A 56,727-nucleotide genomic window follows, 5' to 3' on the forward strand; every position below is an offset into this window, starting at 1 on the left:
ACGCGATGGACGCGAGCTCCGCCGCCGCCCAGACGGCGCGTCCCGACGATGTCTCGGCGGGCCCCGAATCCTTCAGGGACGTCCTGGGGGCGGTCTGGGACTGGACGGCTGAGCACCCCAACTCGGCCCGGATGTTGTTCCTCCAGATGGCCGGGGGTGCGACACCGGGCACCAGGCTGCTGACCAGGGAGTACGAAGAGCGCCATATCCGCCGGGCGTTCGACTATTTTCCGGTCAGCGACGATCAACCCAACCGTCGAGCCGCGACGGCGCAACACGCCGCCCGGTCCCTCCGGGTGCGGACCGTGATCGCGACGACCATCGCCATCCAGCCGCTGCGGATCGAGGGCGGGCCCCTGGCCGACGTGCCGGAGGAACAGCTCCGTACCGCCACGGGGGATGTCTGCACGAGGATGATTGTCGGCCGCTGAACGCCACTCGTGGCCGCGAACCGCACAGCGGTGAAGTAACTTGAAGTTGAGACTAGTTACTCAATCCTGTGGGAGTTCGGCCATGCGCATCCTCGCCATCACCGGCGGTCACTCGTTCGATCGGCACGCGTTCAGTGATTTCCTCGACGCCCTTCCGGGTGACATCACGTGGCGAGAGCATCCTGACGCGGACATCGACCTCGACGAGATCGCCGAGTTCGATGTGTCGCTCCACTACGACATGCCCGGCACCCTGCCCGAGCCGTCCGAGCCTCCGCCCTCGCTGCAGGCGAGGCTGCGGGCGGCGCCCCGAAGCGGTCACGGGTACGTGGTCCTTCACCACGCCATCGCTTCCTGGGCGAACTGGGACGAATGGTCGGAGTTTGTCGGAGGTCGATATCTCTACAGGCCCGGGACGGTGCGTGGCGTCCCTCGTCCGGACTCCGGATACCGCCACGCGGTTCGCCAACGGATCACGGTCGAGAACCATGCGCACCCCGTGGTCGCGGGGGTCCCTCCGCAATTCGATCTGATCGACGAGACGTACCTCTGCGAGATCTTCGAGGACTCGGTCGTCCCCCTCCTGCGCACTGACGCTCCGATGACTGATGACGTGCACTTCTCGACGGCACTGGCCATGGCCGGTCGCCGGGACGAGCGCGAGGGGTGGCGACACGAGCCGGGGTCCTCGCTCATCGGCTGGTGCCGTGCACGCGGCCGGAGTCGACTCGTCTATCTCCAGCCGGGCGACACGGCGGCCACCCTGGCCTCTCCCCACTACCGGGCGCTCGTCGCCAACTCTCTGCGGTGGGCGGGGCACCTCGCCTAGCGCGTTAGTTGACAACGTATCGAGTTTTTCCTGTGTCGCTTCTCACTGTGCGGTGCTACTGTAAGTGAACACGTTGCCAAGTAAGGGGTTCGGCCCACCGAGGAGATACCGATGCGTCAGATTCGCCATCCGATGAGTCGTGCCATCTACGAGTTCGACCAGGACTACAACGTTCTCGTCACCACTAGGGACGGAAAGACCGGCACATTCGACCCCGAGGGTCGTTACCTGCACGGTGAGGTCAGATCGGTGGACCCCGAGATGGCTCGCTGGGTGGGGCTCGGCCCCCGCGAACCGGTACCCATCACCCAGAACCGCCGATTCATGGGCGCGGCGAAGCTCCTCGAGAGGATGCAGGCGGACCGACTCGCCGAGGAAGCCCGCGCCGCGCACGCCACCGAAGGGGGCACACAGTGACCGACATCGACTCCCGCGCCACAGATCGTCACGCATCAGACGACGAACACGGCGAGTACGCCGGTGGCTACCAGCGGCTGCTCGACACCGACACCCACCCCGTCCCGCCGGTGCTGAGGGAAGAGACCCACGAGCTCTACGAGGACCAGAGCTTCATCCCGGTCTCGCGCTATATCCGCCGCGAATACCACGAGCTCGAGCGGGATCGCATGTGGTACAAGGTCTGGCAGATGGCGTGCCGCGAGGAGGAGATCCCCGAGCCGGGGGACACGCACGTCTACGAGATCTGCGAGAAGTCCATCCTGGTCGTCCGCGGCAAGGACATGTCGATCCGGGCCTTCTACAACTCCTGCCTGCACCGGGGACGCACGCTCCGGGAGGAGAGCGGCCCCGCCGGTCACGACCTCCGCTGTCCGTTCCACGGGTTCTGCTGGAACCTCGACGGCTCCCTGAAGTCCATGACCTGCGAGTGGGACTTCCCCCACGTGGACAAGGCGGAGATGGATCTCCCCCAGGTCAAGGTGGACACGTGGGGCGGATTCGTCTTCATCAACATGGACCCGGAATCGGAGTCACTGGCGAGTTTCCTCGGCGATCTGGACAAGCACTTCGAGGGCTGGCCGCTGGAGGACCGTTACATCCAGGCCCATGTGGCCAAGGTGATCGACGCCAACTGGAAGATCGCCCAGGAGGCGTTCTCCGAGGCGTTCCACGTGGTCACGACCCATCCCCAGCGCGTGGTGGGGACCGGTGACTCGAACAGCCAGTACGACACCTGGGGCAACTTCAATCGCGGCATCACCGCGAACGGCGTGCCCAGCCCGCACATCAGGTTCACCCCGACCGAGCAGGAGATGTTCGATTCGATGGTGGACGCGCGGATCGACGAGGACCCGCTGGTCACGTTGCCGGACGGCGTCACCGCCAGGGAGATGTCCGGCATGCTCGCCCGCGAGGGTCTGCGGGAGGTGATCGGGGACTTCAAGGCCGACAACATGTCGGACGCGGAATCTCTCGACAGCATCTACTACACGGTGTTCCCCAACTTCCATCCTTGGGGCGCCTACCAGCGCATCGTCTACCGCTTCCGGCCCAACGGCGACGACCACGAGACCTCCATCATGGACGTCTACCTCCTCGCCCCGTTCTCGGGTCCGCGGCCTCCCGCCGCCAAGGTCGAGTGGCTCACCCCGGAACAGACCTGGATCGACGCGACGGTGCTCGGGAGCTCGGCCCGGGTGTTCGATCAGGACGCCTACAACATGCCGAAGGTGCATCGCGGATTGAAGACGACGACGAGGAAGCTGCTTCCGATGGCGCGGTACCAGGAGATCAAGATCCGTCACATGCACCACCTCCTCGCCAAGTGGGTCGGCGAGGAGGTCGACTGATCCGTCAGCGCCTCACAGTTGCCATCGGACCGGCTGGGCGATGACGGCGGCGAGGTGCCGGCGGTAGTAGCGTGCCGACTCCTTGTTGAAAGCGTCCATCGTCGTCGCCGCCCGGTCCGGATCTCGTGACCGCAGTGCGTCGAGCACGTCCTGCTGCATCTCCACCGCCGCGAGGCGCGTCGCCATGGGGTGCTCGTCCGGCTCGGCGTCGCGCACCAGCAACCAGAGCGCCTCCATGACGATGCGAAGGGCAGGGTTGCCCGTCGCCTCGTACACCCCCCGTTGGAAGTCGGCGTTGCCGAGCTGGAAGCGGGCGTAGTCGCCCGGGTCCTCCCGCATCCGGTCGAGTGCGTCCTGCATGGCCTCGAGTCGGGCGTCATCGACGTGCCGGGCCGCCTCGCGGGCGACCGTCGGCTCCAGCATCAGCCGGACGTCGATGACGTCGCTGATGGTGGCGCCGTCGATCTGGAGGAAGAGCTTCACGATACTGCCCAGGGACGTCAGCTCCGGACGGGTGGCGACCGGGCCGCCACCGATCCCGGCCTTGATGGTGACGAGGTCGCGGCTCTCCAGCAGGCGCAGGGCTTCGCGGACGGTGGTTCGCGCGACGCCGAATTCGGCGACCATCTCCTTCTCGGTCGGTAGTCGCTGGCCGACCTCCACGGACCCGCCCAGGATGTCGTCGGCGATGCGGTTGGCGATCCGCGCGGACATCTTGGGCTCGCGGGGCCGTGGCGGCGGGTCTGGCTCGGTGGTCACGTCGGGGGTTCCCCCAGTACTAGGCGGTGGGTCCGATCACTGTACCCATCGGCGCACCCAGGCTTCGCACAACTCTGTACATATTTAGCGATTCTCGATACTGTAGGCACTGTCAGGAAAGTGGCGCCCCGGACGCGACACCCGCGGCGGTGCCGACGGAACGCCCAGAGGCAGGAGTGTGCGATGCCAGATCACGCGACGCCGGAGCGCGACCTCGAGCGCAGTCTGGTGCTGACGCGACCAGAGGCCGGCATCGCGCTACTGGAACTGGCCCGGGGCAAGGTCAACGCGATCGATCGGACGATGTACCACGAGATCGCCGACACCTTCGACGCCTTGTCCGACGACCCGTCCGTCCGTGTGATCGTGGTGACCGGTCGGGGACGAATCTTCTGCGCGGGCAACGATCTCAAGGCGTTCGAGAGCATGGACGCCACCAATGGTGACGTCGAGATGCGTGCCGCGCGACGCGCGCTACTGGGCGTGCGCGGGTGTGCCCTCCCGGTGATCGCCGCGATCAACGGCCCCGCGCTCGGCAGCGGCTTCGGCCTCGCCGCGCTCTGCGATCTGGTGATCGCCTCCGAGCGGGCGACCTTCGGTCTGCCGGAGATGAACGTCGGCGTCCTCGGTGGCGGCAGGTTCACCGCGCGCATGCTCCCAGAGCAGGCCATGCGCCGGATGTTCTTCACGGCCGAGCCCGTCGCCGCGGAGACCCTCCGCCTCTGGGGTGCCCCCATCGAGGTCGTGGCGCACGAGTCCCTGCTCGAGACCGCCATGGCCCGTGCGCGGTCGATCGCGGAGAAGAGCCGGCACGCGTTGGTGCTCGCCAAGCAGTCGCTGAACGGTTGCGAGGACCTCGATCTCCGGAGGGGCTACGAGCTCGAGCAGTCGTTCACGGTGAGGCTCTCCGAACACCCCGACTCCAAGGCGGCGCTCGCCTCGCGGATGGCCGAGCTCTCCGGAGAAGGCCGATGACGCCCACCCCGCAGTCGCTCGCCCACCTCGACAGCGAGGACTTCGCCGTCGTCGCGCGCGAGTGGCTGGACGCCAACCTGCCGCGGAGGACGACCGCGGACGTCGAGCCGTCCTACGCCATCTTCCACAACCGCGGTCACGACGAGGAGCGCGCGCTCATCGACGAGGCCCGTGCCTGGCAGGCGAGGCGGATGGATGCCGGATTCGGCGCGATCACGTGGGACACGACGTGGGGCGGATCGGGATTGTCGGCCTCACACGAGCGCGTGTACACGGCCCTGGAGCGTGAGTACTCGGCCCCGGACCGACACGAGAACGTGCTGGTGACGGTGGAGTTGGTCGCGCCCACCATCCTGGCGCTCGGGACCGACGCGCAGCGCGACCGGTTCATCGTCCCGTTCCTCCGAGCCGACGAACTCTGTTGCCAACTCTTCTCCGAGCCCGGAGCCGGGTCCGATCTCGCGAGCCTGTCCACCAGGGCGGTCCGCACCGGCGACTCGTGGACTCTCAACGGGCAGAAGGTCTGGACCTCAGGTGCGCAGTTCTCCGAGTGGGGACTCCTGCTCGCCAGATCGGACACCGCGGCCCCCAAGCACAAAGGGATGACGGCGTTCATGGTGCCCATGGACGCCCCGGGCATCGAGACGCGCCCGATCCGGCAGATGTCGGGCGGTTCCACGTTCAACGAGGTGTTCCTCAACGACGTCACCCTCTCCGACGAGTGGCGGCTGGGAGCCGAGGGGGACGGGTGGACGGTGGCCCTCACCACGCTGGGTTTCGAGCGCAATTCGAGTGCCGGGATCGTCAGCGCGGGCGGCAACTCGGCCGATCTCGTCCGCCTGGCGAGGAGTCTCGGGATCACCGGCGACCCCCTGGTCCGCCAGCGACTCGCGGAGGCCGCGATCTATGAGCGCGCCTCGGCATTGATGGTCTCCCGTCACGCCGAGCGCGTGCAGTCCGGAGCGGTACCCGGGGTGGAGGGATCCGTGGGCAAGCTCGTGTGGACGCAGAACCTCACGCGGATCGGCGACGCGGCCGCATCGTTCCTGGGGCCTGCCATCATCACGGACACCGGTGCCGCGGACACGTTCGCGTGGACCGAGCATCTCCTGGGTGCGCCCGGTTACAGGATCGCGGGCGGGTCCGACGAGATCCAGCGGAACATCATCGGCGAGCGCGGCCTGGGTCTGCCCCGCGAGCCCCACTAGCAACCCCAGGAGCGACATGGCACTCGAACTCACGGTGGAGCAGGCGGACCTGCGCGACGCATTGCGCCGCGCGCTCGCCGGCACCGGTCCGGGCGACGACGTCTCCGGGCTGGTCGGTCAGATGGGCCTCCTCGAGATCCCGATCCCGGAGCAGTACGGCGGCGCCGGATACGGACTCAAGGACGTCGCCGTGGTGATGGGGGAACTCGGCCGGACCCTCGGGCGGGCCCCGTTCCTCCCGTCCGCCGTCCGGGCCGGCTGGGCCCTGGCCCTCGCGGGCTCCCCGGACAGCCGCGCGCGGTACCTGCCCGGGATCGCCGCGGGCACCTCTCTGGCCGCTCTCGTCACCGGACCCCGATTCGCCGACTCCGGTGTCACCGCGGTGCGCACCGGCGACACCCTCACCCTCAGCGGCAGCCAACCGGCGGTGATCGGGGCCGAGGAGTGCGACCTGCTCGTGGTGGTCGCGGTGGGCCGGGAGGGACCCGAGCTCGCGGTCATCGAGGCCGACGCGGACGGGGTCGCACTCCACCCACGCGAGAGCCTGGACCTCACGCGTTCGTTGACGACCGTGGATTTCGACGGCGCACAGGCGTCCGCCGTCGGGGGCCCCGGGGTGCGCGAGGGACTGGAGCGCGTGGAGGCGTTCTGCCTCACCGCTCTCGCGGCCGAGGAGGTGGGAGCGGCCCGCCGGTGTCTCGAACTATCCGTCGACCACTGCTCGTCCCGTGAGCAGTTCGGCCGTGTGATCGGGTCGTTCCAGGCCATCAAGCATCGCCTGGTGGACATGTACGTCGCGGTGGAACTCGCCGAGGCCGCGGTGCTCGACGCCGCGGGCTCCGACGACCTGCCCACCGCCGAACTCGCGGTCGCGGCGGCGACGGCACAGGTCCTCGCCTCCCGGGCCGCGGTGTACGCCGCCGAGGAGTCCATCCAGGTCCACGGCGGGATCGGTTTCACCTGGGAACACCCGCTCCACCACTACTTCCGGCGGGCCAAGACCGATCAGTTGATCCTCGGCGACATCCCCGTCCACGCCGAGACGGTGGCCGCCGCACTCCTCGAGGGGCCTTGACCGCCGACCGGCTGTGCCGGTCACTCGACGACCATCAGCAGGTCGCCCGCGGCGACGTCGGTCGGGTGGTCGACGAGGGTCCGGGTCACCAGCCCCTCGTGGGTGGCGGTGATCGAGGCCTCCATCTTCATGGCCTCGATCGTGGCCACCACGTCACCACGCGCCACGACGTCGCCGGCCTGCACGGCGAGCGTGACGACACCCGAGAACGGTGCCGGCACGTGCCCGGGGATGCTCGGGTCCGCCTGCTCCGCCTGCGGGGTCGAGTCGGTCACCCCGCGGTCTCGCACCCGAACGGGGCGCAGCTGACCATTGAGGATGCACAGGACGTTGCGCATCCCCGCCTCATCGGGTTCGGAGATCGCCTCGAGACCGATCAGCAGCGTCACCCCCTTCTCCAGCTCCACCCGGTGCTCCTCGCCCTGCCGCAGTCCGTAGAAGTACTGGTTCGTGGACAGCCGTGAGGTGTCGCCGTGGCGAGCACGGTGATCGGCGAAGTCCCGGGCGGGGGTGGGGAACAACAGGCTGTTCAGTACCTCCCGTCTCCCGGCCGGGTTCCCTCGCAGGGCCTGGCACTGCTCTGCGGTGAGGGGCGTGACACCACGTGGGGCCGCGCGTCCCTCGAGAGCGCGAGACCGCAGCGGTTCGGGCCACCCGCCGGCGGGTTCACCCAGGTCCCCGCGGAGGAAGTCGATCACGGACGAAGGGATGTCGAAGTCGGCAGGGTTCTCGGCGAAGTCGGCGGCGGAACGTCCGGCGCCGACCAGGGCGAGTGCAAGGTCCCCGACCACCTTCGACGACGGGGTGACCTTGGTCGGTCGCCCGAGCACGCGATCGGCGCCGGCGTAGGCCCTCTCCACGTCCTCGAAGCGGTCCGCGAGCCCCAGGGCGACCGCCTGCTGGCGGAGGTTGGACAGCTGCCCGCCCGGGATCTCATGGGTGTACACCCTCCCGGTCGGGGCGGGGAGGCCGGACTCGAACGGCGCGTAGTTCGATCGCACCGCCGCCCAGTACGGCTCGAGGTCACAGACGGACTGCAGATCCAACCCGGTGTCCCGCGTCGTGTGCTGCACCGCGGCGACGATCGCGGAGATCGCCGGTTGGCTGGTCGTCCCCGCGAGAGCCGCGCTCGCGCCGTCTACCGCGTCGACCCCGGCCTCCCACGCCGCGAGGTAGGTCGCGAGTTGCCCACCCGGCGTGTCGTGGGTGTGCAGGTGCACCGGGAGGTCGAACCGGGAGCGCAGCGCTCCGACCAGGGTGGCCGCGGCCGGGGGACGGAGAAGCCCCGCCATGTCCTTGATCGCCAGGACGTGCGCTCCGGCCTCGACGATCTGCTCGGCCAACCGAAGGTAGTAGTCGAGCGTATAGAGCTGTTCTCCGGGATCTGACAGATCGCCGGTGTAGGACATGGCGACCTCGGCGACCGCGGACCCGGTCCCGGCCACCGCGTCGATCGCCGGCCGCATCGCCTCCACGTTGTTCAACGCGTCGAAGATACGGAAGATGTCGACGCCGGTCGAGGCGGCCTCCCGGACGAACGCGTGTGTCACCACCTCCGGGTACGGGGTATACCCCACCGTGTTCCGTCCGCGAAGCAACATCTGTATGCAGAGGTTGGGCATGGCTTCGCGGAGCTGCGCGAGCCGGTCCCACGGGTCCTCGTTGAGGAACCTCAGAGCGACGTCGAACGTCGCGCCGCCCCAGGCCTCGACCGACAGCAGCTGAGGTGTCATCCGTGCGACGTGGGGCGCAACCGCCGCCAGGTCGCGGGTCCGGACCCGCGTCGCGAGGAGCGACTGGTGCGCGTCACGGAAGGTGGTGTCGGTGACCGCGAGCGCGTCCGAGGCTCGGAGGTCGGCGGCGAATCCCACGGGCCCCATCCGTTGCAGCCGTTGACGCGAACCGGCCGGGGGTGTCGTCGACAAGTCGATCGGTGGGAGCTTGTCGACGGCGTACACGGTGGACGGCCGTTCCCCGTGCGGACGGTTCACGGTCACGTCGGCTAGGTAGCGGAGGATGCGGGTTCCGCGGTCCGCTGACGCGTGCCGATCGAGCAGCTCGGGATGCGCTTCGATGAACCCGGTCGTGACGTTCCAGTCGGCGAAGTCCGGGCTCTCCAGGACAGCCTGCAGGAACGGGATATTCGTCGTGACGCCACGCACGCGGAACTCGGCTATGGCGCGACGGGCGCGGGTGCGGGCGGTGGTCAGGTCGCGGCCGCGGCAGGTGAGCTTCACCAGCATCGAATCGAAGTGTGGACTGATCTCCGATCCGAGACCCACGCTGCCGTCCAGGCGCACGCCCGACCCGCCCGGGGTCCGATACGCGGTGATCCTGCCGGTGTCGGGCCGGAACCCGTCAGTGGGGTCCTCCGTGGTGATGCGGCACTGCACCGCGGTACCCCGGATCCTGATGGACTCCTGGTCCAGGCCGATCTCGGCCAGGGTCTCGCCGGCCGCGATACGCAGCTGCGCCGCGACGAGGTCCACATCGGTGATCTCCTCGGTGACCGTGTGTTCCACCTGGATGCGGGGATTCATCTCGATGAAGACGTGCCGTCCCTGTCGATCGAGGAGGAACTCCACGGTCCCGGCTCCGCTGTACCCGATGTGGCGGGCGAAACTCACGGCGTCGTCGCAGATCCGGCGGCGCAGCTCGTCGTCCAACCCGGGCGCCGGTGCCACCTCGATGACCTTCTGGTGGCGGCGCTGAAGAGAGCAGTCGCGTTCGAACAGGTGGATCACCTCGCCAGTGGAGTCGGCCAACACCTGCACCTCGATATGGCGGGGCTCCACGACGGCCTCCTCGAGGAACACGGTGGGGTCGCCGAACGCGGTCATGGCTTCCCGGGCCGCCGCCTCGATGGCCTCTCGGAGCCCGGCGCGGTCGGCCACGCGTCTCATGCCCCTGCCACCACCGCCGGCGACGGCCTTGACGAAGACGGGGAACCGCAGTTTCTCGGCCGCCGATGTCAGCTCCTCGACGTCCCGCGAAGGTGGCGTCGAGGCGAGGACCGGAAGGCCGGCGGCCCGAGCGGCGGCGACAGCCGTCGATTTGTCACCGGCCAGTTCCAGCACCTCGACAGACGGGCCGACGAAGGTCAGACCGGCCTCGGCGCAGGCGGCTGCCAGCGCCGGGTTCTCCGACAGGAATCCGTAGCCGGGGTAGACGGCGTCCGCGCCGGATCGGAGTGCGGCACCGATGATCTCGTCGACGGAGAGGTAGGCGCGGACCGGATGGCCGGCCTCGCCTATCTGGTAGGACTCGAACGCCTTGGCCCGGTGGCCCGAGTTCCGGTCCTCCTCCGGGAACACCGCGACCGTGGAAGCGCCGAGTTCGACCGCCGCGCGGAATGCGCGCACGGCGATCTCGCCCCGATTGGCTACAAGCACCTTCGCGAACATGGGGCTCCCTCCGTAGTGACCTGTGTCCTGTAGTGACCTGTGTCTCGTGGAACTCTGACAGTAACTAGAGAAGCTATCAAGTTCTAGTTCCAAGTAGAAGACCCAAAAGTCCAGCGAGCTGGGCAAAAAAATATCTCTGTACAGGTTTCAATCGCGTGGCTGTTTCTATAGTGTGACTTGAAATACACCGTTCGAGGAGGACCGATGACCGACCCTCAGACCGAGAGCGCCGTAGGCGACCACTGGATCACCGACTGGGAGTTCAGCGAGCGCTACCCCGTCTACACCCGAGCCAATGCCGGCGAGGTCCTGCCGGACCCGTCGAGCCCGCTGAACGTGACGCTCGTGTGGAACAAGGGGCTCAACATCGGGTGGCGGGAGGGCTACACCAAGCACCTCGGTACCCATCTCCCCGAGGAGATCGACGAGACGATGCCGGAGATCATCGGGAACTTCGGGGGCTACCACTACACCAATTTCTCGATGACCGAACTCAACGGCGCCCGGCTCCCGGGGCTCACGGTCCCGGTCTGGAACAGTCTCTGGGTGGGTGACCACCCCGAGTTGCCCGAGTACACGCCGAAGCCCGGCGACGAGAATGCCGAACTCACGGCCGGACTGGCGGAGAAATCCGCCTGGGCGTTGACGACCACGGAGTATCCGGAGGCGGAGGAGGCCAAGCGACGGGCTGATCGTGCCCGCGAGGAGCGGCCGGACCTCGGTTCCCTGTCGGATCGGGACCTGGTCGATCACGCGCGGTCGTTCGTCGACGACCTCATCTTCTGCTACGGCTACCACCCGGTCACCACGACGCTGTCCACCATGGGGCCTGCCGTGGCCGGCGCGCTGCTCGAGTCGATCGGAGAATCCGACAAGCTGGGCATCCTTCTGAGCGGATTGGGAGGAGTGGACTCGGCCGCGCCGTCATTCGCGATGTGGAAGCTCGGGCGCCTCGCCGCGGGGTCCGAGGCGCTCACTGCCATCTTCGAGAGCGGTCTGTCGACCGCGCTCGAAGCGATCGAGACCAGCGACGAGGACGATGTCAAGACCTTTCGGACCGAGTTCGACGACTTCCTCTACAAGTACGGATCCCGGGCGCCGAACGAATGGGACATCCGCTCGGACAGTTGGGAGACGAACCCGGTGCTCGCTCTCCTGGCCATCAACGGGATGCGTCTGAGTCCCGACGACGCCGACCCCGAGCGCATTCTGCAGCGAAACCGGGAGAAGCGAATCGCGCTGACCGCAGAACTCGCGGACAAGATGCCCGACGACGCCACACGGCAGAGTTTCCTCGATGCGGCCGGATCGATCACCCGATTCATGCCGTGGCGCGAACGCACCAAGACCGCCTGCGTGAAAGTGATGGGCGAGATGCGCGCGGCCCTGTACGAACTCGGTCACCGGATGGTCGAGGCGGGGGTGATGGACGACCACCACGACATCACCATGCTGCTCGATGACGAACTCGACGCGTTCGTCGATGATCCGAAGTCGTTCTCCGGGACGATCGCCGAGCGCAGGGTGCAGTACCAGGCGTTGTTCGACCTGCAACCGCCGTTCTTCCTCTTCGAACCACTACCGCTGTCGGAGTGGCCGCGTCGAACCGAGCACAAGGTCGCGCCCGCGATTCCGGGAGATGTCCTCGCCGGGGTCGGTGGCGCTCCCGGGGTGGTCCGCGGCCGTGCGCGAATCATGCACGATCCCTATGACGCCGGCCAACTCGAAGAGGGCGACATATTGGTTGCACCGCAGACCGATCCGGCGTGGACGCCATTATTCGTCTTCGCAGGTGGGGTCGTGGTGAATGTCGGCGCGACCATCACCCACTCCTCGATCGTCTGTCGCGAACTGGGGATTCCGTGTGCGGTGTCCGTCCAGGACGCGACGGCCCGCATCCCCGACGGGGCCATGATCGAAGTCGACGGCAACACCGGGACCGTGACGATCCTCTGATGCAGATCGGACTCGCGCTGCCCCAGCTCGGTGAGCACGTCGACGCGGCGGCCGTATGCGACTTCGCCAGGAATGCCGAACAGCTCGGTTTCGCCGGACTGTGGGCCCAGGAACACCTGTTCTATCCGGAACAGAACGAGTCCGTCTACGGGGGTCGGCACACCACATCGGTGCATCCCGCCTACCGATCGGTGCTCGGGGCGACAGAGCTCATGGCCTACACCGCCGCGGTCACCGACTCGGTACTCGTGGGGAGCAGCATCCTGGTGGCGGGCTATCACCGACCGGTGGAGCTGGCGCAACGGCTGGCCACTCTGGACGTGCTCTCGGGCGGGCGGTTGATCGCCGGTCTGGGGGTGGGGTGGTCGGATGAGGAACACGCACAGATGGACGTCGACCCGCGCACGCGCGGTCGACGGATGGATGAGTTGGTCCGCGCCGTCGAGGCCTGCTGGGCACCCGATCCGGTGGAGTTCTCCGGGGAGTTCTTCGACATCCCGCGATCCGTCGTGCGGCCCAAGCCCGTACAGCGACCGCGCCCGCCGTTGCTCTCGGGCCTGCGTTCGGATCGGGGACTCGCGCGCACCGCCGCGTTGTTCGACATCTGGAATCCGAGCAGTGGGACGGTCGACGCCCTGCGTGAGCAGATGTCGACCCTCGCCTCGGCCCGGCCCGCGGACCGTGCACCGGTCCGGTTGTTCCTCCGCAGTTATCTCCAACGCCCGACAGACGAGGTCGGGTCGGGTGGTCAGGGCACCGAGGGTGTGATTCGTGATCTGGAGACCGCCATCGCCGTCGGGGCGGAGCACTTCATCGTCGAGTGCAACTTCTCGGACGAGGTGCGCTCGCCCGCGGACTGGGCGGCGATGCCGGCCCGCCTGGCAGTACTCATAGAGATGGCCGAGGCGGCGAGCGCCGGGGCCGAGAAGGAGAAGGTGTAGTGAAGGCTGCAGTGTTCAACGGGACCGGACCCACGTTGCGGATCGAGGAGATCCCTCGACCGGTCCCGCGTCGCGGCGAGGTACTCCTCGAGGTCGCGGCGTGCGGGGTGTGCCACACGGACCTCCACGTGCTGAAGTCCGAGGTCGCCTTTCCCACCCCTGCCGTGCTCGGGCACGAGGTCTCCGGTGTGGTGACGGAACTCGGCGAGGGCGTCGACTCCCTGGCGATCGGCGACCGGGTGGTGTGCAGCTTCATCATGCCGTGCGGGGACTGCCGCCATTGTGTCGGCGGCCTCGAGGATCTCTGCGAGAAGTTCTTCGCGCACAACAGACTCAACGGAACCCTCTACGACAGTGAGACCAGGCTGCACCGATCGGATGGCTCGCCGCTGGCGATGTACTCGATGGGTGGTCTCGCCGAGTACTGCGTGGTCCCGGCCTCCGATGCCTTCCGCGTCCCGGACGCGATCGGCCTCGGCGAGGTGTCGATCCTCGGCTGCAGCTCGTTCACCGCCCTCGGCGCGATCAACAATGCCGAGCTGGGGCTCGCGGACCGCATCGCCGTGGTCGCCGCGGGGGGAGTGGGCTCGTCGATCGTCCAGTTCGCCGCCGCCGCGGGCGTGTCGCAGATCATCGCCATCGACATCAGTGACGACAAGCTCGCCGCCGTGGCCGCACTGGGCGCCACGCACACCGTCAACTCACGCGAGACCGATGTCGTCGCCGCCGTGAGGGAGCTCACCGACGGCCACGGGGTGACCGTGGCCTTCGAGGCACTCGGAAGCCCGGCGACCTTCGCCACTTCGCTGGACATCCTCGACGACGGCGGGCGTGCCGTGGTCGTAGGCATCGCCCCTGCCGGATCGGCGGGCTCGGTCGATCTCGCGCGACTGGTCCGCCGGAAGCTCGAGATCCGCGGGTCCTACGGCGCCAAGGCCCGTCGGGACATGCCGACGCTGCTGCGGATGGTCGAGGGTGGGACCGTCGCACCCGAGGAGGTCATCACCCGACGCTACAGCCTGGACGAGGTCGACGACGCCTACCAGGCACTCGCGCGAGGTGAGATCATCGGCCGCGCGATCGTCGAGATGAAGCGGGCCCCGTGACGGTCGTGGGGTCTCGCAGCCCGGTGTGCGTCGTCACCGGCGCAGGGTCCGGCATCGGTCGCGCGGTGGCCGAGATCGTCGCCGAGCGTGGGGGCGCGGTCGTCGCCGTCGACACCTCCACCGAGGGTCTGTCCTGGTGCGTCGATCACCCCCGCGTCTCCGCGCTCGTGGGCGATGTGACCGATCCGGGCGTCAACGAGGAGGCGGTCGCGCGAGCCGAGGCGGCCCACGGGCACCTCGACGCCCTGGTCCTCAACGCCGGCGTCGCGGCCTCCGGCCCGCTCGAGGAGCTCGACATGGCGGTGTTCGACCGGTCGATCGAGGTCAATCTACGCGCGGTGGCGTTGGGGGTGCGTGCGGCTGCCCCGGCGATGCGACGAAACACGGGTGGTTCGATCGTCGTCACCGCCTCCGCGACCGCGTTCGGCGGGGAGCCCGGACGCTGGCCGTACGCTGCGGCGAAAGCGGGGGTGGTCAATATGGCCCGGTCTTTCGCCATCGATCTCGCCGCCTCCGCGATCCGCGTGAACGCGGTCTGCCCCGGCCCCATCGAGACCGGGATGACCCGCCGCATCGCGGACACCGCCCCGGAACGCTACGAGGAGCTACGCCGGATGGTCCCCCTGCAGCGGTGGGGTACGGCACGCGAGGTCGCGGAGGTGGTGGCGTTCCTGCTGTCCGACGCCGCGTCGTTCGTGACCGGTGCCGCGATTCCGGTCGACGGGGGTGCGACCTGCGGAAGCGGCCAGTCCGCACCTCCGTTCGTGCCCCGAGAAGTCCTCTAGAGACGAGGGTCGACGAGCACCTTGGTGTGGGCGCTGTCACCGGAGCCGAGTTCGTTGAACATGGCCTCGAGGTCGTCCAGGCCGATGGTGCCGGTGTGCAGGGACGCGACGTCGATCCGGCCCTCGGCCACCAGGGTCATGGCGCCCAGGAAATCCGAGTGCGAGTAGGCGAGGGAACCGATCACGGTGAGTTCCCGGCTCTGCCAGTCCCCGTAGCTCACCGAGGAGTCCGTTCCCGGGTAACCGAGCAGCGCGAGGGTACCGCCGCGCCGGACGAGTTCGGCCGACGGCTGGAACAGCGACGCCACCCCGGAGCACTCGAAGAGGACGTCGGCCCCGAGCCCGCCGGACAGCTCGGCCAGCACCTCCCGTAGCTCCTCCGGGCGCACGACATCGGTGAACCCCAGCGCGACGGCCGTCGAGCGCCGTGCCTCCGACGGTTCGGAGATCACCACGCGGCCGGCTCCACCGACCCGCGCGTGCTGCGCGGTCAGCAGGCCGATTGGTCCGGCGCCCTGGACCACGACGGTTGCGCCCAGTGTGATCCCTGCGCGTCGGACCGCGTGGAAGGTGACCGTCGCCGGTTCCATCAGGCCGGCTTCGACGTCGGACAGCGCGTCGGGGACCGGTATGGCGCGCCGGGCCGACACGCGGATCCGGGTCCCGAATCCCCCGTGCTCCGGCGCGCCGTCAGAGACCCCGTTCGCCTCGGCGAAGGCGAGATCGCAGTGGTCGGCGTGCCCGGCGCGACACTGCGCGCAGTCCCCGCACGCGGGCCCGACACCGGCCACCACGCGCTGGCCCACCTTGAGATGCGAGACCCGGGACCCGACCGCCGCGATCGTGCCCGACCACTCGTGCCCGAAGACGGCTGGCGGGAGCGCCGCCGACTCGTATCCGTGGGTGTCGGTCGCACAGATCCCGCAGAACCCGATGTCCACCACCACCTGATCGTCGCCGGGCGTCAGGTCACCGTCGGTGACGATCTCCGCGGTCCGCGGAGCCACCATCCGGACGAAACGGTCCGTGTGCTCGTCATATGCCATGGCCACACTCACTTTCCAGTCATTCGTTCGACGATGGGCGCGAACTGCTCGAACGCGCGGTCCCCGATGGTGAAGTAGGAGAAACCGAACTCCTCGCGTCGCTGCTCGAGCTGATCGCAGATCTCGTCGACCGACCCGACCAGCGCGTGGGGGAAGGACCGCAGCTCCCCCGAGGTGAATCCCGTGCGCTGCATGAGCGCGTTCTCGGTGACGTCGGTCGCTCCGTCGATGGCGATGAAGTACGCGCCGGTCTCGAGTTCGATGTCCGGCATCCGGTCGCCCGCTCCGGCGCGCACCCAGGCGAGCTTCCTGTGCGTCTCGGCCACCGTCGAGGTGGCCACGCTGTCCGACCCGAGCCGCCCCGAGCGGTTGTTGAAGTTGACACTGACGATGTCGGCGGCGGCACCCGCGAGCGTGAGGACCCGCCGGGCGCCACCGCCGATCATGAGCGGGGGAGCCTGGTCCGGCACCGGCAGCGGCGCGAAGCCCGTGGCGCGCACCTGCGATCCGTCGACGTGGATCGGCTCTCCCGCGAAGTGCTGCCGGCACAATTCGACGGTCTGTGCGAGACGGTCGACCCGCTCACCGGCGGTCGGGAAGGGGATGCCCATCGCCTCGTACTCTCTACCCAGCCACCCCGCGCCCAGACCGACCTCGATACGACCGGGCGCGAACATCGCCAGGGTCGCCGCCTCCTTGGCGAGCACCACGGGCTCGTGATAGCTGGTGCAGAACATGCGGCAGCCGATCGCGATCGAGCTGGTCACCTCGGCGGCCACGGCCATGCTCGCGATCGGTGCGAGGGTCACCGGGCGGTGCGCGGTCGGGTCCAGTGCGGGACCCGGACCGATGTAATGGTCGGACACGTGCAGGGCGGAGTAGCCCAGGTCCTCCACCTTGCGGGCGACGTCGCGCCAGTCGGCACCGGTCTCGGCCCGGTAGACCTGGGCGGCGAAGCGAAACGGTCGAGGGGTGTCCGGTGTCATGAGGTCACTTCCAACTGTTCGGAGGGTGTGCTCGCCGGGCTCGGCGATCGTGGCGCCCGATGTGCGTCCGTGGATGGCACCCGGGAGAGGAGGCGGTGGGTCGCGGTCCCGAGCTCGATCGCCCAGCCGCGCGGGTCCGCCCGCCCGCGCGCCGATGGGACCTCCACGCTGACCGAGGCACCCGCCAGGGTCCGGGCGATCGCGGCCAACGGAAGTGTGCCCGTGCCGGGTGCCAACCGGTTGCCCCGGGCCTCGGTGATCGCGGCGTTGTCGTCGGCGGCCGGTCCGGCCCGGGAGGCGTCACTGATCTGCCAGTAGGGAATGGGGAGTTCACCGATCGCGGCCAGTCCGGCCACGGTCCCGCCGGCGCGCGACCAGTGGAGGGCGTCCAGGAGCAGGCCCGACCCGCGGGCACCGGAGCGGGCGGTCAGGGCGCGTCCCGCCTCGAGGTCGCGGACGGCGCTGAAGACCATGGGTTCGAGGCAACACCGCATGCCGTTCGCCGCCGCCGCGGCCGTCAGCGCGGCGAAGTTGTCCCCCGCCCGGCCGGCGTCCCCGTCGAGGACGGTGGCGAGCACGTACCGCGCACCGAGTGCTGCTCCGGCCGCCAGCACCGGGTCCCAGTCCAACGAGGACGAACCGGGGTGCAGCTTGATCACCTCGACGTCGAGCACCGACAGCCCGTGGTCGTCGAGCGCCCTGAGGGTGTCGGCGAGCATCGGTGAGCCCTCGGTGAGCACGTGACCCCGGTCCCCGTACCCGGCGGCCACGCGCACGCCCACGGCATCGAAACCGCCCGCGGCCGCGTACTCGACCAGCTGGGGAGGTGTCACATCGATGGCGGACAGCGACGCGAGCGAGACGATCCTCCCGGTCATCCGTCCTCGCCCGGGCTCCGTGCGAGTTCCGCGGCCCTCTCGCGCGCCAGCGTGAGCACCTGCGGATTGCCGGTGTTCCACAGCACGGTCAGGCGCTTCGCGCAGATGCGCCAGTCATCGTCGACCCGCACCACGTCATCGGTGTAGAACCCCCCGATGGTGAAGACCGCGTCACCCGCCGCGTCGGGCAGGACGTGCTCGGCGCGCACGTACGCGACCACCCGGCCGGTGCCCTCTGCGGAGTCGACCGAGATGTCGAAGTTCGACAGAAAGTGCTGGGAGGCGCTCAGTCCGGGGAAGAGCATGCGCCCGCGATCCACCCAGTCGTCGGCGCGGAACCGACCCTCGCTTCCCGGCCGGTAGCTGGTGTAGTCGATGTCGATCTGATCGGTGAACACCGATCGGTACAGGGTCCAATCGCGCAGATCGATGCCACGTGCGAAGCGCGCCATGAGGCGGACTATCGAGTCGACGTCGGAGGTCATCGTTCGGTCTCCTTCGGTGGGAGGTGCCGGGGTTGGCGAGTCAGGCGGGCATCTGCAACGAGATCTTCTCGAAGTACTCCTCCAGGCCGTCGGGTCCGAGTTCGCGGCCGATACCGGACTTCTTCATTCCGCCGAACGGGGCGAACGGGTTGAACCGTCCCCCGTTGATCGCGACCTGACCGGTCCGGAGTCGACGGGCGATCGCGACCGCGGCGTCGTCGTCGGACGCGAACACCGCGCCGGAGAGACCGAAGTCGGAATCGTTCGCGATGCGTACCGCGTCGTCGATCCCCGAGTACCCCAGCACGGTGAGAACCGGGCCGAAGACCTCCTCCCGGGCGATGGCAGCGGTGTTGTCCACCCCGCTGATCACAGTCGGGCGCACGAAGAAGCCACCGGACAGCCTGGCGTCGAGGCCGTGGACCGCGCCGGCGCCACCGGCCACCACCCGCGCGGATGCCGGCACCGTGTCGAGATAGCGGTGGACCGTGCGCTGTTGGTCGGCCGAGGCCATTGGTCCGATCTCTATCGCCGGGTCGAGTGGGTCGCCTATCGACATTCCACCGACGCGTTGCGCGAGCCAGGCTTCGACCTCACCGAGGATCTCCTGTGGGACCAGAAGGCGGGTGGTGGCAGCGCACGTCTGTCCGTTGTTGACGAAGCACCCCCGCACCGCTGCCGTCAGAGCGGCTTCCAGATCGGCCCCCGGCGCCACGATGAACGCCGACTTCCCGCCGAGCTCAAGGGCGACTTTCTTGATGCTGGATGCAGCGATCTCAGCTACCGTCGCGCCCGCGCCCGTCGACCCGGTCAGGCTGATCATGTCCACGTCCGGATGGGCCGCCAGGCGCTGCCCGACCACGCGTCCGGATCCGGAGACGATGTTGAGGGCCCCGGCCGGCAGCCCGATCTCCTCCGCGATGTCGGCGACGACGAAGGCGGCCAGGGGTGCGACGCTGCTGGGCTTCACGACGGACGTGCACCCCGCGGCGAGGGCCGGGGCCACCTTTGCGGCCAACTGGTAGAGCGGATAGTTCCACGGAGTGATGGCGCCCACCACGCCCACCGGGACCCGGAGGATGCGTGAGTTCCCACGGCGCTCCTCCGCCGGGAGCGCCTCGAGGGAATCGGCCATCGTCCTGAACACCGTGACGCCGAGCCCGACCTGCACCGATTTCGACCGCTCGATCGGTGTCCCCACCTCGCGTGCCATGAGTGTCGCCAACTCCGTCGATCGGGCATCGAGCTGGTCGGCAAATCGGCGCAGCGTCGCGACGCGCTCGGCCACGGGGACCCGAGACCACTCGGGGAAGGCCCGGGCGGCGGCCTCTACGGCGGCGTCGCAGTCCGCGGTGGTCCCGGCCGGGACCTGCCCCATGGCCGCGCCTGTCGCGGCGTCCAGGACCTCGATCCGGCCGTCTTCCGTCGAGGGGACCCACCTGCCCCCGATGTAGAGCCTCGTGCGTTCTTCCACGCCCAGTCCTCCCGTCCGTGCGGCCAGCCGCCCGGTGGCGTCGTGGCGTGTCGTGTCATGTGTCACATTCCGGACGCAACCATACCGAACTAGAAGTCAAGTATGTAGCGCGTTCTCGCATCCCTGTACATATTTGGCCGAAGTTTCTTGACATCGACTCCTGCTGGGGTAAATTATGACCATCGTCACAAAGCGATGAAGGTGAGCGGACGGTCACGTGTCGATCTCGGGACGCCTGCGTAGCCGCCGTCATGCCCCTCGTCCCGACAGGGACCCGAATCCCGCACCCAGGAGCATCATGAATGACCTCGCGATCAACATCTCCGAGCCAGTGACCGCAGCGGACGAGCTGGTCGTCCTGGTCATGAGGGGAATGCACCGGGGGCAGGTCAGCCCCGCCCTGCAGGAGGTCATCGACTCCGATCTCGCGCTGGCCAAGGGGCCGATGGTGATGCCGAGCTCGAGCGGCATCACCGAGGCCGGCCGGCTTGTGCGACTGGAGGAGGGTGGCGAGGCCGAGACCGTCGTCACCGAGTTCCTCCACGCCTTCCTCCCCGTCAACCGTCGACTCCGCGAGCTCTGTACCGCGTGGCAGTGCCGTCCCGACGGCTCGGTCAACGACCACTCCGACCCGCAGTACGACGCGCGGCTGCGGGATCAGCTCGACGACATCCACACTGACGTCAGCAAGCTCCTGCGACGGGCGGGAAAGACGGTTCCGGAGATGCTCGACCACCGTGACCGCCTTCGGGTCGCGCTCGAACGTTTCGACGGCGGGGACACGGCATCACTGACCTCCCCGCTGACCGATGGCTATCACACGGTGTGGATGTGGCTGCATCAGCACGTCCTGATGATGCTGGGGGTCTCCCGCGCCGAGGACGAGGCGCTCGAGGCGGAGCTCGTCGCCGGCGCTGCGGGATGACCCTCTCCGACAGTGCGGTCCACACGCTCACACGAATCGCCGTTCCACACGGTCAGGGACGCGCGCGTGGGCTGACGGCCGCAGAGCTCGGCGTTCACGGTGTCGAGATGGACAACCTCGTCGGACTCGGGCTGCCCGTCGTGCCGGGTCTGACGATCCCGGTCGGCGCGGGAGAGGAGCTCGCCCACAGGGAGACCGCCGGAGTGGCCATCGACCTGCTGGAGAAGCTCGCGGTGCGCGGGATCTGGCCCGCCGTCCGCACCGAACGACGTCCCATGCTCATGCATCTGCGCTGTAGTGCACCGGTACCGGTGTCCGCGCTCCCGCCGGCCCTCTCGGTGATCGGACTGTCGCCACGCAACGTCGACGCGCTCGTCGAGGTCATCGGCCGGGATCGGGACGTCTTCGACTCGTGGGCCCATACGCTGAGGTTCACCGCGGAGAACGCCCTCGGGATCGACCCCGACGACCTCGACGACGCGATCGACGAGTCGCCCGACGTGCGTTCGCGCGTCCAGGCGCTGCTCGATCTCGTCGAGGAGTCGACCGGCGCACCGTATCCGAGCGACCCCGCCGAGCAGCTCGGACTCGCTGCCCAGGCGATGCTCGCACGCTGGGCCTCGCCACGTGGACAGCGTGCCCGCAGGTCGTTGTCCCTCCCCGACGATCTGGGTATAGCGCTCCATCTGCGCGCACTGCGGCTCGGTTCCTGGGACGAGTCGGGGTATGGCCACGCGGTCAGCCGGAGCCTGGAGACCGGGCGGTACGCCCCCCACGGTGTCTTCCACCTAGGGGTGCGGCGTGCGGATCCTGATCCCGGCCCCGGCGAGCCACTTGAGGCGATGCCGGGCGGAACCGCCATCCTCGACCAGATCTTCGCAACCCTCGAACCGCATCTGCGGGGCGTCGCGGAGGTGGAATTCGAGGTGCGCGACCGTCAGCTCGCGCTGCTCAGCGCCGGCGGCGTGGAGCATCCTGGCCCGCGTGCGGTCACGACACTGGCGGTGGACCTGGTCGCCGACCACGCTATCGGGCGGCGGGACGCGGTCGCGATGCTCGATCCCAACCTGATGCAGGACCTGCTCCATCCCCAGATCAAGCTCGACGGGGGCGAACAACTCATCGCGCACGGCCTCCCCGCGTCCCCCGGAGCGGCCACCGGACGGATCGCCCTGTCCGCCGATACCGCACTGCGCTGGGCGGAAGAGGGGACGCCGGTGATCCTGGTCGCAGCCGAGACCAGCCCGGCCGACGTTCCGGCACTGATGGCCGCCACCGCCGTCATCACCTCGAAAGGGGGCCTCGCCTCCCACGCCGCGGTGGTGGCGCGCGGAGCGGGACGACCCGCCGTGTGTGGGGCCACCGGACTCCGGATCGACCGGGAGGCTCGGACTGTCACCAATGGTGACATCGTCATATCCGAAGGTGATGTGGTGTCCGTGAACGGTCGTACCGGTCACGTCTATCTGGGTGAGGTCGCCATCCGGCCACCCGAACCCTCGGCCGAGCTGGACACCCTCCTCGGGTGGGCTGACGACATCCGGCGCCTCGGCGTGCGCGCCAACGCCGACAACCCCGCGGACGCGACCACCGCATTCCGTCTGGGCGCAGAGGGGATCGGACTGTGCCGCACGGAGCACCAGTTTCTCGGTGAACAGCTCCCGCTGGTCCAACGCCTCGTGCTGGCCGAGACCGAGCAGGAGGAGATCGAGGCCATCGCCGCGCTGACCGCAGCGCAGGAGGCCGACTTCACCGAGTTGCTCCGTGTGGTCGCCGATCGCCCCATCACGGTGCGCCTGTTGGATGCTCCCCTCCACGAGTTCCTCCCCGTCGACGGGGACTACCGCGACGAGGCGCAGGCACGACGCGCGGCCGACACCCACGAGTCCAATCCGATGCTCGGCCTGCGTGGTGTGCGGTACGCCATGGTGCAGAAGCGGCTGTACCCGGCTCAGGCCGAGGCGCTCTTCCGTGCGTGGGTCACGGTCAGCGCGGAGGGGGTGCGACCGCGCCTCGAGGTGATGGTTCCTCTCGTGTCCCTGCCGGAGGAGCTGGCCGAGGCGATCGCACAGGTCCACAGCGCAGCCGAGGTGGTGGCCGAATCGACCGGCGTCTCGGTTCCGTACACGGTGGGCAGCATGGTGGAGACCCCCCGGGCCGCGCTGATGGCGGGAAGGCTCGCCGAGCACGCGGACTTCCTCTCGTTCGGTACGAACGACCTCACGCAGTTGACCTACGGGTTCTCCCGCGACGACGTCGAGAAGAGCATGCTGACGCACTACCTCGGGCAGGGATTGTTGTCGGACAGTCCGTTCGCGGTGCTCGATCGCGACGGGGTCGGAGCCCTCGTGTCGCGAGCGGTTCTGCACGCCCGGAGCACCAGACCGGACATCAAGCTCGGACTGTGTGGCGAGCACGGTGGAGATGCCGATTCCATTGATTTCCTGAACTCCGCGGGACTGCACTACGTGTCGTGCTCCCCGCACCGCATGCCGGTCGCTCGGCTCGCGGCCGCACGCGCTGTGCTGGCCCGAGACGACGAGGGGATCGCGTGACGACGGAACTCGACGATCTACGTCGGGCGGTGCGTGATGCCGTCGGATCGCTCGGCGGTACAGCCGTGTGCCGTGGACTGGATCCCGCGGGCCCGGGCTGGGACAGGCGTTCCTGGTCGGTACTGGCCGAGCAGATCGGCGTAGGAGCTCTCGGCGTGTCTGCTGACCATGGCGGTCTCGGTGGTCTCGCCGAGATGACGGTGGTGGCCGAGGAGTGCGGTGCAGTCGTGTTGCCCGTGCCCTATCTGTCCACCGTGCTGGCCGCGCAGATCCTCAGTCGTACCCACGGTGCGGACGACGTACTCGGCGAGATCGCCGAGGGGGCGCCAGCAGCTTTCCTGGGCCTCGATCGTCGAGGGTGGTGGTCGCCGGGGGGCATCGGGGTGACCCTCGGGCCCGGGGATGCGGACGGTGCCCTGTCCGGCCAGGTCGACTCGGTGCTCGGTGCGGCGGGCGCTCACTGGTTCGTCGTCGGGGCCCGGACCACTGACGGTGTCGAGCTCTTCGTCTGCGACGCCCGGCATTCCGGCGTTCATGCCACTCCGTTTCGGACGCTCGACCTGTCCCGGGCGCACGCATCGGTGAGCCTGTCCGAGGTACCCGCGAGAAGACTCGCATCCCCCGACTCTGTGGACGCGGCCGTTCTTCACGCTCTCGACGTCGCCATCGTGGTCCTCGCCGCCGAACAACTGGGCGGTGCTCAGGCGAGCCTCGACAACACGGTCGCGTACGTGAAGGAGCGGCGTCAGTTCGGCCGGGCGGTCGGTGGATTCCAGGCGGTCAAACACTCCCTGGCCGACCAACTCGTACTGGTTGAATCCGCTCGGTCATCCGTCTCCAGGGCCACAGAGGCCGCCGTACTCGACGAAGCCGCGCCTCTGGCGCGTTCCTGGTGCAGCGACGCCTACCGCACGGTCAGCGCCGAAGCTCTCCAGCTGCACGGTGGCATAGGTTTCACCTGGGAGCACGACTGTCATCTGTACTACCGCCGCGCACGAGCGGATGCGCAGCTGTTCGGTGGGAGCGCTTTCCACCGCGAGCGCCTGGCCACCGCTCTGGGATGGTAGAGGCCCTTCGACCCGCGCAGCGGTGAGGACCGCGGCGGCGGGTTGACGCTCGCCGCCGGTGTCCTCTCAGCGCCTGTCGCGCTCGGAGAACGGTGTGTCCTTGGGTGAACGTGGTTCGGGAGGAAGGCCCAGTACGCGCTCTGCGATGATGTTGCGCTGGATCTGATCCGTCCCGCCGGCCAGCCGGTAACCCGGGCTGCCGAGCACGTGCTCGGTCCAGGCGAAGCGGTCCGGATCGAGTTCCACGGCGATGTCGTTACCAAGAAGGTCCGACGCGACCTCGCCGATCCTGCTGAGTACGTCGGACGCCATGAGCTTCCCGACGGACGCGGCCGGCCCGGGCGAGCGACCGGCGGCCGCCGCACGGGCGACCCGATCTGCGGTGGCCTTGCGCAGCTCGGCGCGGATGTAGACGTCGGCGAGTTGCTGTCGGACGAGTGGATCGTCGGCCACGCCCAGGCTCTGCGCGAGGGCGACGAGTTCCTCGACCGATCCCCCCTTCTTCCGCGTCACAGAACCGGAGGCGGTGCGCTCGAACGACAGGGTCGCGCCCGCGATCTGCCATCCCTGTCCGGGCTCCCCGAGTCGCGCCGAATCCGCCACGTGCACGTCGGAGAGGAAGACCTCGTTGAACGAGGACCCGCCACTCATCTGACGTATCGGCCGGATCTCCACGCCTGGCGAATCGAGTGGAACCAGGAACGCGGTGATCCCCTTGTGTTTCGGGGCCTCCGGATCCGTGCGCGCCAACAGCATTCCCAGGTCGGCGAAACGGGCACCGGACGACCACACCTTCTGGCCGTTGAGGATCCAGCCATCCTTGTCGCGACGGGCCTGGCAGGACAGGGATGCCAGATCTGAACCGGCCCCTGGTTCGCTGAACAACTGGCAGGCCAGCAGATCGGTCCGCAGGAGCGGCTCGGCGTAGTCGGCGCGCTGCTGATCCGTGCCGAACATCGCGACCGCCGGACCGACCAGGCCGGTCGTCACACTGATCAGTTCGGTCGACGGGGGGACATCGAACTCGAGTTCGGCCCGGGCGATCTCGGACGCGAAGGACGCCGGGAGGCCACGGCCACCGTGCTCCGGCGCGAGCGTCAGCGCGCCGTAGCCGGCGTCGTATCGCCGGCGCCGGTAGGTCCGCGCCGCGTCCAGTAGAGCGCGCTCGTCCTCGTCGGACAGGTTGCGGAACACGGCCAGGTCCGGTGGCCCGGACGGCCCCTCGGATCGCGGCGCGGCGACCTGGGCGAGCCAGTCACGGACCTCGTCACGGAACGCCGCGAGCTCCCTCTGCGCGGTATCGGTGGTTGCGTGTGGTGCTGACATTGGCGTTCTCCTCACACCGTCAGGATCGTGCAGGCCGAGAGCCCGGGGGCGCCGTAGACGTGGGTGAAGCCGACCCGGGGTGACCCGGGCACCTGCACCCCGGGTGCCCGCTGCTGCAACTGACGGACGACCTCGTGTACCTGCCGTAGTCCCGAGGCGCCGATCGGCTCGCCGTTGGCGAGGCAGCCTCCGTCGGTGTTCACCGGGAGGCGGCCATCGGGGTGCGTGGCGCCGGAGGTGATCAGGTCGGCCTGCTCACCGTGTCCACAGAGCCCGGTCTCGGCCAGGTGGATGATCTCCGAACCGCTGTCGGTGTCCTGCACCTGCACGACATCGACGTCCCCGGGTTCGAGGCCGGCGGCCGCGAACGCCGCCGCAGAGGCGTCGATACTGGGGCTGTTCGCCGGATCGGGGTCCAACCAGGGTGAGAACACCTCGAACGACCCCGACCGTCGCGTACGGACCTCTGCCGCAGCCAGACGCACCGGCTGCTCACACAGATCGGAGGCGCGGTCACCCGAGGCGAGGATCAGTCCCACGGCACCCTCGCCGGGTGAGCAGAACATGTACTGGGTGAGTGGCGTGTTCACGGGTGTCGCGGCGAGGATCTCATCCCGTGTCAGCGGTGTGCGTCGCCACGCCATCGGATGCGCCGCCCCGTTGGCGAATGCTCGTTCCGCGCCCGCGCCGAGGAGCGACTCGTCGAGACCGTGAACATGGAAGTACCTCCGCGTCTTCATGGCGAAGTACTGCGTGGTGACCATCATCCCGGACCGTGCGTACCAGGAACCGAGCCCGTACGCCGCGGGATCGGAGCCGAATGCGCCACGACCGTGTTTGTCGAAACCCACCACCGCGACGACGTCCGCCCGGCCGGACACGATCATGTCCGATGCCGTCGAGAGCGCGACACCACCGGTGGCGCACCCGTTCTTGACAGTGGTGAACGGGATGCCGGACAAGCCGAGTCTGGAGACCAGCGCGTCCGGTTTCCCGGAGATGTTGCTCCCGCCGACCGCCGCGCCGATCTGCTCCCAGCTCAGGTTCGCGTCGTCGAGCGCGGCGCGTAGGGCGATCTCGCCCATGTCCATTCCGCTGATCGCGTCGCCGTGTCGGCCGAACGCATGCATCCCGGCGCCGACGACATACACTCCCGGTCCGGTCACGGTTCCACCCTCCCGAACCCGAATCCGGTGATCCCGTGGTCGAGATCGAGCAATCGCAGGTCGACCTCGTCACCGATCGAGACCGGGCCGATCAGCCGCGATTCCACCAGGACCGGACCGAGATCGACGTAGCCCACCACGAACGGCTCGAACCCGTCGACCGGGGAGTGGTACGGCGGTCTGGGGGCGAAACGCTGGTCTGTCCAGGTCCAGACCGTCCCGCGGGTCGGGAGTGGTACCCGCGAGACCACGGTTCCCGCGCACCCGGGACACCGCGACGCCGCGGGGAAGGCGACGGTCGCGCAGGACGAGCACCGCGACCCGGCGAGGACAGGTGGGTCGGTGCCGGCGAAGAGTCCGTCCTCGACGAGTACGTGCGCCACCGGTCAGCTCCCGGACAATAACGACAGCGGCCGGGAGAGGATGTCACCCACCGTGCGGAGGTACTCCGCCGCCGGCGCACCGTCGACTGCCCGGTGATCAAACGTCAGGCTCAGCGTCAATACCTCAGTGCGCGCCGGGGTGTCACCGTCCCAGCGCACGCCGTCCTTGACCCGTCCGACGCCGAGGATGGCGACGTTGCCCGGGTTGATGACGGGGGTGAAGAAGTCGACTCCGTATGCACCGAGTGTGCTCACCGAGAAGGTCGCCCCCTCGAGGTCGGCCGGGGAGATCCGACCTGACCGCGCATCACCGGCCAGCCGCCGGGTGGTGGCGCCGAGGGCGGAGACCGGCAGCTCGTCTGCGGAGCGGACGACCGGCACCATCAATCCACCGTCGACGGCGACGGCGATTCCGACATCGATGCGCTCGGCCAAGACGATCTCGTCGTCGACGATCCCCGCGTTGAGCAGCGGATGTTCGCGCAGGGCGAGAGCGGCCGCCCGCACGATGAAGTCATTGAGGCTCGGAGTCTGCTGCGACGAGTCGGTGGCTTCGATCTTCAGAGCGGCGCGGACAGCGACGAGCGCGGTGACGTCCACCTCGTAGCCGTGGGTCAGTTGCGCCGTGGTGTGCAGACTCTCCATCATGTTCCGGGCGATCGCACCACGCATGCCGCGCAGGGGGATGACGTCGCCTGCCGACGGAGCCGACGGAGCCGACCGAGCCGGTTGCGCCTTGTCGGTGGTGGTCGACGCTGTGTCGATCTCGCCACCCGACGCCGCACGCTCCACGTCGGAGCGGATGATCCGACCTCCGGTCCCGGTGCCGGGCACGCGGTCGAGATCCACACCCAGTTCGGCCGCCAGCTTCCTGACCAGTGGGCCGACGAATGCGGCGCCCCTGCCGGTCTGCTCATTCGTACCCGTGGGCACCGGGGTGGCCGCCGCCGGCGTCGCGAGGTGGTCCTCGACATCCTCGGAGACGATCCGCCCGCCCGGCCCGGTACCGGTGATCCGGGTGAGGTCCACACCGGCCGCGGTGGCCACACGCCGGGCGTTCGGGGACGCTTTCAGGCGCACCGGTTCATCGGAGGGACTCAGGTCAGGGGTCGGTGTCCCGGTTCCGGGGGTCGGCGCCGGATCCACCGGGCTCCGATCGTCAGTCGGTGCCGGTGCCGGTGCCGGTGCCGGTGCCGGGGTCGGTGTCGCGGTGCCGTCGGGCTCCGCTTCACCGTCCGCGAGGATCCATCCGACCAGTGCCCCGACCGGTAACACGGCCCCGGCCTCCGCGACGGTGGCGAGTACTCCCTCGGCCTCCGCCTCGACATCGACCTCGACCTTGTCTGTCTCCACCCGGAACAGGGTGTCGCCCTCGGTGACCTGCTGGCCCGATTCGGCAACCCACTCACCGATGACCCCTTCCTGCATGGTGAGCCCCAGTTTGGGCAGCACGATCTGGAAGGCCACGGTCAGTTCCTCTCGATGAGTCGGCGGGCACCTGCTGCGATCCGCTCGGCGTCGGGCACGTAGGCCTTCTCCAGCGGCGCGCTGAACGGCACCGGCGAGAAGGGGGCACCGATGCGCAGGACGGGTGCGTCCAGGTAGTCGAACGCCTCCTCCTGGATCTGTGAGGACACCTCGGCGCCGATGCCACCGAACGTGACCGCCTCGTGCACGACGAGGACGCGGTTCGTCTTCCGGGCGGAGTCGACGATCGTGGCGGTGTCCAGCGGTTGGACGCTCCGCGGGTCGATGACCTCGACCGAGACCCCCTCCTGCTCGAGCGCGTCCGCGGCCTTGAGGGCCTCCTGGACCATTCGGCCGAAGGCGACGATGGTGACGTCGTCACCGGTGCGCGGGATCGAGGCCTGACCGATGGGGATCTCGAAGATCTCCTCGGGCACCTCACCGCGCGAGCCGAGCAGCACCTTGTTGAGCATGAAGACGACCGGGTTGTCGTCGCGGACCGCGGAGACCAGCAGGCCTTTGGCGTCCTGAGCGTTGGACGGCATGACGACCTTGAGTCCGGGCGTGTGCGCAAGCCATGTCTCCAGGCTCTGCGAGTGCTGGGCGCCCGCGCTCACACCGGCTCCGTAGGCCACTGTGATGACCATGGGCACCTTCACCTCGCCGCCGAACATGAACTTCATCTTGGCGGCCTGGTTGACGACCTGGTCGAGGGCCACGGCCAGGAAGTCCATGAACATGATGTCGACGATCGGACGGAGGCCCCGGGCCGCAGCACCCACGCCCAGGCCGATCAGGCCCATCTCCGCGATGGGGGTGTCGACCATTCTCCGTGGGCCGAACTCGGCGAGCAGTCCGTCGTACATGTGGAAGACGCCGCCGTAGGCGGCGACGTCCTCGCCGATCACGAAGACGTCCTCATCTTCGCGCATCACCTGCGCCACGCCTTCGTTGAAGGCCTTGACGTAGGTCGTGGACCTGGTGGACTCCGCCGCCTGCTCGATGGTCAGTTCTGTTGAAGTGGACATTGTTTAGAACTCCCGGGTCAGACGGTGTAGACGTTCAGCGCGATGTCGGCGACATCGGGGAAGGGACTGTCCTCGGCGAAAGCCACGGATTCGGTGATGTCGGCGTCGACCTCGGTCCAGACCTCGGCGAACTCGGCCTCGGTGACCAGGCCTTCGGCGACTGCACGTGCCTCCAGCAGTTTGATCGCGTCACGCTCCCGCCAGGCCTTGACCTCGTCATCGGTTCGGTAGGCCTTCCGGAGGCCTTTCACGCCCTGGTGGTCGTAGTACCGGTACGTCTTGGCCTCCACCATTGACGGTCCGCCGCCGGCTCGGGCGCGTTCCACCGCTCGACCGACCGCCGCTCGCACCTCGATCGCGTCCATCCCGTCGCAGATCTCGCTGGGCATCCCGTAGGCGGCGGCACGATCGGCGACGTTCTCGAGCTTCATGTGGTCGCGTAGTGCGGTGAACTCCGCGTAGCCGTTGTTCTCGCAGACGAACACCACAGGCAGGTCGAGGATGCCGGCCAGGTTGGCGGACTCGTGGAACGCCCCGATGTTGCTGGCCCCGTCACCGAAGAACGGGATCGCCACCGAGTCGTCCCCGCGGTACTTGGCAGCGAAGGCGGCTCCGACCGCGATGGGGATACCGCCCCCGACGATCCCGTTTGCGCCGAGCATGCCGATCGACAGGTCGTTGATGTGCATCGATCCGCCGCGGCCCTTGCAGTACCCGTCCACCCGTCCGAAGAGCTCCGCGAACATCTGTCGGAACTGCGCGCCCTTGGCGACTGCGTGCCCGTGGCCACGGTGGGTGGAGGAGATCTGGTCGTCGTCCCGGAGGTTGCTCATCGCACCGGCGGCGACCGCCTCCTGGCCGACATAGAGATGGAGGAACCCGGGGAGGCGCCCTCCCTCCATGAGCTTGCCGGCCTCCGTCTCGAACTGACGGATACGCACCATCCGCCTGTGGAGATCGAGGACGACCTCCTTGCTGGGGGTCGGTTCTGCCGGGCTGATCGGGCGGCTGACCGCCCGGTCGGCCGGGTCCCCGTTCGGGGCGCTGGTCTCGGTCGTGGTCACCACGTCCACCTCTCTGTCGATGACGGCGGATGGATTTCGTCGCACCACGGAACTGTGCCGATCCCCGTCGCCGTCTCAGTCGCCGCTACGACCGAGTGTTAGTAGAATCACTATAAAGTTACCCCACCGGTCCGAGTCAATGTCCAATGTTACTTGACTTGGAATTCAGTTACGCTGACGATTGTCCGCACGGATGCCTTCGTGAAGGAGTGGACCTGATGCTCGACCACATTCGAGATCGGGCGACGGCCGAGCCGGGCCTTGTCGCTCTGGTAGACGACACTACAGTCCTGAACTGGGGTGATGCCGCATCATCCATCGACCGTCTTGCGCGCGCGCTGCGAAGGATCGCGCCGGGGGTCGATGGGCGGGTGGCGGTCGTCGGGGAGAATCGTGTGGAGACCCTCCTCGCCCATGTGGCGGCGATCGCGGCAGGCGTGGGCACGGTCGCGATGTCGCGTCAGCTCACCGCGCGCGAGATGGCAGACCAGTTTCTGGACTCAGGTTGTGTGGCCGTGATCACTGGTCCGGGCGGGGTCGGGGCAGCTTCGGAGGCCGCTACGCGGGCCGGTCTGACGACCGTGATTACTCACAACGTCTCGGAGGCTGCCTCAGCGTCGGTCTCACTGCTGACGTGGGACGCCTTCCTCTCGCGAGGGGGCGCCGAACTCGGCGATCTCGCGGAGCGGCCGGCTCGACCCCCCCTCGTGTACACGTCGGGGACGACCGGGCGGGCACGAGGCACCGAGGTCCGCTGGTTACCGACACCTGCGTCCTCGGCTGCCGAGTTCGAATCCGGCATAGCCCGGCGATCCGGCTATCCTCCGGGAGCGCATCTGGTGGCCGGGCCGCTCCAGCACAACGGCCCGCTCACCTCGATCCGGCATCTGCTGTCCGGTCAGCCGGTGGTGATCCCGGGTCGCTTCGACGCGCAGCGGGTGCTGGAACTCATCGAGACCCACTCGGTCACCTCGGCCCTCATGGTGCCCACTCACTTCTCACGCCTGCTGGCGCTGGATCCGAGGATCCGGAACCGCTACGACGTCTCCTCGCTCGCCCACGTCGCCCACACCGGCTCGGCATGCCCGGCGGACGTCAAACGCGCGATGATCGAATGGTTCGGCCCGGTGCTGGTGGAGTCGTACGGTGGCAGCGAGATCGGAACCGTCTGCAAGATCGACTCGACGCAGTGGCTCGAGCATCCCCGGTCCGTGGGCCGGGTGGTCGACCCGTTCGAGGTGGTCGTGGTGGGCGCCGACGGTGAGACTCTGGGCGCGGGGGAGACCGGCATCCTCGGTTTTCGGACTCCGCCCGGACGAGAGGTCGTCTACCACGGTGATCCGGAGAAGACTGCCCGGGCGTACATCCTGCCCGGCGTGGCGACGTTGGGTGATGTCGGACACGTCGACGACGAGGGGTACGTCTTCATCACCGATCGAGTGTCCGACATGGTCGTCTCCGGGGGGGTGAACCTCTATCCCGCGGAGAGCGAACAGGTGCTGTCCGGGCATCCGGACGTCGCGGAGGTCGCGGTCATCGGGGTCCCGGACGCCGACCTCGGCGAGGCGCTCCTGGCGCTCGTCGTCCCCGCGGCGGGCCGGTTCGTCGACATCGACGACCTGCGGACATACGCGAGACAGGAGTTGGCGTCCTACAAGTGCCCTAAGCACTACGACGTGGTCGATGAGCTCGCGCGCAATGCGATGGGCAAGCTGGACAAGAAGGCGTTGCGGGCACCGTACTGGGATTCCGAACGCACCATAGCTGGCTGACAGCGGAAAGAAGAGTGTGACCCACATGATCGAGGTGTTGTTCGTCCGGCACGGCCAGCCGGTGTCCGGGGTTCGCGACCCGGGACTGGCCCCCGAGGGGATCGCCGACGCACGGCGACTGGCGACCTGGCTCCGTGGGGAGCAGATCGACGCCGTGGTCACCAGTCCGTACGCCCGCGCCCGGCAGACCGCAGAGGTGCTCGCGGCGGAGCTCTCGCGGGAGATCGACGACGTCCTCGACGGTCTGCGTGAGTGGGACGACGACATCAGCCCGGAGGACTACACCGCCGTCGAGGACATGGCGGCCGACGATCCGCGCCTCCGGGCGGTGAGCACCGGGCGGTACGAGGACTATGTGCCCGGATTAGACCTGCCCCGGTTCCGGCGTCGCGCCCGTGCAGCGCTGGAGCAGATCTTCGACACCCACCGGACCGGCCGCGTCGTGGCCGTGGCCCACGGTGGGGTCCTCAACGCCGCTCTGGCCGATGTGCTGGAGATGCCCAGAACCTTCTGGCACAACCCCGCCTACACCAGCGTCGCCCGGGTCCGCCGCCTCGACTCCGGCGTCACGGTGGTCGACTCCGTCAACGACACAGCCCACCTGCGGGGCCTGCCGTTCACCGAGGCGAACGGGGACCATTCATGACCGACTCCCCGATGACGGGTTCCCCCGCGGGGTGCAACGCGCCGCTGTCCGAGCACACAGTCGACCGGCCCGCGACCGTGGCAGCGGCGAGCAAGATCATCCTGGTCCGCCACGGTCTGCCGGGCGGACCGACGGGCCCTGACCCCGGACTCGGTGAGGCAGGAATCGCGCAGGCCCGGCAACTCGGCGAATGGCTGCGCGATCGCTCGGTGGCGCAGGTGATCTCGAGCTCGTATACGCGCGCGCTCGAGACCGCCCGGCACGCGGCGCACCCTCTCGGGCTGGAGGTGGGGGTAGACCACCGGCTGCGGGAGTGGGACAGCGACCGACAGAATTACGCGACCCCCGAGGAGATCGCGGAGACCTCCCAGGGTCGGGCGTTCGCCGAGGGGCGATACGACGACTTCATCCCCGACTATGATCGGCGAGAGGCCGCGCAGCGGATGCGCAGCGCGGTGCTCGACGCGGCCGCGGCAGCCCCCGGCGAGCTCACGGTGCTGGTGTCGCACGGTGGCGTGATCAACACCTTGCTCTCCGACATCCTCGCGGCGCCCTCCCCGTTCTTCTTCGACCCGGCCTACACCTCGGTCAGCCGTATCGCGGTTCTGCATTCCGGGCGGATGGTCGTGCAATCGGTCAACGAGACGGCGCACCTCGGCTGAATCGCGTGCGGTGGACCGGCATTTGTGTCACATTCGGCACCCGAGCACCGAGCACCGAGCACCGAGCACCGAACACCTCGGACAAGGATGGACCCCATGACACCTTCTGCAGCGGGGGCGCGGCGATGATCGAGGTGCGCCCGGCTGACCGGTTCGACGATGTGGCGGTTCTCCTGGGGCCGAAAAAGCACCCGGACGCCTCGGTGTGCTGGTGCCTCAGCCACCGACTGGACTCCAAGACGAACAACTCGCTGGCGGGACCCGCCCGCGGGGAGTACGTCCGCGACCTGTGCGGGCGGGACACCGCACCGGGCGTGCTCGCCTACCTCGGACCGGAACCCGTGGGGTGGGCGGGAGTCGCTCCGCGCCGCGAGTTGCCGATCGCGCGATCACGAGTGGTGCCGACCGTCGACTCTCAGCCTGTGTGGTCGATCTTCTGCATCCGAGTCCGCCCCGGGTATCGGGGCCGGGGGGTCGCGCGGGAGCTGGTCGAGGGCGCGGTCGAGTTCGCGCGCGACCACGGCGCGCCCGCCGTCGAGGCGGTGCCCGTGGACAACGGTGTGGCGAAGGTCAACCTGACGATGGCGTTCGTGGGGTTCCGCTCCCTGTTCGAGGAGGCGGGATTCGTCAAGGTCGCCGACACGACGTCGGTGGCGGGGGGTTTCCCCCGGATCGTCATGCGTCGCCCACTCGAGTGACGCCCGCGATCGCGACGTCGCTGCGCCGGTGCAGTGAAAGGGGCCGCGCCGCTGGAGAGAAAGCGGGCGGCGCCGGTGGAGAGAAAGGGCGCGGCAGCCGGCGGCGCGGCGTTAGGCTTTCCGCTACCGCCACCTCGCGAACCGCGGAGGACGACCATGGGAACGCTGGGCTACACCGCGACCATCTCGCTCGACGGCTATGCCGCCGACGCGAACGGCGACTTCGACTGGACCGCGCCGGGCGGGGACCTGTTCAGGTTTCACGTGGAACGCATGAAATCGGTGTCGCACGAGATCCTGGGGCGGAACACCTACCAGTTGATGACCTACTGGCAGGCCGAACCCGAGGACGGATCCTGGAGCCCCGACGAGCACGAGTTCGCGCGACTGTGGCAGGACCTGACGCGCACCGCGGTGTCTTCAACGATGACCGAGGCGGACCTCGCGTCCGACCGGGACCGGCTGGTGCCGCGCCTCGAACTCTCCCGGCTCCAGCAGATCGTCGACGACGCCGCGGGAGAGGTCGAGATCTTCGGACCCACCACGGCGAGTGAGGCGATCAGCGCCGGGATGGTCGACCGGTTCAGGCTCTTCGTCGTCCCCAGGGTGGTGGGTGGCGGCCTGCGCGCACTGCCCCCGGGTGCCGGGCTCGACCTGGAGCTGGTGGAGCACCGCGTCTTCGACAACGGGGCCGCGCTCCTGCACTACAGACGTCGAGAGGCCGACCGGAGCAGCTAGCTCACCGGTGGATCCGGGCGAGCTGCTCTGCGATGGTCGCGACCGCCTGCCGGTCCATTCCAAGAAACCCGGAGAGCATCCTGCCCACGGGGATCGAGCCCACCAGCTGTTCGATAGAGGCCCCCACGGCGCCGCTCGCCTCGCCGGCGTTCGCGGCGAGCGGTCGGAACACCTCGTCGAGGATCAGCCGTGCGTCGGGGTCCGTCATCGCCTCGGAGATCGTGGAGTCGAGGTCGATCCGTACCGGGCGCGGATCCCCGTCGATCGTGACGTTCTTCTCGATCCGAATGTCCCGACTGGAGGCCGCGGCCGCGAAGACGTACTCGCCGCCCTCGACCAGCCAGCTCCCGGCCGGCTCGTCCCAGTAGGCCAGGTCCCGGCGTTCGATCAGCACGTCGAGCTGCCCGCCCTGCCCGGGTTCGAGCTCGATATGGCCGAATCCCACGAGCTCCCGTGGCGCCCGGCTTCGCACCGAGTCCGGGAGCGAGGAGTAGATCTGGACGACCTCCCGGCCCCGGTACGACCCGGTGTTGTGGACCTCGACCCGTGCCGTCCACCCCTCGTCCCACCACTCATCCCCGGCGACGACCGTCAGTGACCGGTAGTCGAAGGTCGTGTAGGACAGGCCGTGGCCGAAGGGGAACCGGACCTCCCGCCGCCGGTGGTCGTAACCGCGGTAGCCGACGAAGATGCCCTCCCCGTACCGCACGTGTGAGTCCTCGGCGGGGAAGTTGTCCCAGCTGGGGGCGTCCTCGATCCGCAGCGGGACGGTCTCGGCCAGCCGTCCGGACGGGGTGGCGTGACCGTAGAGCACACGCGCGAGCGCGCGGCCTCCGCCCTGCCCCAGCAGCGCCCCGGACAGGATCGCCGCGGCATGGGGGATCACGGGGGTCAGGTCCACCACGCAGCCGGCCGACACGATCACCACGATCCGGTCCTGCACCGCGGCGACCGCCTCGAGGAGCCGGAGCTGGTCTCCGGGGAGATCGATGTGCTGCCGGTCGACGCCCTCGGACTCCTGGTCGTCGGTCAGCCCGAGCATGAGGACGGCCACCTCGGCGTCGGACGCGATGGCCACCGCCTCGGCGAGGAGCAGGTCCTCGTCGTCGTCGTCATCCCCGAAGCCCGTGGCATGGGCGACCCCGGCGCCCCCGGCGATCCGTCGGATCTCCGTCAGCGGCACATCGACCCGCGTGGGAGTGACGTGCGAGCTGCCGCCGCCCTGGAAACGCGGCTCGCGGGCGAAGGCGCCGATCACCGCGACACCGGTGCCCGGTGAGAGGGGGAGGAGGCCGCCGTCGTTGGCGAGCAGCACGATCGAGGACTCCGCCGCCTCCCGCGCGAGCTCGTGGTGGGCGTCGTGGTCCACCGATCCCGCTCGATGCCCGGTGCCGGACCGCGCCTCCTGTCGCCCGTCCCGGGCCCGCACCGACAGGCGCGCCACGGCCGCCGCGGCCCGGTACACATGGGCCCGGTCGAGTTCGCCCTGCTCGACGGACCGGACCACGTCGGCGTCGTCGAGTCCCGCAGGTCCGGGCATCTGCAGGTCGAGCCCGGCGCGCACCGAGGCCCCCCGGTCAACCACGGCGCCCCAGTCGCTGATGACCGCTCCGTCGAAACCCCATTCGTCTCGCAGGAGCTCGGTGAGCAGCCACCTGTTCTCGGAGGCGTAGACACCGTTGAGTTTGTTGTAGGCCGTCATCACCGTCCACGGCCGGGCGTCCCGGACCACGCGTTCGAACGCCCGCAGGTAGATCTCGCGTAGGGGTCGGGGGTCGACGTCGGAGCTCGCCCGCATGCGGTCGTGCTCGGAGTTGTTGGCGGCGAAGTGCTTCACCGACGCCCCGACGCCGCCTTCCTGCAGGCCCATGACCAGCTGTCCGGCCATCACCGCGGTGAGGTGGGGGTCCTCGCTGAAGTACTCGAAGTTGCGGCCGGCCCGGGGGTCGCGCTTGATGTTGATCCCCGGACCCAACAGGACCCCCACCCCGGCGGCCATCGCCTCGGCGGCCAGCGCGGACCCGATCCGGCGGGCCAGTGCGGGGTCCCAGCTCTGCGCCAGTCCCGCGGCCGGGGGGAAGCACGTGGCCGGGTCGCTCGCACTGAGCCCCAGATGGTCCGATGCACCGGACTGGAACCGCACCCCGTGCGGGCCGTCGGTGAGGACGAGCGCGGGCACCCCCGGGAGCTCCTCGGTGCGCCAGAACGACGCACCGCTACCGAGCGCGGCCTGCTGCTCGAGGTCGAGGTCGAGGTCGAGGTCGAGGCCGAGATCGGGATCAGGTGGCGACGCGGCTGCGGACGACTCGGTGCCTGATGTCATACGGTGACCCCGTCCTGGTGCGTCGTCCAGTTGTAGCACGGGGCGCCGGTCTAGCATTCCGGTATGTCGGTCGATCTCACGGCTGTAGAGGACTGGCCGCGCCGGGGATCCGGCGCACCGGCAACCTACGACCGACGAGACCGCGGAGGGATATGACCGAGTTTCTCCTGCTCTGTGTGCCCAGCCTCGTCTATGTGGCCGTGCAGTCCCGTCGCGGGGGCCGCTCCGTCGGTGAGGCGATGCGGCTCGCGGGGGTGTCCCGGGGCGCGCCTGCGGCGTACGGATGGGCGCTGGTGCTGCTCGTCCCGCTGCTGGCGGCGGGGTGGCTCTCGCTGACCCTGGTCCCCGCCGAGGTGCTCGAGCTCCCGGGTGTGTCGGTCGCGGCGATGACGTCCTGGGGTGTCGCTGCCGCCGTGGTGCTCCGGGCTGTCGGCGAGGAGGTCTTCTTCCGAGGCCTGCTCGGCGGCGTGTTCATCCGGCGGCTCGGCTTCGGGTGGGGCAACCTGCTCCAGTCCGTGGTGTTCCTCGTGCCGCATCTCGCCCTCCTCGCGGTTGATGTCAGGCTGTGGCCACTCCTCCCGGTGCAGTTCACCGCGGGGTGGCTGCTCGGCTGGCTGCGGCACAAGACGGGAACCCTCGTACCGGGGGCGGCGGTCCACGCGGTGGCGAACGTCGCCGCGGGAGCGATCGCTGCGGGTCTCCTCGTCGCCTGAGATGGCGAAGATGTGGGAGGACGCCCGCGCGGCCGAGCGGGCGGGGGTGACCGCACGCCCGGCTTTTGTACGATGCCCCGGTGAATTCATCACCAGAACCCGTGAGCGGCAACCGCGGTCCTACCGACGTGGCCGCGGAACCCGCCGAATGGACCGAGCCGACCGAGACGGTCCCCCGGCGACGGATCATCTTCGCCTCGCTCATCGGCACGACCATCGAGTTCTACGACTTCTACATCTTCGCCACGGCCGCGGTCTCTGTCTTCCCGCTGCTCTTCTTCCACGGAGGCGACTCGGGCGCCGCCCTGCTGGCCTCCATGGCGACCTTCGGAACCGCGTTCGTCGCCCGCCCTCTGGGCTCGGTGATCTTCGGCCACTACGGGGACCGCCTGGGGCGCAAGGTCACGCTCGTGGGAGCGCTGCTCACCATGGGGATCGCGACCTTCCTCATCGGACTGCTGCCGACCATCCACCAGATCGGGCTCTGGGCCCCGGCGATGCTCACCATCCTGCGCTTCTTCCAGGGCATCGGCCTGGGCGGCGAGTGGTCGGGTGCGGCGCTCCTGGCCTCCGAGACCGCACAACCGGGCAAGCGGGCCTTCGCCGCGATGTGGCCGCAGCTGGGCGCGCCGTTCGGCTTCATCCTGGCCAACGGGCTCTTCCTGGTGCTGACCACCTGGTTCGCGTACGACTCCACGGCCAGCGATCTGTCCGATCCGTTCCTGGTGTGGGGCTGGCGCCTGCCGTTCCTGCTCTCGATCGTGATGGTGGCCGTCGGCCTCTACGTCCGTCTGCGTATCGAGGAGACCCCGGTCTTCGCCCGGGCCATCGCGGACGACCAGAGGGTCAAGACACCGGTGTCGGAGGTGTTCAGCAAGAACTGGCGGGAGATCATCCTCGGCACGTTCATCATGCTGGCCACCTACGGCCTGTTCTACCTCATGACCACGTGGATCCTGTCCTTCGCGATCGGCGGAGTGGGGACCGGCGGGTTGGGGTACGGCTACCGGTCGTTCCTGACCCTGCAGGTGCTCGCGATCATCCTGTTCGCGGTGTTCGTGCCGGTGGCGGGCCTGCTCGCCGACGCGCTCGGGCGGCGGCGGATGCTCATCGGGGTCACGCTCGCCATCATCGCCTTCGGGCTCAGCTTCGGCTGGTGGCTGGACCCCGAGGCGATCGGTACCGGCGACGACCTCGACGTGACCCGGATGCTGCTGTTCCTGTGCGTCGGAATGATCCTCATGGGCCTGACCTTCGGCCCCATGTCGGCGGTGCTCCCCGAACTGTTCCCCACCAACACCCGCTACACCGGCTCGGGAGTCGCGTACAACTTCTCGGCCATCCTCGGCGCCGCCCTGACGCCGTTCGTCGCGGTGTGGCTGGTGCAGAACTACTCGGTCGCCTACGTCGGGTACTACCTGGTGGGGCTCTCCGTGCTGACCATCATCTCGCTCGTCCTGGCCCCGGAGACCAGCAAGAAGTCTCTGTATTCGTGACCCGCGGACCCATAGGATCGGTGCGTATGAACGCAGTCTCCAGGGTCCTGTTCGGGTTGTTGATCTTCAACGGGGTCACCGCGGTCGGCGGTGGGCTCGCGCTCATGACCGGCGTGATCCCCGACGAGCCGTCGTGGGTCGAGCACACCGATTTCCCCACCGTCTACTTCGCCGGCGTGATCCTGCTCGCGATCGTGGGGGGCAGCGCCCTGGTCGCGGCGACGACGATGCTCAAGCGGAGCGCCGGATGGCAGGCGGCCAGCATCCTGTCCGGGTGGATCATGGTGGTGTGGATACTCGCGGAGATCGCCTCGATCCGCGGCTTCCATTTCCTGCAGGTGGTCTACCTGGTCACCGGGGTCGCCGTGATCTGGTGCACCCCGAGGACCCCATCCACGAGCCCCCCGAGCCCGACACCCCGGGAAGGGGCATCGGACGGGACCGGGTGAGGGCGACGACGACGAGGCACGCGGACCCCGCCGCGTCGTCCTCACCCGGAATCGCGCCTGTGCGTGGGCTCGGCGTGGGCTCAGCGTGAGCCCGTTGCGGACATCGCGCGGAAGACGTTCAGCGCCCCGAGCACGATGAGCGAGATGCCGAGCAGCCACCACAGGAAGCCGGCGCCCCACACCGGGGTGCTCAGCAGGGAGACACCGGCGAGGACCGAGATGATCGCGAACACGATCGTCACGCCCTTCGCGCCGGACTCGCCGAGTGTGAACAGGGCGGTGAACCCCTCGACGATCCACATGACGCCGATCATCACGGTGATGAAGATGGCGAGGAACGCGGCGGACTCCTGGAGCGAGACAAAGGCGTAGGCGCCGGCGATGACCCAGAGCAGCCCCAACAGGACGTGGCCCACCCGACTGCCCGTCCCGTGGCTCGTGGCGAGCAGTCCGATGGAGGCGTAGACGACACCCGCGATGATGGCGTAGACGGCGAGCACACCGGTGATGGCGACGGCGGTCTTGGCGGGCCAGAGAAGAACGGCGATGCCGAAGCCGATGGCGAGGAGGCCACCGATCAGCAGAGCGAGACGCAGGGCCTTGGAGGCCTGGGTGGCGGTGGATCGGGAGGCGGTGGAGTGGGCTGCGGTGGAAGTGGCCATTGTGGGGACCTCGCTCGGGAGAGGCGGACGATCGCGGTCGCGATCAACGGAAATTAATCTAGTCCGGTCGGGCCCGTGGTGGGGCGGGTTCGGTCGCCGCTCGACCTCGCGCCTCCGGCCGGCGCCACATCGTCGGCTCTCCGGACGCCCCACGGTCCGGTCCACCCGCGTTGTTCATCCGGCGTTCAGGCGCACGGAACTGGGGGAGAATCCTGGGATGTCATGGTGGACCGTCGCGGATCACCGCGGCCAGTCGGCATCTGAGGAGTTCACAACACAATGACCACGACCGCTCGAATCGGTACGCGTTTCCTGACCCGGGCAGCCGCCCTGGCCGTGGCCGGCGCCCTCACGCTCACGGCGTGCGCCGAGCCGGACGACGGAGGCGAGACCACGGCGGGCGGGGACGGGGTCACCGGCACGGTCACCCTGTACACCTCCGAGCCCCAGGCGAAGATCGACGAGATCATCACGGCCTTCAACGAGGAGCAGCCCGACGTCACCGTCGAGGTGTTCCGCGCCGGGACCGGTGACCTGCGCGCCCGCATCGCGGCGGAGCAGGCCACGGGGCAGATCGGCGCCGACGTGCTCCTCGCCGCCGACGTCCCGACGTTCGAGGGTTACAAGGAGCAGGACCTGTTCCGCGAGTTCACCCCGAGCGACCCCGACGCGCTCGTCGAGGTCGCGGTGGACCCCGACGGGTACTACGTGGGGACGCGGATCATCCCCACCGTGATCGCCTACAACACGAACGACGTCGATGAGCCGCCGACCTCGTGGGCCGAACTCGCCGAGCCGGAGTTCGCCGGACAGATCGTCCTGCCCAACCCGGACATCTCCGGCGCGGCCGCGTTCAACGCCTCGGCGTGGAGCCTGCGCCCGGACCTCGGCCCGGAGTGGATCCAGGCGCTGGGCGCGAACAACCCGCAGGTCGCGGAGTCGAACGGCCCGGTGGCCCAGGCGGTCGCCGAGGGATCGCGTCCGATCGGCATCGTGGTGGACTACCTCGTGCGCGACCTCGCCGCGGCGGGGTCGCCGATCGGGGTCAGCTACCCCGAGGAGGGGGTCCCGTACATCACCCAGCCGGGCGCGGTGTTCGCTGATGCCCGGGACCCTGAGGCGGCCCAGCTGTTCCTCGACTTCATCGTGTCCACGCGTGGCCAGGAGATCGCCGTCGAGCAGAACTACCTGCCGGTCCGAGACGACGTGGGTACTCCCGAGGACGCACCGTCGCTGGACCAGATCGCGCTGTTCGACCAGAACCTCGAGGCGATCGCCCAGAACCAGTCCGCCGCCGTGGCCGCGTTCAACGAGGCGATCCGCTGACGCCACGCGTCCGCCACCGTCCCCGCCCCCGAGTGCTCACGTGACCCTGCCGATCCGGATCGTCCTCTGGTCCTGGCTCCTCGGGGTCGCGGTCCTGCCCCTGGCCCTCGTCGTCTCTCTCGGGTTCGGGGCCAACCACCTGCCGCTGCTGCTCGAGGGTGGGATCGTGCAGGCCGCGGTGAACAGCGTGACCACGTCACTCGCGGCGGCGGTCGGCGCGGTCGTGATCGGCACGGTGATGGCGTTCCTGCTGGACCGGACCGACCTGGCCGGGCGCAGGCCGCTCAAGCTGCTGCTGCTCACCCCGCTGTTCGTGCCTCCGTTCATCGGCGCGATCGCGTGGACGGGCCTGGTCACCCGGGGTGGACTCATCGACCGCACGCTGGGGTTCGCGCCCTGGGACTTCTACGGGTTCTCGGGCGTGGCGTTCCTCCTGACGCTGCACAGCTATCCCGTCGCCTATTTCGTGGTGGCCGCGGCGCTGCGCAGGATCCCCGCGGACCTGGTCGAGGCCGCACGCATGGGTGGTGCCACACCCCTGCGGACCCAACTGGACGTGACGCTGCCGCTCATCCGCCCGGCGATCGCGGCGGCGTTCACGTTGACCTTCGTCAGCAGCATCGGCGACTTCGGCATCCCGATCATCGTAGGCGTCCCCGGCGGTCTCGACACACTGTCGACGATGGTCTACAGATACCTCGAGTCCGGGACCGTGGCTTCCCCGCTGCAGGTGGTCTCGCAGATCGGCATCATCCTGCTGGTGTTGGGCGTGATCGGCACTGTTCTCGACCGTCGCATTTCCAAGAGGGTCGTGGAGTTCGGCGGGTCCGGGCGGGAGTTCGACACGATGTCGCTCGGGCGGTCACGGGCCGGCGTCTCGGCCGCGGCCTGGGTCTTCGGCCTCGTCACCACCGTCGCCCCGCTGGCCGGGCTCGTGGTCAGGTCCCTCCTGCCGGCGCCCGGGGTGCCGCTGACCTTCGAGACCATGACGCTGGACAACTACGAGCGTGTGCTCACCTCCGCACAGACGATCAACGGCGCCACCAACTCGGTGGTCCTCTCGATCGGGGCCGGGGTCCTCTGCGGGATCCTCGGTCTCGCGGTGGGCCTGTTCACCACCCGGCTCGCCCGTGACGACCGGGAGCCGATGCTGTTGACGGTGCTGCTCCCGCAGGCGGTACCCGGCCTGGTCATCGCCACGGGCTGGCTCATCCTCGGCCGGTACACCGGGCTCTACAACACCGGGTGGGTGATCCTCGGTGCCTACGTCACCGCGTTCGCGGCGATCGTGGTCCAGACGGTGCGCGGACCGCTGGCCGGCATGCACTCCTCGATGGAGGAGGCCGCCAGGATCGGCGGGGCGGGACCGTTCCGGGCGCACCTCGACACGAGCGTGCGTCTGGCGTTGCCGGCCGCGGGGATCGGCGCGATCATGGTCGCGGTCACGGCCGTGCGCGAGCTGACCCTGTCGGTCCTGCTCGTCTCGCCGGGGACGCAGACCCTCGGTGTGGTGATCTTCCAGTACCAGAGGGCCGGTGACGTCAACGCCTCGTCCGCGCTCTCGGTGATCCTCATGCTGGTGGGCCTGGTGGTGCTGGCATTGTTCGGGTCGCGGTTCACCAGGTCCGACTCGGAGACAGGGAAGCTGAATGTCTGAACTCGACGCCACAGGGGTGAGCGTGCGCTTCGGCTCCACGCGTGCCCTCGATTCGGTCGACCTCCGCGTGGACGCCGGTCGGATCCTGGCCCTCGTCGGCCCGTCCGGCTCCGGCAAGTCGACGTTCCTGCGGGCGGTGGCGGGCTTCGTCACTCCGGACGCCGGCACCATCCGGGTCGGGGACCGCGTGCTGGTGGGCGACGGGGTCATGGTGCCGCCCGAGCGCCGGGGCCTGGGCATGGTCTTCCAGCACCACGCGGTGTGGCCGCACATGAGCGTCGCCGAGAACGTGGCCTACCCGCTCAGGCGCGCCCGGTGGAATCGGGCGGATCGCGAGTCGCGGGTGGCGGAGGTACTCGCGACCGTCGAACTCGGGGACTTGGCCGACCGCGCGCCGGACACCCTCTCGGGAGGGCAGCGGCAACGGGTCGCCCTGGCCCGGGCGCTGGTCGCACGGCCCTCCGTGTTGCTGCTCGACGAGGCGCTCTCGGCCCTGGACGAGCCGTTGCGGGCGAGCCTGCGACTGATGCTGCGCCGACTCGCCGCCGAGTACGAGCTCACGATGGTCCACGTGACGCACGATCGTGACGAGGCGCTGGCCATCGGCGACCAGGTCGCGGTGCTCAACCGGGGCCGACTCGTACAGGTGGGGTCGCCCGCGGAACTCGACTCCTCGCCGAACAGCGAGTTCGTGGCGCGGTTCCTGCACGACGCGACCTGCGTGGCCGGCAGCATGAGAGACGGCCGGTTCCGCTCGGACGACGGCAGGGTCGTGGTGCACCTCGACGCGCTGGACTTCCCGTCCGGGCACGTCGAGGGCCCCGCTCACCTCGCGCTCCCGCCCGACGGAGTGGAGCTCGTGGATCAGCCCACCGGCGACCGAGTTCTGCCCGTAGAGGTGGTCACCAGCCTTTACGGGCGTCGTGGTCGAACGGTGATCTGCCGGTCCGGCGAGCTCGAGCTGCGGGTGCTGACCTCGGAGATGGGCGAGGCGTCGCCGACCGCGCGCGGCGCGCGGGTGAGGCGCGGGTTCGTCTACCCCAGGTAGGCCGACCGGCCGTGACCGTCTCGGCGCACTGCGACGGTCACGGTGCAGAGTCGGTCACGGCACGCTGGCGGCCACGGTTCGGGACGTCAGTGGACTGACGCGCCTCCGTCGACCGGGATCTCCCCGCCCGAGACGTAGTAGGCCTCGTCCGAGGCCAACCAGGCGACGGCGTTGGACACGTGGATCGACTCGATCCATGCCTTGCCCATGGGGTTGAGGCCGGCGAAGGCGTCGTGGGCGTCCTCGGCCTGCGGGTCGTCCAGGTCGGGTCGGAAGAGCCCGAACGTCTTGGCGTTCTTGACCATCGGGGTGTCGATGGAGTTGGGGTGGATCGTATTGACCCTGATGCCGTGCGGGCCGAGCTCGTTGGCCAGGACCTTCATCAGGCCGACGATGCCGTGCTTGGCAGCGGTGTACGCGGCCACGTTCGCCAGGCCCTTGAAGCCGGCGAGCGAGGAGATGATGATGACCGACCCGCCCGGGCCGGCGGCGAGGAGGTGCTCGGCTGCCGCCGCATAGGTGTGCCAGACGCCGGTGAGGTTGATGTCCTGGATGTCGTTCCAGGACTGCTGCTCGATCTTGTGGGTCTCCTGTCCGAAGGTGAAGATGCCGGCGTTGGCCACGATGATGTCGACGCTCCCCAGTTCGGCGACACCGGCCGACACCGCGTCGGTGAGCGCCGGCAGGTCGCGGACGTCGGCGACCCGGGCGACGATACGGCGCCCCAGTGCCTCGACGAGGCGCACGGTCTCGTCGAGGTCCTCCCGGGTCGGCAGCTCGTAGAAGCCCTCGAGTGAGGCGATCGGTGCGCAGATGTCGACGGCGATGATGTCCGCGCCGTCCTCGGCTAGCCGCACCGCGTGACTTCGCCCCTGTCCTCGCGCCGCTCCGGTGATGAAGGCGACCTTGCCGTCCAGTGTGCTTGCCATGATCTGGTCCTCTCGGTGGAGAATTCGTGGGGGTATCCGCGGTGGTCGGCACGACGTGTCGCAGCGGCGATCACCACGGTGGCGAAGGCCTCGGGCCGATACTCGGGGAGGGAAACCGAGTCGGGGGAGGGGGAGGGGATACGGCCGAGGGTGTCGGGCGCCGATTCGTGGCTCACGGGAGTCCCGATCTGCGGCGCTCGTCGCTCCTCTGCAGTGTGGCAGGACTTCTACTGGCGCACAGTCGATCTGCTCATCAGGGCCTGTTCTTTACCGACGTCCCAGCGAGCGATCCAGACAAATTCGGGTTGTATCGGCGCGCTCGCGATGCCGGTGCTGCACGCTGAGACATGAACGCGCCTCCGTCTCCCCCTGTGTTCAGCGGTCGGTGACGACGTGGGGCACGCCACGACGGGAGCACCTATGTCCGAGCAAGTGGAGTCCTGGCACGAAGCCCGACTAATCCCCACGTCTGGAATCTCAGGCGCTGAGGAACAGGAACGTCGGGCCACCTCAGCGCTCCTGGCCGTCATGGCTGTTGTCAAGGAATTCGGCCGTGCTCTGCTGAAACCACTCGGAGCGCCCGCAGGAGTCATCGAGACCTACATCGAGGTCCCGTTCGAGTACGGAGAGAAGAAGTGTTTCCCCGATGGACTGATACGGATCCGACGGGGCAAGCTCACGTGGACCGCCCTGGTGGAGGTCAAGACCGGCCGAAGTGTTCTCGAGACCGAGCAGCTCGAGACCTACCTCGATATTGCGAGGTCCCAGGGTTTCGACGCACTCATCACTATCAGTAACGAGATCCCACCGATGCTCGGTGAGCATCCGACGAGAGTCGACAAACGCAAGATTCGCAAAGTAGCGCTGCACCACTGGTCCTGGACTCTCGTGCTTTCCACTGCGGTCCTGCAGAAGGAGCACCGAGGTGTGTCGGATCCCGAACAAGCCTGGATCCTCGGTGAGCTGATCCGCTATCTCGAGCACCCCAGGTCCGGCGCCATGGAACTGGAGGATATGGGCGCCCATTGGGTGAGCGTTCGCAACGCCGTCGCCTCGGGGACCCTGCGCCCCGGTGATCCCGGTGCCGCAGAGGTTGTGGCGCGATTCGACGGACTGCTGCGTTTTGTCACCCTGCGCCTCGGGCGACAGCTCGGGACCGACGTCGTCCAGGTTCGAAGTAGGAGAGAGGCTGCGGATCCGTCTCTCCGCGCGCAGTCGGTCCTGACCAGCCTGGTGGCTGACGGTCGGATGACTGGCGCGATCCGTATCCCGGACACCGTGGCCCCGATACACGTGACGGCCGACCTCAGGGCGTCCCAGGTCACGTGCCAGGTCGAGGTGGAGGCGCCCAAATCCAGCCGCGCGGTGACCCGTGTCAACTGGCTGATTCGCCAACTGAAGCACGCGCCCGAGGGCACGCGTATCGAGGCGTTCGTGGCCAACGCGCGTGGACCCGGCACGGCGGAGCTGCTGGGCAAGGCGAGGGAGGACCCTTCCACCCTCATTGCCGACCCCAAGAAGGAGATCAAGAAGTTCCAGGTCACGATGATTGTCCCGTTGGGCACGAAGAAGGCACGCGGGCGGGGGAGTTTCATCGACTCTGTTATCGACGTGGTCGACGACTTCTACAGTGACGTGGTCCAGCACATCAAAGGGTGGACGCCCCGTCCCCCGCAGCTGCGCGAGTTCGAGCCCGAGACCGTTCAGCCCCCGGAGATCGCATCGGTCGCCCTCTCGTCGCAGGACGGTGCGGATACCGGAGACGCCACTACGTCACCTGAGAGCGATGCGGCACGGTAGCTGCCGCTGAACGCCAGCGCTATGACGCCACGTCAAGCAGAGCTCACGACTGATCGAGGCGCGTCACCACCCCCCGGTCCCCGTCCACGCGGACGCGGTCGCCGGTCCGCAGCGTCTGCGTGGCCACCAGGGTGTTGACCACGCACGGCAGGCCGAACTCGCGCGCGACCACGGCCCCGTGGGAGACCGAGCTGCCGATGTCGGTGACCAGTGCCGCGATCACCGTGAAGTACGGCGTCCAGCCCACATCCGTGACGGGCGCGACGAGGATCTCCCCCGGCTGCACCTCGCGGGCGTCCACGATCGATCTCGCGACGCGCACCACGCCCTCCACCGACCCGCGGCTCGCGGGCCGGCCGATGATCTCGCCGCCCGCCGCCTCGCGCGGGGGCCGGGCGATCAGCGGAACCGGGCGGCCCACCGACACGTCGGGGAACTCCAGGACGTCCTGGAACGCCAGCGCCTCCCGGCGCTTGAGCGCGCTCTGCACCAGATCGCTGATCTCGCCCGACCCCTCGGCAGCGCCTTCACCCGCGGCAGCGCCTTTCCCGTCATCGTTGCCCGCCCCGACGATCCGGGCCAGCTCAGCGCGGTCGAAGAAGAACACGAGGTCGGAATCGGGCAGCCGCCCGTCGGCGGCCAGCACCTCACCGAGGTGGCGGTAGCCCCGCTTGAGCGCGTGCGCCATCAGCGCCATCTTGGCCTTGGTCTCCTCGCGGCCGCGAGCCCCTTCCTGCGCGAACCGGGCGAGCAGGCGGATGACGGGGGAGCTGGGCTCGTCCACTCCGGCATGCGCGGCGGGCCCGCTTCGCTCGGGCGAGACCTGCGCCGACCGCACCATCACCTGCATCATGGCCCCGAGCCCGTCCGGATCCTCCGCCCAGGAGGCGTCGCGCATGCACAGCTCGCGGTAACCGCGGTGACCGTGCCGGGCCAGGAACCCGCGCAGTCTCTCCCCCGTGGCGCCGTTCGAGGCACGCAGGGTGGTGACCGCGTCACCGGGTTCCGCAGCGAGGAACCCGTCGGCGATTTCGGGATCGGCGGCGATTGTGCGGACCACTGCGTCGAGCTCGGCGAGCATCATCGCGCTCTCCACTTCCGAGGCGCCGGCCATGAGCCGCGCCGCGTCGGTGCGGCCGGAGTCCTCGCTGCGGCCGGCCTTGACCGCCTGCTTGATCAGGACGCTCTCGAGGATGTTGGCGGCGACCGCGGCACGTGAGGACGAGCGCACGTGGGTCAGCGTCACGTCGCAGTACTGCTCGACCCCGGCCTCCAACTGCGCCATCACCAGCCGCGGGTCCTCGCTGGTCGGGACCTTCCAGCCGGTGATCTGCCCTTCCAGCCGCCGGATCGCGGGTCCCGCCGACAGTGCGTGGGAGGAGAGCCGGATGGTGTTGCCGAGCCTGCGCAGGAACGGTTTAGGAGGCTTGGGCACCAACTCCTCGACCACCCGCCCGCAGATCGAGGTGGAGAACTGCTCGAGCGAGTTGCCCACGATCCCCGAGCTCAGCGCCGTGCCCTCGGTGAGGTTGAGGAACATGTGCCCGGAGAAGTAACCCACCTGCAGCCATGGCTGGTCATAGCTGGCCTGGGCGCGGGCGACCACCTGGATCTTCTGCATGGCGTAATCGATCGCGAACCCCGAGACCGACGCCGTCAGTGGACAGAACGCCCCCGGCATCATCTCCCCGATGTTGCAGCGCGTGTAGACGTGGTCCTCGCCGGCCAGGGGGGAGTCCATCTCTCCCAGGTCGGCGGGCAGGGTGGTGATGGGCCTGGCCTGCAGCCACCAGAGCCTGCCGACCCGGTCGATCGCCCACTCGAGGTCCATCGGTCGGCCCCAGTGCCGCTCCGCGCGCAGGGCGCCCGACCGGATGGCCGCGATCTCCTCCGGGGACAGGACCCCCTCGTCGTCGTCGTACTCCCGGACGGCCACCCCGCCGACGGAATCCAGGACGAGGTGGTCCGGGGACGCCGATCCGTCGACCAGCGCCTCGCCCAGGCCGGGGACGGCATCGATCACCATGAGGTCGCGCCGGCCGCTGGTGGGGTCCGCGGTGAACACCACCCCGGCGGCGCGCGCGTCCACCATCTGCTGCACGACCAGGTGCATGGGTGTCGGGGAGGCCGCCGGGTCCGCGCGGTAGGACGACGCGCGGCCGGAGTCCACCGAGGCCACGCACGTGCGCACGGCGTCGACGAAGCGTTCGGCCGAGTCCACGCCCAGCACGGTGTCGTACTGGCCGGCGAACGAGTGGTCCTCGCCGTCCTCCCCGGCCGCCGAGGACCGCACGGCCACCGGCGTCGCGTCGGCGTCGGCCATGCGGTCGAACCACCGGGAGAGGTCGACGACGACGAGGTCATCCGACGCGTCCGCGATCACGAACCCCCGGGGAACGTCCAGGCCGAGGCGCCGGAGTTCGGCCAGGCCCGCGGCCTTGCCCCCGTAGCGGTCGTCGGCGACCTCGTCGAACTCGACCACTGTCGGGGTCATCGGTCGCCTCCCAGCGAATCGACGATCTCGGCCAGCGCGTCGGTTGCGATGGGCCCCGTCTGGTAGAGGCAGAGGCGGTCCGACACCCCGTCGACGCGGTCGCGGATGTGCGCGGCCACCTCGGCAGGGGAGCCACACGCGGCGATGGTGTGCAGGATGTCGTCGCTGATCAACGACGTCATCTCCTGCCAGCGGCCCTGCTTGGACATGGTGTTCAGCTCCGGCTGGAGGTCGCCCCACCCGTGGGCGTCGAGCACGGGCTTGTACGCCGGCGTGGAGCCGTAGAACGCCAGCAGGCGGCGCGTGGACACGTGGTCGTCGTCGGCCCCGGTGGCCACGGACACGATCACCTCGGGCACGACCTCGAAGCTCTCCTCGCTGCGACCGGCGGCGGCCAGCCCGGCCCGGACGGCCGGCATCGTCTTCTCGTGCAGGAACTTCTTTGACCCGAACGGCATCACCAGCAGGCCGTCGGCCACCTCCGCGGTCGCGCGGGTCAGCCGCGGGCCGAGAGCACCGAGGTAGATGGGCGGCGGGCCGTATGGGTTGGGCCCGGGCACGAAGGTGGGGGTCATGAGGGTGTGCCGGTAGTACTCGCCGCGGAAGTCCAGGCGCTCGCCGGTGGCCCAGGTGGCGAAGATGGCCCGCAGTGCCCCCACCAGCTCCTTCATTCGCTCGACGGGGCGGTCGAACTCGGCCCCGTAGCGCTTCTCGATCTGCGCCCGCACCTGCGTGCCCAACCCCAGGACGAACCGGCCCTCGCTGAGCAGCTGCAGGTCGTTGGCCTGGTGGGCCAGCTGGATGGGGTTGCGGGGGAACCCGATCGCGACGTTGGACATCACGTCCAGCCCGGGGACCTGCGAGGCCAGCACCAGGGGCGTGAACACGTCGTGCGGCCCCTCGAAGGTGAACACCCCGGACGCGCCGGCGTCCTTGAGCGCCTCCGCGCGGTGGACCACGTCGGTGGGCCCGAACAGGGCCGTCATGATCTTCATCTGCTGATGCCTCTCGCCGGATGCCTGAGGGTGTTCGCCGGATGCCGCAGGGTGCTCGCCGGGGTGGTCACCGCGCACCGTCGGTCCAGTCGGTGAAGCCCGACGGGTGGTGCGGTCCGATCACGCCGTGCTCGAACAGGCCGGCGCCCTCGCGCGTCGTCCCGTCGGCCTCCGTGCAGACGGCGTGGCCGACGTGGTCGATGAGGCTGAACGCGGCACCGGCCATCACGTCGGGGTCGGTGAGGTCGAAGCTCACCCGCTCGGTGAACCCCTCGCCCTTCCAGCTGCCGTGCGCCCAGGAGGAGTCGCCGCCGTAGCCGGAACCGAAGGCGATCGGCGAGTACAGCCGGGACTCCACGTCCAGCCGGAACCGGTCGCCGGCGCGGTTCATGAACTCCACGTGGACGCCCGTCGGGATCCGCGTCCCGGCGCGATAGTCCACGTCCACGCGCACGCCGTCGAGCTGCTCCACGCGGCCGTCCCGCCAGCGGCGCGTGCAGTCGTAGAGGCTGCGGTGGCCGTCGGGGTCCTCCTGCAGGATGAGGAACAGCTGGTAGTCGTCGAACGCCAGGGGCAGGTAGAGCCACCACATGCCGCGAAACGCGGTGTCCGGGCGGCCGGGTGGGTCCGCCTCGCCGACGGGACGGATGCCCCATGAGCGGTCCCGGGCGGCGACCGACGAGGAGTGGGTGACGTCCATCCGCTCGTCGTCGACCTCGATCCACCCCTCCCACGAGCCGAGTTGCGCGAAGCGGCTGGCCTGCAGCGTCACCCGCCGGTCGGTGAGCATCGAGTGCGGTTCCTCCATGGCGGCGGGGAACAGTCCCCGCCAGGTGAGGTCCGCCGCGATGCCCTCCGTCGGTTCCAGCGTCAGACGCAGCTCCTGCAGCGGTTCGATCACCTCGAGGGCGTATCCCCCGACGTTCGGGTGCAGGCGGTCGTCGTCGATCGCGTCGCTGAGGTGCACCGCGGTCTGCGTGTCACCCCGGCGGACCACGAAGTAGGCGTCCTTGACGCCGAGCCTGGGGTAGTACCCGATCCCGGTCAGGGCCATGAAGCGGCCCTCGCGGTCGAGCACGTTGAAGTACGACCGGTCGTAGAAGTTGCGGTCGGACGTGGCCGGCCAGGTCACCGGCGCGTGCGTCTGATGGATCGGGTACTCGTCGAGCGGGCTGAGCTTCACGGGTCTCTCCCTGATAATACGATGCGCACTGTATTGGAACTAGGGTGAACCCATGACAACAGACGGGCGCGCGGTTGGCGGGAAATCGGCCAAGTCCGCCGGGGGACGGTCTGGCGCGGGGCGGTCTGGCGCGGGGCGTCCGCGCGACGGGCGGATCGATGCCGCGGTGATCACCGCGACCAGGGAGCTCCTCCTCGAGACGGGCTATCCGGCGCTGTCCCTCTCGGCGATCGCCGCGCGCGCGGGGACGACCACCGCGGCCATCTACCGGCGGTGGTCGGGCAAGGCGCAGCTCGTCCACGAGGCCGTGCTCTCCGCGGAGACCATCATGCTGCCGGCGGATTCCGGGGACGTCCGCAGCGACATCAGGGCGCTGGTGGAGACCATCCGGTCGATGTTCGACCGGCCCGAGGTGCGGGTGGCGCTGCCCGGCCTGATCGCCGACACCGTCGCCGACCCCGAGGTCCATGATCAGATGATCGCCCGACTGGCCGGAAACCTCACCGCGTTCGAGAGCCGCTTCGGCCGGTCCCGGCGCGGCGACGACCAGCTGCCCATGCTCGCCGAGGTGGTCGCGGGCACCGTCATCTTCCGGATCCTGGTCCGCCGGGACGCCGCCCTCGACGAGGCGTGGGTGGACGAGATGACCGAGCTCATCACAGGACGTTGGCCCTCCGCCCGGCCGGCCGACGGCTGAGGTTCCGCACGCGACGGGTCAATATTTCCGCCTCCGCGGTGAACGCAGCGGCCCGGCGGGCCGTATCCCCTGTCGACAGCGGTCGCGTCCGAGCGACCGCGCACCGAGTCGCAGAGGATGATCGCGATGCCCAGCACGATGACGAACCGCACCGGAATGATGGGGGCGTGCGCCGTGACCGGCGCCGCCGCCCTGGTGGTGTCGGCAGCCCCTGCCCAGGCGAACACCGAGGTCGACCGACCTGACTCCTTCACCAGTGCGTTCTCGGTCATGGCGGTTCCCGGAGAGGTGATCGACTCCGACGGCGAGGTCTCCCCCGGCGAGGAGGGGGCGACCGGCGACTTCATGTTCTGGATCAACTCGGAGACCGAGGTGATCTGCTACGAGATCACCCTCGACGGCGTGACCGGTGAGTACGAGAGTCCTGCGGTCACCGCGACGCACATCCACGAGGCGCGCGCCGGCGAGTCCGGGCCCCCGCGGATCGCCTTTGCCGACCCGCAGCCCGTCGGCGACGATCAGCGTTACTCGGAGGGGTGCATCCAGGGGCCGTTCACCACGGGTGTCGAGGACGACGACGGCACGGACAGGGGCGCGGGCTTCTCCCTCGCGCAGATCGAGGCCGACCCCGCCGGGTTCACCGCGGATACCCATACCGAGGAGTACACCGCGGGAACGGTCCGCGGCCAGCTCATGCAGGTGCCTCTCGACGGGGTCGAGACCGGGGGCGGCGGCGCGGTCGGCGGAGCTGCCGGCGTCCCTGCCGTCGGCGCCGCTGCCGGGGCCGGGGTGGCCGCGATCGCGCTGGGTGGACTGGCGCTCTTCCTGGTGCGTCGTCCCGGGTCAGCCGTGTGACGCACGCCGTCACGCGCGGTCTGACCGGGCCGGAGCCGGTCGAATCGACCGACGGCCGTCGGCGCCGGCCCCGAGCTCTTCTGGGGTTGGCGCTGACGGCCTCGCTCGCGGCCTCCTGTGCGACGGGTGCGAGCGGCGTCGGGCAGGAGCAGTCTCCGTCGACGACCTCCCAGCCGTCGGCCGTGGCCCGGGCGGGCACGAGTGCGGAAGCGGGGGACCAGGTGTTCCGGGCGTCTCCCGCGGAACCCGTCGAACTCCGCATCCCCTCCATCGGGTTGCAGGAGGCGGTGATCGATCTGGCGATCCAGGACGACGGCACGTTGGAGGCGCCCGATGACTGGGACGACGTCGGCTGGTTCGCCGACGGCCCTCGGCCGGGCGAGCGCGGCCCCACCGTCTTCGCCGGTCACGTGGACTCGGCTTCCGGTCCCGCGGTGTTCTTCCGCGTGCTCGAGTTGGCGAGTGGCGACGTGGTCGAGGTCTCCGCGGCGGACGGGGCCGTCCACCGCTACCGGGTGGACAGGGTCGAGGATCACCCGAAGGACGAGTTCCCCACCAGGGAGGTCTTCGGACTCGCGGCGGAGGACGAGCTCCGGCTCATCACCTGCACCGGCGAGTTCGACGGCACGGACCGGCGCTACCTGGACAATCGCGTGGTCTTTGCCAGCGCGGTCGCCTGATCAGCACGGGCGCGACGTCGAGACTGCGGTACGTTCGAGCTACTGAGGGTTCCGGCAAGGAGGGTGTGGTGCGGCGACGAGAGGACGACGTCGTGGCCCGCGCGCCCTCCCCGCACTTCGACGTCGACTCGGCCTATCACGAGCACGGCCGCAGCATCTACGGCTTCGCCCACAGCTCTGTGGGCGACCAGTCGTTGGCGGAGGAATGCGTCCAGGACGTCTTCGTGCGAGCGTGGCGAGCCCGCCATTCCTATGATCCCGACCGGGCCACGCAACGGACGTGGTTGTTCGCCATCGCGCGGAACGTGGTGATCGATGCGCTGCGGGCACGCGCCCGGCGAGCGGAACCGGTGCACGACGTTCCCGAACCACTCACGACCCGCCAATCCGACACCTCACGCCTGGTGGACCGTATCGACCTGCAGGCAGCTCTGGCCCAGGTCTCGCCCGAACACCGCGAGGTGATCATCGCGGTCCAGGTCGACGGGCTGACGTACGACCAGCTCTCCGAACGCTCAGGGGTGTCGGTGGGGACACTGCGCTCGAGGATGTACTACGGGCTGAGATCCGTCCGGGAGATCATGGAAGCGGAGGAGCAGCGATGACACGTGGCGATGACCGTCGAGCGGAGCTCATCGGCGCGGCGCTGGGGGGCGACCTGACCGACGCCGAGCGGCGTGAACTCGACCTGCTCCGCCAGGAAGACCCGGAACTCGACGCCGAGCTCGCCTCGCTGGGGGACCTGGCCTCCACGCTGGGCGGTACGCGGCATCCATGGCGATCCGAAGCCCCGCCGCCGGACCTCGGCACCCGGGTGTCGGCGATGGTCGCGGCGGCGGATACAGGCCGTGCCCGGGGAGCAGACGGCGCTCTGGACGCCGAGCTCGCGGCTCGGCGTCGCCCCCACGGCATCCGGGTGTACCTCGGCCGGGCTGCCGCAGCGGTCGTCCTCGTGGCCGCCGGCGCGGTCGGCGCACTGGTCGCGCAACAGTGGACCCAGTCCCCACCCGATGGACCGCCGGGCACCCTCGGGGCGGTGGAGCCGATCGCCTTCTCAGGCCAGCCCGCTCAGAGCGAGATCACGGCTCATGTGGTGGCGCACACCTGGGGTACCGAGACCCTTCTGGAGATCGATGGCCTGCGGGAGGGCGTGAGCGTCGACGTGACCCTCGTCGATCTCGAGGGCAACGCCATCGCATCAGGTTCGTTCCTGGGCACCGAGGTCACCGTTGAGTGCGCGATGAACGCCGCCATCCTCCGGGAGGAGGTCGCGCAGATCCGGCTCACCTCCGACGACGGTTCGGTCGCTGCCGCTGCCGACCTGCCTCGCGTGAGCTGACAGATCGGGGGGGGGGGGGGAGGAGGGGGACGATCACCAGCCCTGACGGGGGACCGCGGTGTAGACCGCGACCTCGTCAGGGACCCCCTTGGCCTTGGTGAGCCGGAAGCTCCTCTTGCGGCGCGTCGCCACCCTGGACTCATCCAACCCGGGGAGGGTGGTCTCGCTCACCAGGATCTCGTCCGTGCCCGCCTTCTCAGCCAACCTGGCGGCGATGTTGACGTCCACCCCCAGGTAGTCGCCACCGATCAGTCGGGGGTGTCCGGTGTGGATGCCGGCCCGGATCCGGGGCCGCATGCCGGCGACCTCCACGCGATCGAGCCCGGCGGAACAGGCCACGACCGCGTCAAAGGCGAGCTGGGGCGAGGGGAAGACCGCCATGAGGCCGTCCCCGAGTCGCTTGACCACGTGACCGCGGTGGTTCCGCACCTCCGGTTC

Annotated in this window: 51 protein-coding genes (2 of these 51 running past the window's edge); 31 read left to right on the plus strand and 20 right to left on the minus strand. The window is 69.2% G+C overall.

Annotated features, from left to right (window positions below; genetic code table 11):
* From ABIE38_RS17600 to ABIE38_RS17615, 4 genes are all read left to right on the plus strand, one after another.
* A protein-coding gene (locus tag ABIE38_RS17600) for a TetR/AcrR family transcriptional regulator (RefSeq protein ID WP_354058491.1) crosses the window boundary here: on the plus strand, positions 1-431 show its 3' end. The gene continues 436 nt to the left of window position 1, outside the view; only the last 431 of its 867 coding nucleotides appear in the window; its start codon lies beyond the left edge, outside the window; its stop codon occupies positions 429-431.
* A gap of 82 nt (positions 432-513) precedes the next feature.
* On the plus strand, positions 514-1,260 hold the full coding sequence (locus ABIE38_RS17605; RefSeq protein ID WP_354058493.1) for a ThuA domain-containing protein: 747 nt from the start codon (positions 514-516) through the stop codon (positions 1,258-1,260).
* 111 nt (positions 1,261-1,371) lie between these two features.
* Complete coding sequence (locus ABIE38_RS17610; RefSeq protein ID WP_354058495.1) at positions 1,372-1,677, plus strand: hypothetical protein; 306 nt, start codon at positions 1,372-1,374, stop codon at positions 1,675-1,677.
* Positions 1,674-3,068: an aromatic ring-hydroxylating oxygenase subunit alpha gene (locus ABIE38_RS17615; protein WP_354058497.1), complete on the plus strand. Its 1,395-nt coding sequence runs from the start codon at positions 1,674-1,676 to the stop codon at positions 3,066-3,068. Before ABIE38_RS17610 ends, ABIE38_RS17615 begins: the two co-directional genes overlap by 4 nt.
* 12 nt (positions 3,069-3,080) lie before the next feature.
* Here ABIE38_RS17615 and ABIE38_RS17620 read toward each other — a convergent pair whose 3' ends face one another.
* Complete coding sequence (locus tag ABIE38_RS17620; protein WP_354058499.1) at positions 3,081-3,827, minus strand: FadR/GntR family transcriptional regulator; 747 nt, start codon at positions 3,825-3,827, stop codon at positions 3,081-3,083.
* A gap of 183 nt (positions 3,828-4,010) precedes the next feature.
* Here ABIE38_RS17620 and ABIE38_RS17625 point away from each other — a divergent pair, with 183 nt between their 5' ends.
* The 3 genes from ABIE38_RS17625 to ABIE38_RS17635 are packed head-to-tail and all read left to right on the plus strand — an operon-like array spanning position 4,011 to position 7,085.
* Positions 4,011-4,802, plus strand: coding sequence for an enoyl-CoA hydratase-related protein (locus ABIE38_RS17625; RefSeq protein ID WP_354058501.1), 792 nt, complete (start codon positions 4,011-4,013; stop codon positions 4,800-4,802).
* The gene (locus ABIE38_RS17630) at positions 4,799-6,010 is read left to right on the plus strand and encodes an acyl-CoA dehydrogenase family protein (RefSeq protein WP_354058502.1); all 1,212 of its coding nucleotides are present in this window, start codon (positions 4,799-4,801) and stop codon (positions 6,008-6,010) included. The genes ABIE38_RS17625 and ABIE38_RS17630 overlap by 4 nt, the downstream gene beginning before the upstream one ends.
* Before the next feature lie 16 nt (positions 6,011-6,026).
* On the plus strand, positions 6,027-7,085 hold the full coding sequence (locus tag ABIE38_RS17635) for an acyl-CoA dehydrogenase family protein (protein ID WP_354058504.1): 1,059 nt from the start codon (positions 6,027-6,029) through the stop codon (positions 7,083-7,085).
* 20 nt (positions 7,086-7,105) lie between these two features.
* Here ABIE38_RS17635 and ABIE38_RS17640 read toward each other — a convergent pair whose 3' ends face one another.
* A complete protein-coding gene (locus ABIE38_RS17640; protein ID WP_354058506.1) occupies positions 7,106-10,489 on the minus strand; it encodes a pyruvate carboxylase in 3,384 nt (1,127 codons plus the stop codon).
* A gap of 204 nt (positions 10,490-10,693) precedes the next feature.
* On the opposite strand from ABIE38_RS17640, the gene ABIE38_RS17645 reads away from it, so the two are divergent.
* Genes ABIE38_RS17645 through ABIE38_RS17660 form a run of 4 tightly spaced genes read left to right on the plus strand, consistent with a single transcriptional unit; the run spans position 10,694 to position 15,277 of the window.
* A complete protein-coding gene (locus ABIE38_RS17645) occupies positions 10,694-12,445 on the plus strand; it encodes a PEP-utilizing enzyme (RefSeq protein ID WP_354058508.1) in 1,752 nt (583 codons plus the stop codon).
* The gene (locus ABIE38_RS17650) at positions 12,445-13,386 is read left to right on the plus strand and encodes a TIGR03619 family F420-dependent LLM class oxidoreductase (protein ID WP_354058510.1); all 942 of its coding nucleotides are present in this window, start codon (positions 12,445-12,447) and stop codon (positions 13,384-13,386) included. Before ABIE38_RS17645 ends, ABIE38_RS17650 begins: the two co-directional genes overlap by 1 nt.
* A complete protein-coding gene (locus tag ABIE38_RS17655; RefSeq protein WP_354058511.1) occupies positions 13,386-14,492 on the plus strand; it encodes a zinc-binding dehydrogenase in 1,107 nt (368 codons plus the stop codon). The genes ABIE38_RS17650 and ABIE38_RS17655 overlap by 1 nt, the downstream gene beginning before the upstream one ends.
* Complete coding sequence (locus ABIE38_RS17660) at positions 14,489-15,277, plus strand: SDR family NAD(P)-dependent oxidoreductase (protein WP_354058512.1); 789 nt, start codon at positions 14,489-14,491, stop codon at positions 15,275-15,277. Before ABIE38_RS17655 ends, ABIE38_RS17660 begins: the two co-directional genes overlap by 4 nt.
* On the opposite strand, the gene ABIE38_RS17665 is transcribed toward ABIE38_RS17660, so the two are convergent.
* From ABIE38_RS17665 to ABIE38_RS17685, 5 genes are read right to left on the minus strand one after another with little or no spacing between them, the layout of a single operon-like run.
* Complete coding sequence (locus ABIE38_RS17665) at positions 15,274-16,323, minus strand: zinc-dependent alcohol dehydrogenase (RefSeq protein ID WP_354058514.1); 1,050 nt, start codon at positions 16,321-16,323, stop codon at positions 15,274-15,276. The genes ABIE38_RS17660 and ABIE38_RS17665 overlap by 4 nt on opposite strands.
* Positions 16,324-16,331: 8 nt before the next feature.
* Complete coding sequence (locus tag ABIE38_RS17670) at positions 16,332-17,309, minus strand: TIGR03621 family F420-dependent LLM class oxidoreductase (protein WP_354058516.1); 978 nt, start codon at positions 17,307-17,309, stop codon at positions 16,332-16,334.
* On the minus strand, positions 17,306-18,187 hold the full coding sequence (locus tag ABIE38_RS17675; protein WP_354058518.1) for a sugar phosphate isomerase/epimerase family protein: 882 nt from the start codon (positions 18,185-18,187) through the stop codon (positions 17,306-17,308). Before ABIE38_RS17675 ends, ABIE38_RS17670 begins: the two co-directional genes overlap by 4 nt.
* A complete protein-coding gene (locus ABIE38_RS17680; RefSeq protein WP_354058520.1) occupies positions 18,184-18,672 on the minus strand; it encodes a nuclear transport factor 2 family protein in 489 nt (162 codons plus the stop codon). The genes ABIE38_RS17675 and ABIE38_RS17680 overlap by 4 nt, the downstream gene beginning before the upstream one ends.
* 40 nt (positions 18,673-18,712) lie before the next feature.
* Positions 18,713-20,146: an aldehyde dehydrogenase family protein gene (locus ABIE38_RS17685; RefSeq protein WP_354058522.1), complete on the minus strand. Its 1,434-nt coding sequence runs from the start codon at positions 20,144-20,146 to the stop codon at positions 18,713-18,715.
* A 298-nt stretch (positions 20,147-20,444) separates the two neighbouring features.
* Here ABIE38_RS17685 and ABIE38_RS17690 point away from each other — a divergent pair, with 298 nt between their 5' ends.
* The 3 genes from ABIE38_RS17690 (at position 20,445) to ABIE38_RS17700 (ending at position 24,693) form a co-directional block, all read left to right on the plus strand.
* Positions 20,445-21,071, plus strand: a complete 627-nt coding sequence (locus tag ABIE38_RS17690) for a hypothetical protein (protein WP_354058523.1) — start codon at positions 20,445-20,447, stop codon at positions 21,069-21,071.
* A 107-nt stretch (positions 21,072-21,178) separates the two neighbouring features.
* The gene (locus ABIE38_RS17695) at positions 21,179-23,626 is read left to right on the plus strand and encodes a putative PEP-binding protein (RefSeq protein ID WP_354058525.1); all 2,448 of its coding nucleotides are present in this window, start codon (positions 21,179-21,181) and stop codon (positions 23,624-23,626) included.
* On the plus strand, positions 23,623-24,693 hold the full coding sequence (locus tag ABIE38_RS17700) for an acyl-CoA dehydrogenase family protein (protein WP_354058527.1): 1,071 nt from the start codon (positions 23,623-23,625) through the stop codon (positions 24,691-24,693). Before ABIE38_RS17695 ends, ABIE38_RS17700 begins: the two co-directional genes overlap by 4 nt.
* 66 nt (positions 24,694-24,759) lie before the next feature.
* On the opposite strand, the gene ABIE38_RS17705 is transcribed toward ABIE38_RS17700, so the two are convergent.
* Genes ABIE38_RS17705 through ABIE38_RS17730 form a run of 6 tightly spaced genes read right to left on the minus strand, consistent with a single transcriptional unit; the run spans position 24,760 to position 31,127 of the window.
* Positions 24,760-26,019, minus strand: coding sequence for an acyl-CoA dehydrogenase family protein (locus ABIE38_RS17705; protein WP_354058529.1), 1,260 nt, complete (start codon positions 26,017-26,019; stop codon positions 24,760-24,762).
* A gap of 11 nt (positions 26,020-26,030) precedes the next feature.
* Entirely contained in the window at positions 26,031-27,185 is a 1,155-nt protein-coding gene (locus ABIE38_RS17710; RefSeq protein WP_354058531.1) for a thiolase family protein, read from the minus strand.
* Positions 27,182-27,568 carry a Zn-ribbon domain-containing OB-fold protein gene (locus ABIE38_RS17715; RefSeq protein ID WP_354058533.1) on the minus strand — a complete coding sequence of 129 codons (387 nt, stop codon included), beginning with the start codon at positions 27,566-27,568 and terminating at the stop codon, positions 27,182-27,184. The genes ABIE38_RS17710 and ABIE38_RS17715 overlap by 4 nt, the downstream gene beginning before the upstream one ends.
* Before the next feature lie 3 nt (positions 27,569-27,571).
* Positions 27,572-29,035 carry a dihydrolipoamide acetyltransferase family protein gene (locus ABIE38_RS17720; protein ID WP_354058535.1) on the minus strand — a complete coding sequence of 488 codons (1,464 nt, stop codon included), beginning with the start codon at positions 29,033-29,035 and terminating at the stop codon, positions 27,572-27,574.
* A gap of 2 nt (positions 29,036-29,037) precedes the next feature.
* On the minus strand, positions 29,038-30,063 hold the full coding sequence (locus tag ABIE38_RS17725; RefSeq protein ID WP_354058537.1) for an alpha-ketoacid dehydrogenase subunit beta: 1,026 nt from the start codon (positions 30,061-30,063) through the stop codon (positions 29,038-29,040).
* A gap of 17 nt (positions 30,064-30,080) precedes the next feature.
* The gene (locus ABIE38_RS17730) at positions 30,081-31,127 is read right to left on the minus strand and encodes a thiamine pyrophosphate-dependent dehydrogenase E1 component subunit alpha (protein ID WP_354058539.1); all 1,047 of its coding nucleotides are present in this window, start codon (positions 31,125-31,127) and stop codon (positions 30,081-30,083) included.
* 218 nt (positions 31,128-31,345) lie between these two features.
* On the opposite strand from ABIE38_RS17730, the gene ABIE38_RS17735 reads away from it, so the two are divergent.
* The 5 genes from ABIE38_RS17735 to ABIE38_RS17755 all read left to right on the plus strand — a co-directional run bounded on the left by ABIE38_RS17735 (position 31,346) and on the right by ABIE38_RS17755 (position 35,643).
* Entirely contained in the window at positions 31,346-32,899 is a 1,554-nt protein-coding gene (locus ABIE38_RS17735) for an AMP-binding protein (protein WP_354058541.1), read from the plus strand.
* 25 nt (positions 32,900-32,924) lie between these two features.
* Entirely contained in the window at positions 32,925-33,545 is a 621-nt protein-coding gene (locus ABIE38_RS17740; RefSeq protein WP_354058602.1) for a histidine phosphatase family protein, read from the plus strand.
* A complete protein-coding gene (locus ABIE38_RS17745) occupies positions 33,542-34,207 on the plus strand; it encodes a histidine phosphatase family protein (RefSeq protein ID WP_354058543.1) in 666 nt (221 codons plus the stop codon). Before ABIE38_RS17740 ends, ABIE38_RS17745 begins: the two co-directional genes overlap by 4 nt.
* A 125-nt stretch (positions 34,208-34,332) precedes the next feature.
* Entirely contained in the window at positions 34,333-34,905 is a 573-nt protein-coding gene (locus tag ABIE38_RS17750) for a GNAT family N-acetyltransferase (RefSeq protein ID WP_354058545.1), read from the plus strand.
* A 156-nt stretch (positions 34,906-35,061) separates the two neighbouring features.
* The gene (locus tag ABIE38_RS17755) at positions 35,062-35,643 is read left to right on the plus strand and encodes a dihydrofolate reductase family protein (RefSeq protein WP_354058547.1); all 582 of its coding nucleotides are present in this window, start codon (positions 35,062-35,064) and stop codon (positions 35,641-35,643) included.
* 1 nt (position 35,644) lies between these two features.
* Here the strand turns inward: ABIE38_RS17755 and ABIE38_RS17760 are convergent, their stop codons facing one another.
* Positions 35,645-37,966, minus strand: a complete 2,322-nt coding sequence (locus ABIE38_RS17760) for a glycoside hydrolase family 3 C-terminal domain-containing protein (protein ID WP_354058548.1) — start codon at positions 37,964-37,966, stop codon at positions 35,645-35,647.
* A gap of 152 nt (positions 37,967-38,118) precedes the next feature.
* Here ABIE38_RS17760 and ABIE38_RS17765 point away from each other — a divergent pair, with 152 nt between their 5' ends.
* From ABIE38_RS17765 to ABIE38_RS17775, 3 genes are all read left to right on the plus strand, one after another.
* On the plus strand, positions 38,119-38,679 hold the full coding sequence (locus ABIE38_RS17765; RefSeq protein WP_354058550.1) for a CPBP family intramembrane glutamic endopeptidase: 561 nt from the start codon (positions 38,119-38,121) through the stop codon (positions 38,677-38,679).
* Between the two features lie 128 nt (positions 38,680-38,807).
* Positions 38,808-40,175 carry an MFS transporter gene (locus tag ABIE38_RS17770; protein ID WP_354058604.1) on the plus strand — a complete coding sequence of 456 codons (1,368 nt, stop codon included), beginning with the start codon at positions 38,808-38,810 and terminating at the stop codon, positions 40,173-40,175.
* 26 nt (positions 40,176-40,201) lie between these two features.
* The gene (locus tag ABIE38_RS17775; RefSeq protein ID WP_354058552.1) at positions 40,202-40,624 is read left to right on the plus strand and encodes a hypothetical protein; all 423 of its coding nucleotides are present in this window, start codon (positions 40,202-40,204) and stop codon (positions 40,622-40,624) included.
* An 80-nt stretch (positions 40,625-40,704) separates the two neighbouring features.
* On the opposite strand, the gene ABIE38_RS17780 is transcribed toward ABIE38_RS17775, so the two are convergent.
* Entirely contained in the window at positions 40,705-41,286 is a 582-nt protein-coding gene (locus tag ABIE38_RS17780) for an HdeD family acid-resistance protein (RefSeq protein WP_354058554.1), read from the minus strand.
* 279 nt (positions 41,287-41,565) lie between these two features.
* Here ABIE38_RS17780 and ABIE38_RS17785 point away from each other — a divergent pair, with 279 nt between their 5' ends.
* From ABIE38_RS17785 to ABIE38_RS17795, 3 genes are read left to right on the plus strand one after another with little or no spacing between them, the layout of a single operon-like run.
* Entirely contained in the window at positions 41,566-42,612 is a 1,047-nt protein-coding gene (locus tag ABIE38_RS17785; protein WP_354058556.1) for an ABC transporter substrate-binding protein, read from the plus strand.
* A gap of 40 nt (positions 42,613-42,652) precedes the next feature.
* On the plus strand, positions 42,653-44,269 hold the full coding sequence (locus ABIE38_RS17790; RefSeq protein WP_354058558.1) for an ABC transporter permease: 1,617 nt from the start codon (positions 42,653-42,655) through the stop codon (positions 44,267-44,269).
* Positions 44,262-45,317: an ABC transporter ATP-binding protein gene (locus ABIE38_RS17795; protein WP_354058560.1), complete on the plus strand. Its 1,056-nt coding sequence runs from the start codon at positions 44,262-44,264 to the stop codon at positions 45,315-45,317. Before ABIE38_RS17790 ends, ABIE38_RS17795 begins: the two co-directional genes overlap by 8 nt.
* An 86-nt stretch (positions 45,318-45,403) precedes the next feature.
* On the opposite strand, the gene ABIE38_RS17800 is transcribed toward ABIE38_RS17795, so the two are convergent.
* Positions 45,404-46,246, minus strand: a complete 843-nt coding sequence (locus ABIE38_RS17800) for a mycofactocin-coupled SDR family oxidoreductase (RefSeq protein ID WP_354058562.1) — start codon at positions 46,244-46,246, stop codon at positions 45,404-45,406.
* Between the two features lie 420 nt (positions 46,247-46,666).
* Here ABIE38_RS17800 and ABIE38_RS17805 point away from each other — a divergent pair, with 420 nt between their 5' ends.
* Positions 46,667-48,046, plus strand: a complete 1,380-nt coding sequence (locus ABIE38_RS17805; protein ID WP_354058564.1) for a hypothetical protein — start codon at positions 46,667-46,669, stop codon at positions 48,044-48,046.
* 43 nt (positions 48,047-48,089) lie between these two features.
* Here ABIE38_RS17805 and ABIE38_RS17810 read toward each other — a convergent pair whose 3' ends face one another.
* The 3 genes from ABIE38_RS17810 to ABIE38_RS17820 all read right to left on the minus strand — a co-directional run bounded on the left by ABIE38_RS17810 (position 48,090) and on the right by ABIE38_RS17820 (position 52,718).
* On the minus strand, positions 48,090-50,540 hold the full coding sequence (locus tag ABIE38_RS17810) for a PEP/pyruvate-binding domain-containing protein (RefSeq protein WP_354058566.1): 2,451 nt from the start codon (positions 50,538-50,540) through the stop codon (positions 48,090-48,092).
* Positions 50,537-51,535, minus strand: a complete 999-nt coding sequence (locus ABIE38_RS17815; RefSeq protein ID WP_354058568.1) for a TIGR03617 family F420-dependent LLM class oxidoreductase — start codon at positions 51,533-51,535, stop codon at positions 50,537-50,539. The genes ABIE38_RS17810 and ABIE38_RS17815 overlap by 4 nt, the downstream gene beginning before the upstream one ends.
* Before the next feature lie 67 nt (positions 51,536-51,602).
* Positions 51,603-52,718 carry an Rv3169 family protein gene (locus ABIE38_RS17820; RefSeq protein ID WP_354058570.1) on the minus strand — a complete coding sequence of 372 codons (1,116 nt, stop codon included), beginning with the start codon at positions 52,716-52,718 and terminating at the stop codon, positions 51,603-51,605.
* A gap of 52 nt (positions 52,719-52,770) precedes the next feature.
* Between ABIE38_RS17820 and ABIE38_RS17825 the strand changes: the two genes are divergently transcribed.
* The 5 genes from ABIE38_RS17825 to ABIE38_RS17845 all read left to right on the plus strand — a co-directional run bounded on the left by ABIE38_RS17825 (position 52,771) and on the right by ABIE38_RS17845 (position 56,289).
* Positions 52,771-53,415 carry a TetR-like C-terminal domain-containing protein gene (locus ABIE38_RS17825; protein ID WP_502914802.1) on the plus strand — a complete coding sequence of 215 codons (645 nt, stop codon included), beginning with the start codon at positions 52,771-52,773 and terminating at the stop codon, positions 53,413-53,415.
* Positions 53,416-53,541: 126 nt separating this feature from the next.
* Positions 53,542-54,270, plus strand: a complete 729-nt coding sequence (locus ABIE38_RS17830; RefSeq protein ID WP_354058574.1) for a CHRD domain-containing protein — start codon at positions 53,542-53,544, stop codon at positions 54,268-54,270.
* A complete protein-coding gene (locus tag ABIE38_RS17835; RefSeq protein WP_354058576.1) occupies positions 54,267-54,950 on the plus strand; it encodes a class F sortase in 684 nt (227 codons plus the stop codon). The genes ABIE38_RS17830 and ABIE38_RS17835 overlap by 4 nt, the downstream gene beginning before the upstream one ends.
* A gap of 68 nt (positions 54,951-55,018) precedes the next feature.
* Positions 55,019-55,555, plus strand: coding sequence for an RNA polymerase sigma factor (locus ABIE38_RS17840; RefSeq protein ID WP_354058578.1), 537 nt, complete (start codon positions 55,019-55,021; stop codon positions 55,553-55,555).
* Complete coding sequence (locus ABIE38_RS17845; RefSeq protein ID WP_354058580.1) at positions 55,552-56,289, plus strand: hypothetical protein; 738 nt, start codon at positions 55,552-55,554, stop codon at positions 56,287-56,289. Before ABIE38_RS17840 ends, ABIE38_RS17845 begins: the two co-directional genes overlap by 4 nt.
* A 33-nt stretch (positions 56,290-56,322) precedes the next feature.
* Here the strand turns inward: ABIE38_RS17845 and ABIE38_RS17850 are convergent, their stop codons facing one another.
* A protein-coding gene (locus tag ABIE38_RS17850) for an adenylate/guanylate cyclase domain-containing protein (RefSeq protein WP_354058582.1) crosses the window boundary here: on the minus strand, positions 56,323-56,727 show its final stretch. Its footprint extends 408 nt past the window's final position; the window shows 405 of its 813 coding nt (coding positions 409-813); the start codon falls outside the window, past its right edge; its stop codon occupies positions 56,323-56,325.

Origin of the sequence: Dietzia sp. 2505 (assembly GCF_040546785.1) — a bacterium.
Classification (GTDB): Bacteria; Actinomycetota; Actinomycetes; order Mycobacteriales; family Mycobacteriaceae; genus Dietzia.

Coding starts and splice junctions, on each gene's coding strand:
- ABIE38_RS17605 (WP_354058493.1), top strand. CDS start 514: ATGCGCATCCTCGCCATCACCGGCGGTCACTCGTTCGATCGGCACGCG.
- ABIE38_RS17610 (WP_354058495.1), top strand. CDS start 1,372: ATGCGTCAGATTCGCCATCCGATGAGTCGTGCCATCTACGAGTTCGAC.
- ABIE38_RS17625 (WP_354058501.1), top strand. CDS start 4,011: ATGCCAGATCACGCGACGCCGGAGCGCGACCTCGAGCGCAGTCTGGTG.
- ABIE38_RS17630 (WP_354058502.1), top strand. CDS start 4,799: ATGACGCCCACCCCGCAGTCGCTCGCCCACCTCGACAGCGAGGACTTC.
- ABIE38_RS17635 (WP_354058504.1), top strand. CDS start 6,027: ATGGCACTCGAACTCACGGTGGAGCAGGCGGACCTGCGCGACGCATTG.
- ABIE38_RS17640 (WP_354058506.1), bottom strand. CDS start 10,489: ATGTTCGCGAAGGTGCTTGTAGCCAATCGGGGCGAGATCGCCGTGCGC.
- ABIE38_RS17645 (WP_354058508.1), top strand. CDS start 10,694: ATGACCGACCCTCAGACCGAGAGCGCCGTAGGCGACCACTGGATCACC.
- ABIE38_RS17650 (WP_354058510.1), top strand. CDS start 12,445: ATGCAGATCGGACTCGCGCTGCCCCAGCTCGGTGAGCACGTCGACGCG.
- ABIE38_RS17665 (WP_354058514.1), bottom strand. CDS start 16,323: ATGGCATATGACGAGCACACGGACCGTTTCGTCCGGATGGTGGCTCCG.
- ABIE38_RS17670 (WP_354058516.1), bottom strand. CDS start 17,309: ATGACACCGGACACCCCTCGACCGTTTCGCTTCGCCGCCCAGGTCTAC.
- ABIE38_RS17675 (WP_354058518.1), bottom strand. CDS start 18,187: ATGACCGGGAGGATCGTCTCGCTCGCGTCGCTGTCCGCCATCGATGTG.
- ABIE38_RS17680 (WP_354058520.1), bottom strand. CDS start 18,672: ATGACCTCCGACGTCGACTCGATAGTCCGCCTCATGGCGCGCTTCGCA.
- ABIE38_RS17690 (WP_354058523.1), top strand. CDS start 20,445: ATGAATGACCTCGCGATCAACATCTCCGAGCCAGTGACCGCAGCGGAC.
- ABIE38_RS17695 (WP_354058525.1), top strand. CDS start 21,179: ATGGACAACCTCGTCGGACTCGGGCTGCCCGTCGTGCCGGGTCTGACG.
- ABIE38_RS17705 (WP_354058529.1), bottom strand. CDS start 26,019: ATGTCAGCACCACACGCAACCACCGATACCGCGCAGAGGGAGCTCGCG.
- ABIE38_RS17725 (WP_354058537.1), bottom strand. CDS start 30,063: ATGTCCACTTCAACAGAACTGACCATCGAGCAGGCGGCGGAGTCCACC.
- ABIE38_RS17735 (WP_354058541.1), top strand. CDS start 31,346: ATGCTCGACCACATTCGAGATCGGGCGACGGCCGAGCCGGGCCTTGTC.
- ABIE38_RS17740 (WP_354058602.1), top strand. CDS start 32,925: ATGATCGAGGTGTTGTTCGTCCGGCACGGCCAGCCGGTGTCCGGGGTT.
- ABIE38_RS17745 (WP_354058543.1), top strand. CDS start 33,542: ATGACCGACTCCCCGATGACGGGTTCCCCCGCGGGGTGCAACGCGCCG.
- ABIE38_RS17750 (WP_354058545.1), top strand. CDS start 34,333: ATGATCGAGGTGCGCCCGGCTGACCGGTTCGACGATGTGGCGGTTCTC.
- ABIE38_RS17755 (WP_354058547.1), top strand. CDS start 35,062: ATGGGAACGCTGGGCTACACCGCGACCATCTCGCTCGACGGCTATGCC.
- ABIE38_RS17760 (WP_354058548.1), bottom strand. CDS start 37,966: ATGACATCAGGCACCGAGTCGTCCGCAGCCGCGTCGCCACCTGATCCC.
- ABIE38_RS17765 (WP_354058550.1), top strand. CDS start 38,119: ATGACCGAGTTTCTCCTGCTCTGTGTGCCCAGCCTCGTCTATGTGGCC.
- ABIE38_RS17775 (WP_354058552.1), top strand. CDS start 40,202: ATGAACGCAGTCTCCAGGGTCCTGTTCGGGTTGTTGATCTTCAACGGG.
- ABIE38_RS17780 (WP_354058554.1), bottom strand. CDS start 41,286: ATGGCCACTTCCACCGCAGCCCACTCCACCGCCTCCCGATCCACCGCC.
- ABIE38_RS17785 (WP_354058556.1), top strand. CDS start 41,566: ATGACCACGACCGCTCGAATCGGTACGCGTTTCCTGACCCGGGCAGCC.
- ABIE38_RS17795 (WP_354058560.1), top strand. CDS start 44,262: ATGTCTGAACTCGACGCCACAGGGGTGAGCGTGCGCTTCGGCTCCACG.
- ABIE38_RS17800 (WP_354058562.1), bottom strand. CDS start 46,246: ATGGCAAGCACACTGGACGGCAAGGTCGCCTTCATCACCGGAGCGGCG.
- ABIE38_RS17805 (WP_354058564.1), top strand. CDS start 46,667: ATGTCCGAGCAAGTGGAGTCCTGGCACGAAGCCCGACTAATCCCCACG.
- ABIE38_RS17810 (WP_354058566.1), bottom strand. CDS start 50,540: ATGACCCCGACAGTGGTCGAGTTCGACGAGGTCGCCGACGACCGCTAC.
- ABIE38_RS17815 (WP_354058568.1), bottom strand. CDS start 51,535: ATGAAGATCATGACGGCCCTGTTCGGGCCCACCGACGTGGTCCACCGC.
- ABIE38_RS17825 (WP_502914802.1), top strand. CDS start 52,771: ATGACAACAGACGGGCGCGCGGTTGGCGGGAAATCGGCCAAGTCCGCC.
- ABIE38_RS17830 (WP_354058574.1), top strand. CDS start 53,542: ATGCCCAGCACGATGACGAACCGCACCGGAATGATGGGGGCGTGCGCC.
- ABIE38_RS17845 (WP_354058580.1), top strand. CDS start 55,552: ATGACACGTGGCGATGACCGTCGAGCGGAGCTCATCGGCGCGGCGCTG.